The organism is Desulfovibrio sp., from assembly GCF_019424165.1.
Taxonomy (GTDB): domain Bacteria; phylum Desulfobacterota; class Desulfovibrionia; order Desulfovibrionales; family Desulfovibrionaceae; genus Desulfovibrio.
The window spans coordinates 1-57,671 of the sequence record NZ_JAHZAA010000005.1 but is presented as its reverse complement, the minus strand read 5'-3'; the positions used below and the strand labels follow the sequence as shown (position 1 = coordinate 57,671).

The 57,671-nt window shown below is 58.3% G+C and carries 47 protein-coding genes, 1 tRNA gene and 3 pseudogenes (1 of these 51 running past the window's edge); 33 read left to right on the top strand and 18 right to left on the bottom strand.

The features are described from left to right. From QZ377_RS03775 to QZ377_RS03700, 16 genes and pseudogenes are all read right to left on the bottom strand, one after another. Positions 1 to 308, bottom strand: the 5' portion of a protein-coding gene (locus QZ377_RS03775) for a hypothetical protein (RefSeq protein WP_291439654.1). The gene continues 124 nt to the left of window position 1, outside the view; only the first 308 of its 432 coding nucleotides appear in the window; it begins with the start codon at positions 306 to 308; its stop codon lies beyond the left edge, outside the window. Positions 309 to 316: 8 nt separating this feature from the next. After that, the gene (locus tag QZ377_RS03770) at positions 317 to 1,507 is read right to left on the bottom strand and encodes a DUF3440 domain-containing protein (protein ID WP_291439652.1); all 1,191 of its coding nucleotides are present in this window, start codon (positions 1,505 to 1,507) and stop codon (positions 317 to 319) included. A gap of 573 nt (positions 1,508 to 2,080) precedes the next feature. After that, a pseudogene (locus QZ377_RS03765) lies at positions 2,081 to 4,140 on the bottom strand (methyl-accepting chemotaxis protein). An 851-nt stretch (positions 4,141 to 4,991) separates the two neighbouring features. Then, positions 4,992 to 5,522, bottom strand: coding sequence for a 3'-5' exonuclease (locus QZ377_RS03760; RefSeq protein ID WP_291439650.1), 531 nt, complete (start codon positions 5,520 to 5,522; stop codon positions 4,992 to 4,994). A gap of 2 nt (positions 5,523 to 5,524) precedes the next feature. Beyond that, positions 5,525 to 5,953 (bottom strand): hypothetical protein, encoded by a 429-nt coding sequence (locus QZ377_RS03755; protein ID WP_291439649.1) that lies wholly within the window; start codon positions 5,951 to 5,953, stop codon positions 5,525 to 5,527. A 14-nt stretch (positions 5,954 to 5,967) separates the two neighbouring features. Beyond that, entirely contained in the window at positions 5,968 to 6,450 is a 483-nt protein-coding gene (locus tag QZ377_RS03750; RefSeq protein WP_291439648.1) for a thermonuclease family protein, read from the bottom strand. Positions 6,451 to 6,765: 315 nt separating this feature from the next. Continuing rightward, positions 6,766 to 9,048 (bottom strand): ferrous iron transport protein B, encoded by a 2,283-nt coding sequence (gene feoB, locus QZ377_RS03745; protein ID WP_291439647.1) that lies wholly within the window; start codon positions 9,046 to 9,048, stop codon positions 6,766 to 6,768. Between the two features lie 548 nt (positions 9,049 to 9,596). After that, positions 9,597 to 9,872, bottom strand: coding sequence for a DUF2325 domain-containing protein (locus tag QZ377_RS03740; RefSeq protein WP_291439646.1), 276 nt, complete (start codon positions 9,870 to 9,872; stop codon positions 9,597 to 9,599). A 394-nt stretch (positions 9,873 to 10,266) separates the two neighbouring features. Next, positions 10,267 to 11,034, bottom strand: coding sequence for a tryptophan synthase subunit alpha (gene trpA, locus QZ377_RS03735; RefSeq protein ID WP_291439645.1), 768 nt, complete (start codon positions 11,032 to 11,034; stop codon positions 10,267 to 10,269). A 2-nt stretch (positions 11,035 to 11,036) separates the two neighbouring features. Further along, the gene (gene trpB / locus QZ377_RS03730; protein WP_291439644.1) at positions 11,037 to 12,227 is read right to left on the bottom strand and encodes a tryptophan synthase subunit beta; all 1,191 of its coding nucleotides are present in this window, start codon (positions 12,225 to 12,227) and stop codon (positions 11,037 to 11,039) included. Next, positions 12,224 to 12,859: a phosphoribosylanthranilate isomerase gene (locus tag QZ377_RS03725; protein ID WP_291439643.1), complete on the bottom strand. Its 636-nt coding sequence runs from the start codon at positions 12,857 to 12,859 to the stop codon at positions 12,224 to 12,226. The genes trpB and QZ377_RS03725 overlap by 4 nt, the downstream gene beginning before the upstream one ends. Further along, positions 12,849 to 13,730, bottom strand: coding sequence for an indole-3-glycerol-phosphate synthase (locus QZ377_RS03720; protein WP_291439641.1), 882 nt, complete (start codon positions 13,728 to 13,730; stop codon positions 12,849 to 12,851). Before QZ377_RS03720 ends, QZ377_RS03725 begins: the two co-directional genes overlap by 11 nt. Beyond that, on the bottom strand, positions 13,720 to 15,312 hold the full coding sequence (gene trpD, locus QZ377_RS03715) for an anthranilate phosphoribosyltransferase (RefSeq protein ID WP_291439640.1): 1,593 nt from the start codon (positions 15,310 to 15,312) through the stop codon (positions 13,720 to 13,722). Before trpD ends, QZ377_RS03720 begins: the two co-directional genes overlap by 11 nt. Continuing rightward, positions 15,293 to 16,747, bottom strand: a complete 1,455-nt coding sequence (locus tag QZ377_RS03710) for an anthranilate synthase component I family protein (RefSeq protein ID WP_291439639.1) — start codon at positions 16,745 to 16,747, stop codon at positions 15,293 to 15,295. The genes trpD and QZ377_RS03710 overlap by 20 nt, the downstream gene beginning before the upstream one ends. Before the next feature lie 417 nt (positions 16,748 to 17,164). Further along, on the bottom strand, positions 17,165 to 19,357 hold the full coding sequence (locus QZ377_RS03705) for a glutamine synthetase III (RefSeq protein WP_291439637.1): 2,193 nt from the start codon (positions 19,355 to 19,357) through the stop codon (positions 17,165 to 17,167). Positions 19,358 to 19,504: 147 nt separating this feature from the next. Continuing rightward, positions 19,505 to 19,927 (bottom strand): peptidylprolyl isomerase, encoded by a 423-nt coding sequence (locus tag QZ377_RS03700; protein WP_291439636.1) that lies wholly within the window; start codon positions 19,925 to 19,927, stop codon positions 19,505 to 19,507. Positions 19,928 to 20,207: 280 nt separating this feature from the next. On the opposite strand from QZ377_RS03700, the gene lysA reads away from it, so the two are divergent. From lysA to QZ377_RS03680, 4 genes are all read left to right on the top strand, one after another. Then, positions 20,208 to 21,485: a diaminopimelate decarboxylase gene (lysA, locus tag QZ377_RS03695; protein ID WP_291439635.1), complete on the top strand. Its 1,278-nt coding sequence runs from the start codon at positions 20,208 to 20,210 to the stop codon at positions 21,483 to 21,485. 196 nt (positions 21,486 to 21,681) lie between these two features. Continuing rightward, on the top strand, positions 21,682 to 23,094 hold the full coding sequence (locus tag QZ377_RS03690; protein WP_291439634.1) for an MATE family efflux transporter: 1,413 nt from the start codon (positions 21,682 to 21,684) through the stop codon (positions 23,092 to 23,094). A gap of 54 nt (positions 23,095 to 23,148) precedes the next feature. Next, entirely contained in the window at positions 23,149 to 24,042 is an 894-nt protein-coding gene (locus tag QZ377_RS03685) for a phosphatidylglycerol lysyltransferase domain-containing protein (protein ID WP_291439632.1), read from the top strand. 167 nt (positions 24,043 to 24,209) lie between these two features. After that, entirely contained in the window at positions 24,210 to 24,542 is a 333-nt protein-coding gene (locus tag QZ377_RS03680; protein ID WP_365854067.1) for a YnfA family protein, read from the top strand. A gap of 109 nt (positions 24,543 to 24,651) precedes the next feature. Here the strand turns inward: QZ377_RS03680 and QZ377_RS03675 are convergent. Further along, a tRNA-Glu gene (locus tag QZ377_RS03675) sits at positions 24,652 to 24,727 on the bottom strand. Between the two features lie 160 nt (positions 24,728 to 24,887). Here QZ377_RS03675 and QZ377_RS03670 point away from each other — a divergent pair. From QZ377_RS03670 to QZ377_RS03635, 8 genes and pseudogenes are all read left to right on the top strand, one after another. Then, positions 24,888 to 26,267 (top strand): NlpC/P60 family N-terminal domain-containing protein, encoded by a 1,380-nt coding sequence (locus tag QZ377_RS03670; protein WP_291439631.1) that lies wholly within the window; start codon positions 24,888 to 24,890, stop codon positions 26,265 to 26,267. A gap of 5 nt (positions 26,268 to 26,272) precedes the next feature. Beyond that, entirely contained in the window at positions 26,273 to 27,841 is a 1,569-nt protein-coding gene (locus QZ377_RS03665; RefSeq protein WP_291439752.1) for a dephospho-CoA kinase, read from the top strand. Between the two features lie 265 nt (positions 27,842 to 28,106). Beyond that, positions 28,107 to 29,069: a GAF domain-containing protein gene (locus tag QZ377_RS03660; RefSeq protein ID WP_291439630.1), complete on the top strand. Its 963-nt coding sequence runs from the start codon at positions 28,107 to 28,109 to the stop codon at positions 29,067 to 29,069. 15 nt (positions 29,070 to 29,084) lie between these two features. Then, positions 29,085 to 29,216 (top strand): annotated as a pseudogene (locus tag QZ377_RS03655) (histidine kinase dimerization/phospho-acceptor domain-containing protein); the annotation flags it as partial. Between the two features lie 18 nt (positions 29,217 to 29,234). Further along, on the top strand, positions 29,235 to 30,161 hold the full coding sequence (locus tag QZ377_RS03650) for an ATP-binding protein (RefSeq protein WP_291439629.1): 927 nt from the start codon (positions 29,235 to 29,237) through the stop codon (positions 30,159 to 30,161). A gap of 38 nt (positions 30,162 to 30,199) precedes the next feature. Further along, positions 30,200 to 30,688, top strand: coding sequence for a Cys-tRNA(Pro) deacylase (gene ybaK / locus QZ377_RS03645; protein WP_291439626.1), 489 nt, complete (start codon positions 30,200 to 30,202; stop codon positions 30,686 to 30,688). A gap of 566 nt (positions 30,689 to 31,254) precedes the next feature. Next, the gene (locus QZ377_RS03640) at positions 31,255 to 32,313 is read left to right on the top strand and encodes an adenosine deaminase (RefSeq protein ID WP_291439624.1); all 1,059 of its coding nucleotides are present in this window, start codon (positions 31,255 to 31,257) and stop codon (positions 32,311 to 32,313) included. After that, positions 32,310 to 34,298 (top strand): molecular chaperone, encoded by a 1,989-nt coding sequence (locus tag QZ377_RS03635; RefSeq protein ID WP_291439623.1) that lies wholly within the window; start codon positions 32,310 to 32,312, stop codon positions 34,296 to 34,298. Before QZ377_RS03640 ends, QZ377_RS03635 begins: the two co-directional genes overlap by 4 nt. A 482-nt stretch (positions 34,299 to 34,780) precedes the next feature. On the opposite strand, the gene QZ377_RS03630 is transcribed toward QZ377_RS03635, so the two are convergent. Then, positions 34,781 to 35,449, bottom strand: coding sequence for a tetratricopeptide repeat protein (locus QZ377_RS03630; protein ID WP_291439622.1), 669 nt, complete (start codon positions 35,447 to 35,449; stop codon positions 34,781 to 34,783). Between the two features lie 508 nt (positions 35,450 to 35,957). Here QZ377_RS03630 and QZ377_RS03625 point away from each other — a divergent pair. From QZ377_RS03625 to prmC, 21 genes and pseudogenes are all read left to right on the top strand, one after another. Then, complete coding sequence (locus QZ377_RS03625) at positions 35,958 to 36,536, top strand: hypothetical protein (RefSeq protein ID WP_291439621.1); 579 nt, start codon at positions 35,958 to 35,960, stop codon at positions 36,534 to 36,536. Positions 36,537 to 36,614: 78 nt separating this feature from the next. Further along, complete coding sequence (locus tag QZ377_RS03620; protein WP_291439750.1) at positions 36,615 to 36,839, top strand: GIY-YIG nuclease family protein; 225 nt, start codon at positions 36,615 to 36,617, stop codon at positions 36,837 to 36,839. Continuing rightward, positions 36,833 to 37,465, top strand: coding sequence for a LysE family translocator (locus QZ377_RS03615; RefSeq protein ID WP_291439619.1), 633 nt, complete (start codon positions 36,833 to 36,835; stop codon positions 37,463 to 37,465). Before QZ377_RS03620 ends, QZ377_RS03615 begins: the two co-directional genes overlap by 7 nt. Positions 37,466 to 37,729: 264 nt before the next feature. After that, positions 37,730 to 38,305: a DUF177 domain-containing protein gene (locus QZ377_RS03610; RefSeq protein WP_291439617.1), complete on the top strand. Its 576-nt coding sequence runs from the start codon at positions 37,730 to 37,732 to the stop codon at positions 38,303 to 38,305. Between the two features lie 263 nt (positions 38,306 to 38,568). Then, on the top strand, positions 38,569 to 38,751 hold the full coding sequence (gene rpmF / locus QZ377_RS03605; protein WP_012625234.1) for a 50S ribosomal protein L32: 183 nt from the start codon (positions 38,569 to 38,571) through the stop codon (positions 38,749 to 38,751). Next, complete coding sequence (gene plsX / locus QZ377_RS03600) at positions 38,751 to 39,785, top strand: phosphate acyltransferase PlsX (protein ID WP_291439615.1); 1,035 nt, start codon at positions 38,751 to 38,753, stop codon at positions 39,783 to 39,785. Before rpmF ends, plsX begins: the two co-directional genes overlap by 1 nt. Positions 39,786 to 39,800: 15 nt before the next feature. Beyond that, positions 39,801 to 40,787 (top strand): beta-ketoacyl-ACP synthase III, encoded by a 987-nt coding sequence (locus tag QZ377_RS03595; RefSeq protein WP_291439613.1) that lies wholly within the window; start codon positions 39,801 to 39,803, stop codon positions 40,785 to 40,787. Positions 40,788 to 41,076: 289 nt separating this feature from the next. Continuing rightward, a complete protein-coding gene (gene fabG, locus QZ377_RS03590) occupies positions 41,077 to 41,838 on the top strand; it encodes a 3-oxoacyl-[acyl-carrier-protein] reductase (RefSeq protein WP_291439612.1) in 762 nt (253 codons plus the stop codon). Between the two features lie 312 nt (positions 41,839 to 42,150). Further along, complete coding sequence (gene acpP / locus QZ377_RS03585) at positions 42,151 to 42,384, top strand: acyl carrier protein (RefSeq protein ID WP_012625238.1); 234 nt, start codon at positions 42,151 to 42,153, stop codon at positions 42,382 to 42,384. A gap of 70 nt (positions 42,385 to 42,454) precedes the next feature. After that, positions 42,455 to 43,705 carry a beta-ketoacyl-ACP synthase II gene (gene fabF, locus QZ377_RS03580; RefSeq protein ID WP_291439607.1) on the top strand — a complete coding sequence of 417 codons (1,251 nt, stop codon included), beginning with the start codon at positions 42,455 to 42,457 and terminating at the stop codon, positions 43,703 to 43,705. Between the two features lie 397 nt (positions 43,706 to 44,102). Further along, on the top strand, positions 44,103 to 45,347 hold the full coding sequence (glyA, locus tag QZ377_RS03575) for a serine hydroxymethyltransferase (RefSeq protein WP_291439606.1): 1,245 nt from the start codon (positions 44,103 to 44,105) through the stop codon (positions 45,345 to 45,347). Between the two features lie 442 nt (positions 45,348 to 45,789). Next, a pseudogene (locus QZ377_RS03570) lies at positions 45,790 to 46,258 on the top strand (cytidine/deoxycytidylate deaminase family protein). 2 nt (positions 46,259 to 46,260) lie between these two features. Continuing rightward, the gene (ribD, locus tag QZ377_RS03565) at positions 46,261 to 47,418 is read left to right on the top strand and encodes a bifunctional diaminohydroxyphosphoribosylaminopyrimidine deaminase/5-amino-6-(5-phosphoribosylamino)uracil reductase RibD (RefSeq protein WP_291439603.1); all 1,158 of its coding nucleotides are present in this window, start codon (positions 46,261 to 46,263) and stop codon (positions 47,416 to 47,418) included. A 6-nt stretch (positions 47,419 to 47,424) separates the two neighbouring features. Further along, positions 47,425 to 48,099 carry a riboflavin synthase gene (locus QZ377_RS03560; RefSeq protein ID WP_291439601.1) on the top strand — a complete coding sequence of 225 codons (675 nt, stop codon included), beginning with the start codon at positions 47,425 to 47,427 and terminating at the stop codon, positions 48,097 to 48,099. 188 nt (positions 48,100 to 48,287) lie between these two features. Next, a complete protein-coding gene (ribE, locus tag QZ377_RS03555; RefSeq protein WP_291439599.1) occupies positions 48,288 to 48,758 on the top strand; it encodes a 6,7-dimethyl-8-ribityllumazine synthase in 471 nt (156 codons plus the stop codon). A 4-nt stretch (positions 48,759 to 48,762) separates the two neighbouring features. Next, the gene (nusB, locus tag QZ377_RS03550) at positions 48,763 to 49,257 is read left to right on the top strand and encodes a transcription antitermination factor NusB (protein WP_291439596.1); all 495 of its coding nucleotides are present in this window, start codon (positions 48,763 to 48,765) and stop codon (positions 49,255 to 49,257) included. A 13-nt stretch (positions 49,258 to 49,270) separates the two neighbouring features. Continuing rightward, positions 49,271 to 51,784, top strand: coding sequence for a leucine--tRNA ligase (gene leuS, locus QZ377_RS03545; RefSeq protein WP_291439594.1), 2,514 nt, complete (start codon positions 49,271 to 49,273; stop codon positions 51,782 to 51,784). A gap of 205 nt (positions 51,785 to 51,989) precedes the next feature. Beyond that, complete coding sequence (locus QZ377_RS03540; protein ID WP_291439592.1) at positions 51,990 to 53,030, top strand: DNA polymerase III subunit delta; 1,041 nt, start codon at positions 51,990 to 51,992, stop codon at positions 53,028 to 53,030. Positions 53,031 to 53,136: 106 nt separating this feature from the next. Beyond that, positions 53,137 to 53,826 (top strand): DNA repair protein RadC, encoded by a 690-nt coding sequence (gene radC / locus QZ377_RS03535; protein WP_291439590.1) that lies wholly within the window; start codon positions 53,137 to 53,139, stop codon positions 53,824 to 53,826. Between the two features lie 17 nt (positions 53,827 to 53,843). After that, positions 53,844 to 56,489 (top strand): endopeptidase La, encoded by a 2,646-nt coding sequence (gene lon / locus QZ377_RS03530; protein WP_291439589.1) that lies wholly within the window; start codon positions 53,844 to 53,846, stop codon positions 56,487 to 56,489. A 5-nt stretch (positions 56,490 to 56,494) separates the two neighbouring features. After that, positions 56,495 to 57,412, top strand: coding sequence for a peptide chain release factor N(5)-glutamine methyltransferase (prmC, locus tag QZ377_RS03525; protein WP_291439587.1), 918 nt, complete (start codon positions 56,495 to 56,497; stop codon positions 57,410 to 57,412). Positions 57,413 to 57,671 lie beyond the last annotated feature (259 nt).

The following is a 57,671-nucleotide window of genomic DNA, read 5'->3' as shown; positions in this document are numbered from 1 at the left end:
ACGGACCGGGCATGGTGCCGCCGCGCATACTCAATGCAGTGCCGCAACACTGTTTCCAGAAGCATACCGTCACCAACCGGACTGTACAAATGGCGCAGCAGCCCCTTTTCACCCTGTATCCGTATGGAGCCGAAAGCGTGCACCGCATGCCGCTCGGCCGCCACATACCACACCTGCCCGGGACGGCTTGAGATTGCGCAGCCCAGGGTATTCCTTGTGGCGGCACAGGCACAAAACTCTCCTATCCTGCCAAACAGTTGTGCATTTTCTTCAGGGTCGCTCTTATGAACAAATTTTTCGATGCGCATAACCGCCCCTACCTCCCCACACGCAGCACCCACTCCAACTGCTTTTCCACGTCCCTTTTTGTCTGACTGAAAGAAAGCCCTTTGCACCAGTAGTCGTTTTTTAAAAGCACCTTGCATATCCGCCGCCAGCTCGGCGCTTTGCGGGCGGCCTCCAGCCGCGGCTCCGCCTCATCCGGGATAACCGCGACCCCGTGCTCACGCCACCAGCGCAGGAAACTGCAAATCTTGTTGCGGTAGTGGTCAGCCGTGCATTCAGGCATGGAAGATAAAAGAAATTCACAGTAGCTTTGCCATGTATGCCCTTCCGGAAGGCGTATGTGATAATTGCCCATCACATTGCCGGAAGTGGCCGCGTGCCGGTTGCCGAAGTTCGCCCCCTGCACTCGGCTGACAAGCCGCGCCCACGTCTCCGGCTCCAGCACCTTGAAAAGCCAGAGGCTCTTTCGCTGGTCATCGCCGAATGGCTGGCAAAGGCGCATCTGTGCAAGACTGAGCCCCGCCATATGCATAAGATCGTAAATATGGTTATAGTCCCATCGCATCCGACCGTGAGCTGTCCAGATGTCTTCTGTCCGCCAATCATATATTGGATAGGCGTTGACAAGCCCGGTTCCGGAAACCGTCGTCCACCCATGACGGTTCCAGCGCCGCTTGGTCCACGACTTGATGGTGCGAAAACGGTTCAGGCTTTCGTCACTTCGAATGCCCACAAGGCAGGCGCAGGTTTTTCCCTGCGAAAAATGCTGCCCGAACAAGGGCACAAATTCTTCAAACTCCATGCCGCGCCGGAACCATGAAAAATGCTTTTCATCGCTGATAACTCCCGGATGCAGGGGAAGTTCGCGTATCCATTCCGTACGGGCATCGGGATCCCAGCAGAGCCAGTGCGGTTGGGTCTGGCTTACAGCATTGCGCAGGTGCAGGGGCAGACAAATCCAGTGTGGCCTGATTTCCGGCCGGGTCATGATTCTGGTGACAAAATCGGCAGTATGCCTGTACCAGGCCTCAAGATCTATGTGCAGCACATCAAGCGGGAGTCTTTTTTTTCTTCGCGCCACTTCAAGGGCCAGATGAACAAGACAGCCCGAATCTTTGCCCCCCGAAAAAGATACATATACCCGCTCAAAATTTTCAAATATCGCTTCTATCCTCTGGACGGCAGCAGTAAACACATCGATATCGCGATATTTCTTTTTCATAACAAAACAACTTCTACCTTGCAGTAATAAAACATATTTACATTCATAATGCTTGCATGATCTCCAGTTTTTGACGACTAAAAATCTGGCATCACATAAAAAATCATAAATGATGTTATTTATTTCTCCCCTTTCAGCATCTTAACAACGCACTCACCTGACAGTCAAACAGACAAAAATAATAAACATCCATCACACATCATACATATATAAATATACAGTCATTGAATGCAGCAAATTTCAGGGCACGAGTGCACTGCCACAGATGCCAATACATGCATATGGCACAGCGTATCTCTTTATGACGTCTGGCTTTTCTTGAATCAGTCGAGCGCTGTAGCGTATGAATGCTTTGATGCGGGAAAGGAAACTTTCGCTTCGTGGAGAGGGCGACAAGGGGATTTTTCAGGTCAAATCTGTGCAGCCTGGTCAGCCTGGACAGCCTGGGCCGAAAATACGGCACCGCGAACCTTGCGTGACAAAAGGACTGGGGGCATGCGGTTACGGGCGCTTGACACATGCGCGGTGTGCAGGCGGAGGGCTGCCCCCGTCCGCACACCGCGCTTTCAGGCTTTACGCCCGTTTCATGTTCTGAATCAGCGCATTGAGGTTCTGGGCCTGGGCTGCCAGATCGGACACGGCCCTGGCGGCTTCGCCCATAGCGTCGGCGGTCTGCCGGGACATATCGTTAACCTGGACAATGGACAGGTTGATTTCCTCACTGGCGGCGGACTGCTCCTCACTGGCTGTGGCAATGGCATGCACCTGATCCGCTGTAGCGTCCACAGTGGCCACGATTTCCTGAAGGGCCTGGCCGGACATGTCTGCCAGTTCCGTTGTCCGGCCGATCTGCTCCACAGCGCGTTCCGCACTGGCCGTGCGCTTTTCGGTGCTGTCCTGAATGGCTTTGATGACGCTGCTCACGTCTATGGTGGAGGCCATTGTTTTTTCCGCCAGCTTGCGCACTTCGTCAGCCACCACGGCAAAACCGCGTCCGGCTTCGCCCGCGCGGGCGGCTTCAATGGCGGCATTCAGGGCCAGCAGGTTGGTCTGGTCGGCAATATCTGAAATGACGCCCATAATACGTGTGATGTCGCGGGCGTGCTCGTTCAATTGCGTCATATCTTCCTTGAGCTGTCCGGAAATATGCCGCACACCTTCGATACTCTGCAATGACTGCGCAACGATATTGGAGCCGTGCTGGGCTTTTTCTCTGGTTTCAGCAGAAGCGATGGAAGCAGCACCGGCGTTACGGGCAACCTCCTGCACGGTGGCGTTCATTTCGTTCATGGCAGTAGCCGCCTCGGACAAACGCTGGGCAGACTCTGCCGCACCACGGTCAGACTGTTCAATCTGGGCCGAAAGCTCCGTAGAAGCTGAAGAAAGCACGGCTGCCACTTCTTCCAGCTGCTCCGCGGCAGCCAGCATACCGTCACGTCGGGCACCTTCGGCGGCTCTGCGGGCTTCTTCGGCCTCGTGCATGGCCTGGCGCGCCTCTTCAGTAGCCTTGTGGGCTTCCTGCGCCCTTTGTTCGCTTTCTGACAGGAATTTTTGCAGGTTTTCCGTCATGATGCCCACGCCTCTGGACAACCCCCCGATTTCGTCAGAACGGGCAGCGCATTTTTCATGAACAATCCTTTGCTGGTCGCTCATGTCAAACTGGCCCTCGGCAACACGCCCCACAAAAGCTTCTTCATTTTTCAGCGCCGTGGTGATGCTTCGCGCCACAATAAAAACTATCAGCCCTACTATCAGGACAATAACGAACATGAGTATCAAGTTCCCGCGCAGCAGCATAGCGGCGGGCTCAAGAACCTCGCTGCGCTCTATGCTCAGCACGACAAACCAGTTCATGTCAGGAATTTCCTGAAAATACGCCAGCTTTTTTTTCCGTCCCAGGTGTAGGTCAGGTTGCCGTTACGCGTTTCAAGTATCTGCCGGACCCAGTCCAGGTTGCCGTCTTCGTCGCCGACATAGTCTTTGTTGGGATGCATCAGCAGCAGGCCGCTGCCGTCATAAACAAAGCTTGCGCCGGTCTGCCCCAGTTTGATGGCATCCACTGTTTCAGCGCTGAACATTGTGAGGTCGACCGTGCCGTAAACCACCCCCAGAACCTTGCCGTCATTCATGACCGGCGAAGCCATAACTGTGGTGACCGCGCCCGAAACCTTACTGCGCGCATTCAGCACGCTGCTTTTGCCCTGCATGGCCGCCTTGAAGTACGGGCGTGCAGAAAGGTCGGCATTAATTCCCGCAGGATCGCTGTGTCCCACGACCAGCCCCTCGGGCGAAAGCAGGCCCACCGCAGTCAGCAAGGGGAAGTCTTCGGCAAGGCTTTTCAGGCTTGCCTGCATGGCAGGCCGCAGGGCATCTCTTTCCCATTCAGATCCGGCTTTGAGAAAGTTGCTGATGCGTGATGTATGTCCGGCATTATCCAGCACCTTGTGCAGCAGTTCGGCCATGCTGCCAAGCTGACTGGTCTGGCTGCGGATCACCGCGCCAAGCTCATCATCTATCTGTACGGCCAGAGCCTTTTCTGCACGCGTGTAGCTGAACCAGGTTACGGTACAAAGCCCCAGCAACGTCGGCAGCAAGATCAGCAGCAGCATTTTGGGCAACAAGCGCAATTTCATACTATCCCTCTCTTTTCCTTAAAAAACTCCTGTCTGATTTTCCGCATACCGGGTATGGAAAAATCAGGATGGCTGTTCTGAAAAACCGTACAGCGGTGCAGGAGTGTCATGGATGTTTTTATTTTATTTATCGACATATCTTTGGAAAAAAATATGCCTTTTGTATCATAATTATGGATGAAGAACGCATTTGTTTCAAGTATTGCGAATTGCAAGAATAGCAGCCGTATCTGATAGACTGTCTTATAAAAGAAAAAAATCACACCAGCTTCGACACTTTTGGTTATTCACGTATTATTTTACTGTTTTTTTGGAAAAATAGATTAGTTTTTAAAAAACATCACATCTCATAAAAGAATAAATAGATATTATTTGATAATAGTAATCCTTTACACAAGACAAAAACATGCTGCCCTGCTCGCGCGGCACGCAAGGCAGTAGGTCAATGTTTTCAGCGACATTGCCAGGCTGACTGTATGGCGGAATGACACCACTGCGCTAAGCAGCCTTGCAGCGCTGCCCCAAATATGAATGCCGCCAAAAAATTTCAGACGCTATCCAACATTGCTGGAGAGCACCGGGCTTGCGAAGAAATCGACGTAATTACGTGTTTGTGCGGTAAACGCCATACGGGAGATACCGGAAGCACATGGCCCAAGCATCAGCCCTGCGCCCGCCGCAGCGGCACCATAAAAAATGCCAGGGCATTTTCATGTTGAAAATGCCCTGACGGCTACACAAGCAAATGCCTGCCGTTGAAGCGCAAGCGCAATATATTTATATGGTTACGCGCTTGAGCGGGAGTGTTTTACCTTTGCGAATGTACATCCACAAAGGTAAAATGCTCTAATCTAGATGCGCATCTGGCTATCGGTAACGCCCAAGGCCCGCAGATGCAGATAAACCTCTGCGCAGGCAGTGGCATCAGAACCTGCATGATGGTGCTCCAAAGCAATGCCGAAATGCTCGCACACATGATTCAGCTTCTTGGAGGGCAAAGGCAGACTGCGCCGCGCGCCTTTAAGCGTACAGAGAAAATGCTGCCCCGGCACACCCGTCCCGGCCTCCCGGCAGCAGGCCAGCAGCACGCGCCGGTCAAAAGAGGCATTATGAGCCAGCAGCACGGCTGCCCCTTTCATGAATGACTCCATTTGAGGCCACACCTCGCCGAAAACAGGAGCATTTTTAAGCATGGGCCAGGTAAGACCATGAATTTCTGTAAAAAGTATTCGCGACGAAGGCGGCCGCACAAGGCTGTAAAACTGCTCTGTAACACGTCCGTCTTCAATGCGTGCAAGGCCCACAGCACAGGCGCTGTGGGCCGCATATCCGGATGTTTCAAAATCTATGGCCACGCAGGGCGGGGCGGAAACGTCAGACAAGGTTACTCCACGTTGTTTGCGGCATTGCGTGCGGCTTCACCAAGGCGGGCCATGATATAGTCGCGCATGTGGGCGTCGTCGCTTTCAAGGTTGAAGCAGCGGGCATCTTCATTCATCAGGCCATCGGGAACAAAATCGCCCAGATCTTCGGCATCGGTAATCATATTGTTGTAAAAACATACAGAGAGCCAGCGGTTATCCGGCTCATCGTCCACAACATCAACCAGAACGAAAAGTTCACGCCTGATCTGGGCCGCATGCCTGGCACGCAAGGAATAGCTGATGCCGGGACGCCCCTTGAAGGTAAAACTCATGCCGCTGTGCGCGGCCAGAAAGTCCATATAGGAAACAAACGCTGCCTTGGCATTGTGCGGGTCTGTTTTCCAGCCATCAAGAAATTCACGCAACTCCTGCGAACCGGTAACATTCATATGCGTTCCCCTTTTTATCTGCCCCACTGCCAGGGCGGGGTTCCTATATTCAGGCCCCATATGCCCCGTTTGTCCACAACGGCCTGATGCTCCTGAATCATCCAGCGACGGCAGAAGATAGCTTTGCAAGTCTGCCTGTCAACCCAGGCCAGGCCTTCCACAACCAGTTGATAGTTGACCGATGCACCGCCAACCTGCACAAGAGCGCTCACCGTACCCGATTCGCTTCTGCCCACAGGCTCGAATGTCACCTTTGTGCCGCGCGGCATGATTCTGGCCAGACGCTGCAGGGCTTCAGCCCCGAAAGGCTGGCTCAGGGACGGGGCGTCTATGCCGTAAAAACGCAGTACAGTATCGGCTTCGTCGCTGTTACGTGTGCTGCTGACGGAAATGGTATTCCCGTCTTCAACGCGCACCACCCATGCCTCTCCGGCAAAAACAGCAGAAGCGGCACATACAAGGCAACACGCCAGACACAGGCAGAAAGTCCGAAACATCGTGTGCACCCCAATGCAGAGGCAAAGCCCGAAACCGGGGCCTTGTCTGCCATAACGGCCAGAACAACCTTACGTTACCGCTGCTATGCCGGCTTCGTGGGCAGGCATCCGCCTGAAGGGCAGACGCTGCTGCCTGCGCAGCCAAGCGCCGCCATAAGCGCCTGCAAGCGTTGAGACTACATTTTTAAAAAAAGAATGCGCGCTATATAGGAATAAAGAATGCCCGTGCCGCAAGCCTTTTGTCAAGGCACGGCACGGGCATATATCGGCATGTTCATAACCCGGCGAAAGCGGGCAGCCGAGTTTTACATCACGCTATCCCCAGACGGACCGGCCGACCTGATAGGCCACCATAGAGACCACGTAGGCCACCGCCGTATTGAAGACAATGCTGAACACCAGCCAGCCCCAGCTTCCCGCCTCCTGCTTGATGACCACGAGCGCCACAAAGCAGGGAGAGTACATGAGCACAAAAAGCATCAGTGAAAGAGCCGTGGCCTTGGACCAGTTGGCATCGTTCTTCAGGCGTTCGGCCAAGGGGGCAGCGTCTTCGGGATCCTGCTCGCCAATGGCGTAGGCGGTTCCCAGGGTAGACACAATGGCCTCTTTGGCGGCAATGCCCGCAAGCAGGGCAATGTCTGTGCGCCAGTCAAAGCCCACGGGCTGAGTGGCAGGTTCCACAGCCTTGCCCAGGCGGCCGGCAACGGAATAGGCCAGTTCTTCTTCACCCAGTTCGTCACGAACACCGGCCAGCTCTTCTTCAAGGGCAGCGCGCTCATCGGCCCCCTCAGGCAAGGCGGCGATCTGGCTTTCAATCTGCTCTATCTTCTGTTCAAAAGGCGCGGACATGTCTTCGGGCAGCTCGGGGAAGGTCATACCCGCCCAGATGATGATGGATATGGCCACCAGCACCGTACCGGCCTTCTTGAGATACATCCATGCGCGTTCCCAGCAGTGAAGCAACAGGCTGAACAGCGTGGGCATGCGGTAGGGGGGCAGCTCCATAACAAAAGGCGTTGCTTCGCCCTTGACGATGGACGAGCGCAGCAGGCGTGCCACCAGCAGAGCCATGACCCAGCCGGCCAGCATGATCAGAAACATGACCGTGGCCGCCTGATCGGGAAAGAACGTTCCCGCCAGCAGCAGAAAGACGGGCAGTTTGGCCCCGCAGGACATGTACGGCAGGGTCAGCAGGGTCGCCAGCTTTTCCTTGGGACTGCGCAGGGTACGGGTCGCCATGGCGCCGGGGATGGCGCAGCCGCCCGCAATGCCGCCTGAAATGATGTAAGGCATGACCGAAGCGCCGTGCAGGCCGAAAAAGCGGAAAATACGGTCCATCATATAGGCCACGCGGGCCATGTAGCCGCTGTCTTCCATAAAGGAAATCAGAGCGAACATGATAAGGATCAGCGGCACAAAGCTTATGACCCCGCCCACACCGGCAATGATGCCGTCCACCACCAGAGAGCGTGCCAGGCCATCAGGCATGACTTCACCCAAAAATTCGCCAAGCCAGGCAAAGCCGTCTTCAACCCATCCCTGCGGATACGCGCCCACCTCAAACGTGACGTAAAACATGAAGTAAAGCACGCCGATCATGAGCAACGGGCCGAACAGGGCATTGGTAAGCACCTTGTCCAGCTTGTCGGAAAGGGCCAGACGGTCCTTGCCGGGATCCTGACGAAAAACGCCGTCGCGCAGGATACTGCGGATGTAGCCGTAGCGGTGATCTGTAATGAGAGATTCAAGGTTGGTGTTCAGCGTGGCGCGCACATGATCCGCTGTTTTTCTGCACAGAGCCGCAAGTTCATCGGCCGTTTTGGCGTCGGCCGCGCGGGCTTCGGCCATGACAACCTCATCGCCCTCCAGCAGTTTGAGGGCCACCCAGTTGGGCAGGTAGCGGTCAGTCAGCAGGCCTGTGGCAATGATGCGCTTTTCAAGTTCAAGCAGGGTTTCATCCAAGTCCATGCCATAAGAAATACGCATGGGTTGGCGCTTGCCGTTTTTGGCAAGCTCAACGGCTGCCTTCATGCCTTCTTTGAGCCCTTCGCCGGTGCGTGCCACCATGGGCAATACAGGAACCCCCAAAAGAGTTCCCAGGCGCTCCATGTCGATATGCACCCCGGAAGCGCGCGCTTCGTCCATCATGTTGCAGCAAAGCACCAGCGGCGTACCCATTTCAAGCATCTGCACTGTGAGCAGCAGGTTGCGCTCAAGGGCAGAGGCATCCACCCTGTCTATACCTGCCTGCACATTGTCGCCCGCCAGCTCCTGCCGGGCCACGCGCTCTTCTTGCGAATAGGCGGTCAACGAGTAGGTTCCGGGCAGGTCCACCACCGTGACGTGCGTGCCGTCTACGTTGATATGGCCTTCTTTTTTATCAACCGTGACACCGGGATAGTTGCCCACATGCTGCCGCGCCCCGGTATAACCATTAAACACCGTGGTTTTGCCGCAGTTGGGGTTACCCGCCAGGGCAATACGCAGGCCGTGGCCGTGTTCATGCCGACGGCCATGGCCGTGCTCATGCCCGTGCTCGTGACCGTGACCGTGCTCATGACCACTTGTGCCATTGCCGGAATTTTTCATTTCGCTCATTAAAATGCCCTCCCCGTTCTGCAAAAGACGCAAAAACGCCCCTGCAGATCATCAGCCATGACCTTGCCGGAAAATTTGCTCATGCTAGCCGTCCTGGAAATTCTAAGTATGGCGACTCCGGGAGCTTCCCATACCCGGTGACCGGCCGGGTGCCTATGCTGCCGCCCTTGAAAGAAAAGTCTGTATACCCTTGGAAAAGAAATGAAAATGAATTCCAAAGTCCTAGCGGGTTTATATGTTTGCCCTAAAAATGTCAAGTTGCGCCAATGTATTTTTGTCTTTTACGTTCTCTATCCCACTACTTATAAACAATATTTTTATCATAAAAAACTTGCCCGGCTGTGGAAGTAAACTTCCGACAGCCGGGCAATTCATTGGAGTCATAAGGACTCTCCCTATGGATGATGCAGCGTTAAATAAAGCTCGTCTTCGCTATGGCAGGAGGCTCGCAAGCCCTGCTCGAAAACCATTCAACCATTTGCCTTGTTCGCAAGGTCGCCGGTTTACGCTCCTGCTCTGGCGGCCATAGGAGTGTTATCAGGCCAGAACTATGAGGTACGCAGACATTCCCGCAAGGAAGACACGCCGCATGAGTGCACCATCTGCAGGGGAATATTGCGCGAACGGGCAACCTGCACGGCCTTGCGCTTGGCTTCGTGCGAAATCTTGTTGGTGAAAACGATCATGGCATCGGGATTGCCGATCTTGTCGGTAAAATTACGCTCATTACGGCTGATGCATTTCAGAGAGTGGCCCTTTTCCTTGGCTGCGGCGATGTAATCTTTATGCAGCCTGTCCATACCGCCTATAAGTGTGACGCACATACTTTCGCTCCTTGTCATGTTGCCGTTTGAGAGGCAAACGTGTTGGATGAATCGCGTAATCTGGTTATAATTGAAATTGAATTTCAAAGTCAAGGGATTTTTTGTTCGCACTCCTGCTTTTATGTTAAAAAAACCCTGCCAGCCGCGCCAAATCGGCATTTCTTATTGAATTACCATGAATTGCTTTAAAAAAACAAGGCCTCCTTCTTAATTTAGAAGGAGGCCTTGTGACTGCCGCATGGCGTCAGGTGAAACGCGTAACATCTTAAATAAATATTACTAATTAGTTAAAGATGTTGCCCTAAAAAACAGTTGTACAGGCACGTTGTGCCCGCCCCTTCGTGGCAGACGACCGGCCTCATAACAGCCGGAACAGTGTTGAGGCAAAACCGCTCTATTTCCAGCGAGCCATAAATTCTTCGGCGCTGTGGCCTTCTTCGAGGTGCCTGAGCAGAGCACTGCCGAAAACCGCGGCATCCGGTCTGGCGTCCGGCGGAAGTTCCTTGAGTTGTCCCGGCTCACGCAGGCCGAAACCCAAAGCCAGAGGAAGGCTGAAAACAGACCGCGCCCGCCGCATGGTGTCGGCCACTTGCGGGGCTACGTCTCCTCTTTCTCCGGTAATGCCCATAACCGAGACCACATACACATAGCCCTCGCCTTCTTCGGCGTACAGGGCCATGCGCTCCGCACTGGTATTGGGACCCACCAGAGGGATAAGGGCGATGCCTTCTTTTTTCAGGGCGCGGCGCAACGGGCCGGACTCCTCATACGGCAGGTCCGGCACAATAAAGCCGTGCACGCCGCCCCGGGCTGCATCCTGCGCGAGTTTTTCGTAACCATACTGCAAAAAGGGGTTCAGGTATCCCATCAGGACAAGCCCGGCATTGACAAGGCCCTTGCGCTGGGCAAGCTCCGCAAGAATGCCGCGCAGGTTTACCCCGTCGCTGAGCGCCCGGCGCGAAGCCTCTTCCACCACAGGGCCGTCAGCAACGGGATCGGAAAACGGCACGCCTATTTCAATGATATCCGCTCCGTTTTCATCCAGTTCCATCAATGTGGGCCAGAATGTTGCGCGGTCGGGAAAGCCCGCAGTCAAAAAAGGGATAAGGGCCGGGCGTCCGGCGGCATTGGCCTTGCGTATCTTTTCTTCAAGCAGGTTCATGACTACACCTCGTCCTGCCCACGGGCAAAGCCCAGGGCCTTGTTGATAATGCCAAGATCCTTGTCGCCGCGGCCCGAAAGGTTGACCACCACCTGCTGGCCGGGCTTGAATTCCTGCGGATGGTCCAGCACCCAGGCCAGCGCATGTGAAGATTCCAGAGCGGGCAGGATGCCCTCGGCGCGGCACAAACGCTGAAAGGCCGCAAGCGCATTGCCGTCTTTGACCATGCCGTAATGGACGCGGCCCGTCTTGTGCAGCCAGGAGTGCTCGGGGCCAACGCCCGGATAGTCCAGCCCGGCGGAAATGGAGTGTGAAGGCTCCACCTGGCCGTCATCATTTTGCAAAAGCATGCTGTACGCACCATGCAGCACGCCCGGCACCCCGAGGTTGAGCGGCGCCGAATTGAAGCAGCCCGGCTCGCCCGTGCCTGCCGCCTCTACCCCCACAATACGCACCTCGGCATCGTCCAGAAAAGGATAAAACATGCCGATGGCATTGGACCCGCCGCCCACGCAGGCCACTATGGCATCGGGCAGTCTGCCGGTTTTTTCCAGCATCTGGGCGCGTGTTTCGCGCCCAATGACGCTTTGCAGCTCACGTACCAGCAGTGGAAAAGGATGCGGCCCCGCAGCAGTGCCAAAGCAGTAGTGGGTTGTTTTCTGGCTGCCTATCCAGGCGCGCAGGGCTTCGTTGATGGCATCCTTGAGAGTGCGCGTACCGCTCTCCACCGCATGCACGGTGGCCCCGAGCAGCTTCATGCGCATGACGTTGGAGGCTTGCCGCTCCACATCTTCCGCACCCATATAAATGGTGCATTCCATACCCAGGCGGGCGGCAGAGGCTGCGGTGGCAACACCGTGCTGCCCCGCGCCGGTTTCAGCCACCAGGGCCGTCTTGCCCATATGCCTGGCAAGCAGCGCCTGCCCCAGGGTATTGTTGATCTTGTGCGCTCCCGTATGCAGCAGGTCCTCACGCTTGAGCCAGAGGTCAAAGCCCAGCTCCCGCGACAGGGTGGGGCAATGGGTTAACGGCGTCTCACGCCCGGCATAGTTGCGCAGGAGGCTTTCCAGTTCAGCCTGAAAGGCCTCTGTGGGATAAATGTCGCGCATGGCCGCCTCGACTTCCATAAGCGGCGGCATGAGCAGTTCGGGCACAAAGCAGCCGCCAAACTCACCAAAATATCTGTTCTTCATGACAAATACCTATTGCCTTTCTGTTTTGCGGCTACCACAAGGGCGGCCGCCAGCTTTTGCGCATTTTTTTGTCCCGGCGCATCCTCAACGCCGGAATTGAAATCCACTCCATCCGGGGAACACTGGCTCAAGGCCAGCCCCACGTTTTCCGCGCTCAGACCTCCGGCCAGAAGCCAGGGGCGCGGCGACGGCAGATGGTTCAAATCTTCCCAGTCAAGACGCGCACCGCTGCCCCCGCCGACCAGCCCCGCATCCAGCAGGTAGCAGGCACAGGCATCAGCGTGATTCTGCAACTCGTTATACAGCAAGGCCCTGTGGCAATAACGCGCGGGCCAGATGACACGGATCACCCGTTGCGCACCCACGGCCCTGGCACAAGCCACATCCTGCCGGCCGTGCAACTGGGCCATGTCCAACCGCGCCTCGGCCATGATGCGGCATATTTCTTCAGCGTCATGCTCCACAAAAACACCCACGCGCAGCATTCTGCCGCTCTCCAGCGAGGCAGCTTGAGCCGGACTGACGTACCGTGGGCTGGCCGGATGAAAAATAAACCCGCCCATGCTCGCCCCAAAAGAAGCGGCCAGGTCTACATCCGCCTGCCGGGTGAGGCCGCAAACCTTAACAAGCATGGCCTTTATTCTCCCCTGCCGCACTGGTCGCGGCATGACAGACGGCTTGCGCCTGCTCAAGCAGGCGGGCCAGCGCCAGCCCCGGTGTGCCGCCTGCCATAAGGGCGCTGCCTACCAGCACCGCGGCAAAGCCCGCCTGGGCCGCGTCCAGCAAATGCCCGCCGCTGTCTATGCCGCTGGCAGCTATCCACACTTCATCTTCTTGCGGGGGGCAGGCCCGGATAAGGTCCAGGGGAGCCTTGCGATCGGTCTGGAGGCTGCCCAGATCCCGCGCATTGACCTGAATGATGCGCGCCCCGCTCTGCCGGGCAAGATGCAGGTCGTCCCTGTCAAAAATCTCCACCACGGCCTGCATGCCTGAGCTTTCGGCCTGCTCCCGCAAGGACCTCAATGTGTGAACATCCGGAGTGAGACGCACGATGAGCAACAGGGCCGAGGCCGGAGTAGCCGCCGTGGCTGCCACCTGAAGCGGATCAAAAATAAAATCCTTGCGCAAGAGGGGCGGCCGATGCTTTGTGTACAGGGCCGGATCTGCCGCCTTTTGCAGATAGCCTATATCGCCGTGGAAATACGTCTCTTCCGTGAGGATGGACAGGCAGCCCGCTCCCGCAGCGGCATACTGGCGCGCGGCGTCCTCAATGCCGATGCTTTCGCAGATGGCCCCGCGCGAAGGCGAAGCCCGCTTGTATTCGGCCACAACGACCAGCGAATGTTCTCCCAGGCGCATGGCAGGCCCGGAGCGGCCGCGCAGGGCCTCTGAAAAATCCGGCCGTGGCGCATCAAGCGGCGCGGGCATTCTGCCCTGATCCGCCAACCGGCGCAGGTTTTGAACTTCGGCCGTCTTTGCCTTGATAAAACGCTCAAGCAGCATGCAGCACCTTCCTGCCAAAGCCCCCGCTTACGGCTTCGCGCGCGCGCGCCATGCACAGGGCCATGTCCATGTTTTCTTCCAGCAGATACACCGCCAGTCCCACATTGAGGGCCACCATGTCCAGCATGGCGCGCGGGCCTTCGCCGTTGAGGATTCCTCTGAGCACGGCCACGGCCTCATCCTTGCCGTCCACGGCCAGATCCTCCACGGTGCATGTCTGTATGCCGAAATCGCGGGGATCAAGCGTCATGGGCGTCACAGAACCGGCATGCAGCAGGGCCACGCGCGCGGGGCCAATGGGCGTGATTTCGTCATAGTCCCCCGCGCCGCAAACCACGGCCGCCCGGTACAGCGGCCCCTGAAGCAGGGTTTCGGCTACAAGGTCCACCAGTTCGGGCCGGGCCACGCCCATGAGCAGATGACTGGGCCGGGCCGGATTGATCATGGGTCCCAGTATGTTGAAGAGCGTGCGCACCCCCAGCTCCTTGCGTACAGGGCCGATATTGGCAAAGGAGGGATGAAAGTGCGGCGCGAACAAAAAGGCAAAATTGCGTTTTCTGACCATTTCAGCCACCGCGGCGGGATTTTCGTCCAGCGTGATCCCGAGGGCTTCAAGCGCATCGGCGCTGCCGCACTTTGAAGAAACGGCGCGGCCACCGTGCTTGACCACCTTGTAGCCCATACCCGCCAGCACAAGCGATGTGGCTGTGGAGCAGTTAAAAGAATTGCGCCCGTCGCCGCCTGTACCCACCACGTCAATGGTCGTACCGGAAACACCGTCCACGCGCACGGCACGGGCAAGGGCGGCGCGTGTGGCGTGGGCCAGTTCCAAGGCACTTTCCCCCTTCATGCGCAGCCCCATGAGAAAGCTCCCGGCCTGGGCCGGAGTCATTTTTCCGTCCATAAGGGCTGAAAAACCTGCGGCGGCCATCTCGGCGCTGAGGTCTTCTCCACGGGCCAGCCGCTCAAGAATATCCGCAAAATTTGAGGTTATCCCACCGGCATCCATAATCATTTGCGGGAAATTACCCAACAGGCGCAACCCTTCGGGTGTGAGCACCGATTCGGGATGAAACTGCACCCCCACCCAAGGGCGGTCATTGTAGCGCAGGGCCATAACCTCACCTTCGGGGCCACGGGCCGTCACGGTAAAACGCGGGTTTTCCGCGTCTTCGTCGGCACGTACCACAAGGGAATGGTAACGCCCTACCCGCATGGGATTGGGCAGGCCGGAGAACAGGCCCGTACCATCATGCACAATTTCCGACTGTTTGCCGTGCATGATGCAGGGGCCAACCTCTACCCGCGCCCCGGCATGCAGGCCAAGCAACTGATGCCCCAGGCACACGCCAAGCACCGGAATTCGCGGATCAAGCCGCCCGAGAAATTCGGGGCAAAAACCCGCCCTGGAAGGATGCCCCGGCCCAGGAGAAATGCAGACCATGGCAAGGTCCGGGTTTTCAGCCATGCCAAGCACTGCGGGATCATCATTGGTCATGACCACAGGCGTGTGCCCCAGGGCGTGAAAAGCCTGTACCAGATTATATGTAAAAGAATCGTAATTATCTATAAGAAGAAACATTTTCTTCGTCCTCCGTTCGCAGGGCAAGGCGCATAATGGCTGACTTGTTGCAAACTTCTTTCCATTCCATATCCGGGTCCGAATCGTGAACGATTCCCCCGCCCGCCTGCCAGAAGAGCCTGTTGTCGCGCAGCCACATGCTGCGGATAGTAATCCCCATATCCAGGTTCACGCTGTCCCTGTCCAGCCCGAGCCAGCCGATGCATCCCGCATAGGGGCCACGGCTGCGCCCCTCAAGTTCGCGGATGATCTGCATGGCCCGTATTTTAGGCGCACCCGACACCGTACCCGCCGGAAAGGTGGCGGCCAGGACGTCCAGGGCATCCAGCCCCGCATCCAGGCGAGCTGTAACCCTGCTTGTAAGGTGCATGACGTGGGAGTAACGCTCCACTTCCATATAGCGTTCAAGCGTCACCGTGCCGGGGCGTGCCACGCGGCCAAGGTCATTGCGGCCAAGGTCCACCAGCATGACATGCTCGGCGCGTTCCTTGGGATCGTCCCGCAGTTCGGCTGCCAGACGCGCATCCTCCAGATCATCAGCCCCGCGTTTGCGCGTACCTGCGATGGGCGAAAGCTGCAGGCAGCCCGCGGTGCAGCGCACCATCACTTCAGGCGAGGAGCCGAAAAGCGTCAGTTCCGGAAAGCGCATGTAAAACATGTAGGGAGACGCGTTAAAGCGCCGCATACGCCGGTACAGTTCAAAAGGATTGCCCATAAACGGCGTAGAAAAACGCACCGACGGCACGACCTGTATGGCTTCACCCTGGCGCAGCATTTCCTTGATGCGGCGCACAAAACGTTTGTAGCCCTCTTCGTCGGGTTCGGACCGCACCGTACCGGGATCAATGGCCAGGCCGGAAGCCCTGGCCGCATCCGTCTCCAACGGCTGGCGGCCACTGTTCAGGGGCCGGTGGTCACCAAGGCTCACCTGGCACAGCCGGTTGTACAGATGGTCGAAAACCAGCACGGTGGCGGGCAGAATGAGCAGACAGTCCGCTTCATTTTCCGGCATGACGGATGCCAGCACGGGATTGAACAGCCCCGCCATGCCAAAACCCAGATAGCCGTACAGGGCGCGGGTAATGGGCGGCAGATTTGCGGCGTTTTCAGGCGGCTGCACTTCCAGGGCCGCCATGAGCGCGCGCAGGCCTTCAACAAAGGGGCGGCCCTCGAAAGCCATGAGCGCATCAAGCCTCTGGTCTTTCACATCCAGAGCCAGCCTGCCCTCGCGGCAGGCGATAAAAAGAGCCGGATCGCAAGCAAGAATGCTGTAGCGCCCCCAGCGGCCGTCCACCTCGGCGCTTTCCAGCAAAATGCCGTTACCAGCGCCCACCATGCCCATGAACAGGCTGATGGGGGTATCCATATCCGCCGGCAGCCACCGGGCGGACTGTCGCAACGTGAGCAAATGCAACCTGTCACCGTTCTTTTTCATCTGCCGTATCCTCGAGTTGTAGAACAAAAAAAGCGCCGCCTCCCAAGGGAGACGGCGCCTGCATACAGCTATACCTACGTACCGGAACTATTTAGCCCGCACGTCTCCCCCACGCAGTCTTATGCGCCACCACCAGCCCTGATAGCTGCAAGAAATGGTGTTGGGGAAAGTGCTCATACAAATACGTTCCTTTGCAATTTTTTAAAAAACTACACAGCGTCCGCGTCGCTGTCAACAATAAATTGCGCCACAGCAGGGAAAGACATGCACAACCGTTAAAAGCCGTTTTTCAACTAAAGAGTCTGTAAAAAAACACATGGCCCCGGCCTCTTCACGCAGCGCACGCCGCAGGGCGTTGGCCGTGAACAAGGCCAGGGCCTGGTTATTTACACCGGCAGGGCATGCCGGCCACAAACTCTATTTGCCGAACAGTATTTCCTGATAATTGGGCAAAGCCCACAGGTCATCGGCAACGCGCGTTTCCAGCATATCGGCATGGCGGCGAACTTCGTTCATGCACGGTAGCACCTCGTCGCAGTAGCGGCGGGCTGCCTCCATACCCAGGCCCTGCGCGTCCACCTCGGTCAAAACGCTTTCAAGTGTCGTGGTGGCGGCCTGCATGTGCCGCAACTGCCCGGTCACTTCTTCAAGGGTGAAGGTTTTGGGTTCCATGCCGATGGCCTGCATGCTGGCCGCTGTAGACGCCAGCTCGCCCTGGTAGCGCATGGCCGCGGGGAAAATAATGGTACGGGCCATGCGTATGGTCAGATTGGCCTCGGTACGCACGGTCTTGCAATACTGCTCCAGATAGATGTCCTGCCGGGCCTTGAGCTCTGCCCGGTTAAGCACCTCGGCCTTTTCGTAGATTTCAATCACTTCAGGGCGGGTAAGCTCGGGCAGCGCCTCGGGGGTGGTGCGCAGGTTGGGCAGACCGCGCCGCACGGCTTCCTTGTGCCAGATTTCAGAATAACCGTCGCCGTTAAAGATGACGGCACTGTGTTCTTCAATGATATGGCTGATAAAAGATTCCAGAGCAGTTTTGAAATCACGGCCCTGAGACAGTTCTTTCTCCAACCAGTCGGCGGCAAATCCCAGCGAGTCGGCCATCATGACGTTAAGCGCCGTAATGGAGCCCGCAGCGGACTGACTGGAGCCGAGCGCGCGGAATTCAAAACGGTTGCCCGTAAAGGCCACAGGGCTTGTACGGTTACGGTCACCCGGGTCAGCGGGCAGGGGCGGCAGGGTATCCACTCCAAGGTTGAGCGCGCCGCGCTTTTTGCCATTAGCGGCATCGCCAACCCGCCCGGCGCGGAAGGCCTCAAAAACCTCGGTAAGCATATCACCAAGGAAGATGGACATGATGGCCGGAGGCGCCTCATTGGCTCCCAGGCGGTGATCATTGCTGGCGCTGGCTACGGTGGCGCGCAAAAGGCCGCCGAATTTGTGCACGCTGCGAATCATGGCCGCGCAGAACACCAGAAACTTGGCGTTGGCATACGGCGTTTCGCCCGGTTCGAAAAGCGAACCCAGATCGGCATTGCCGATGGAATAGTTCACATGCTTGCCCGACCCGTTCACTCCGGCAAAGGGCTTTTCGTGCAGCAGGCATTTGAGGCCGTACCGCTTGGCCACGTTACGCAGGGTGGACATGATAATATGGTTATGGTCCACGGCCACGTTGCTGACCTCATAAAGAGGAGCAATTTCGTACTGGCTCGGGGCGGCCTCGTTGTGGCGGCAACGCACTGGCACACCCAGCTTGTAAAGCTCGCGCTCCACTTCCATCATATAGGAAAGCACGCGCTGGGGAATCACGCCGAAATACTGATCGCTGAATTCCTGCCCTTTGGCCGGGCGTGCGCCAAAAAGGGTGCGTCCGGCGATCTGGATATCGGGGCGGGCAAAGTTGAAATTGTGGTCAATGGAAAAATATTCCTGCTCAAGCCCGGCATAGGCCACGACAGGCAATTCAGTCTCAATGCCGAACAGGCTCAGCACCCGCTTGGCTTCGCGGTTGAGAGCCTGGCTTGAACGCAGCATCGGAGTTTTCTTGTCCAGGGCCACACCGGTCCATGAAAGAAACATGGTGGGGATGCACAAAAAGGTTCCGTTGGGATTTTCCATGATATACGCGGGGCTTGTGACGTCCCAGGCGGTATAGCCGCGCGCCTCGAACGTGGAGCGCAGGCCGCCGGAAGGAAAGGACGAAGCGTCCGGTTCGCCCCGGATGAGCATGGAGCCGGAAAATTCCGCAATCACTCCGCCCGTACCGTCAGGCATGAGAAAGCTGTCATGCTTTTCAGCCGTTTGCCCGGTAAGCGGGTAAAAAATGTGGGTAAAGTGCGTTGCCCCTTTTTCAATGGCCCAGTCTTTCATGACCGCCGCCACGGTATCGGCTATGGACGGGTCCATGCGCTGGCCGAATTCAATGGTTTTGCGCAGCGAGCGGTACACGGCCTTGGGCAGGCGCTCCCGCATGACGCGATCATTGAACACGTTGCAACCGAAGATGTCCGTAGGCCGGGTATCGGCGAAATTGAGAGGAGCCGCTTCCGGTTTGTAGGTGGTGATGGCCTGGATGGCGCTATGTCTGGCGGTTTTACTGCTCATTACAAACCTCGCGTCAAAAAAAGGGGTGACGCACCAAAATTCGTTGGAAAACGCTTGCTGCCGGCGGCGTCCGGACGGCCCGTGCCGCCACCTACCGGAAAGCCTTGAAAAAGGCCGGCAGACATCTGCCCACCGGCCCGGCGTCTGCTAGTTGACGCTGACAATCTCTATTTCAAAGGTGAGAGACTTGCCCGCCAGCGGATGGTTGGCGTCAAGGGTCACTTCGTCAGCGGTCACTTCGGTGATGGTCACGTCCATCTGGCCCTGCTCGTTGGAAAGCTGCAACGGCACGCCCACGTTAAGGGGAATGTGATCCGGCACCTGGGCGCGGGCCACGGTAAAGACCAGTTCCGGGTCGGTTTCGCCATAGGCTTCGGCCGGGGGAATGGTTACGGTAACGCTTTCTCCGGCTTCACGGCCGTCAACCGCGGTCTCGAAACCGGGAATGAGCATGCCCTGGCCCATGACGAACTCAAGGGGGTCGCGTTCACGCGAAGAATCGAACACCGTGCCGTCATCCAGGGTTCCCGTATAGTGCGCGCGCACTGTGTCGCCTTTTTTGATGGGCATAAATACTCCAGGGGTCTTGCGGACGTTTGGGCGGGCGCCCTGCCGCGTGGTACAATGCTCGCGCCCCTGCGGCACAAGCGCAAAAAACGCCCGCAGTGAAAAAAGAAACCAAAACACGGCACGCTTTTTATGTCAATGTGACAGTGCATACCCGGACTGTAGCCAGCCCCCAGGGCTTGACAGCGCACACCATGACCACGATAATTGTTACTTATCCAAAACGTAGATTGTCGCCCCGCGCGGCGCACCAGAAATTTCTTGAGGCATCTCCGAGGTACCCATGTCCGACATCCGCTCCAGCTACACTGACCAGCTCCAGTTTTACGGCCGCCACACCCCGCGCGAACTGGCCGAAACCTTCGGCACCCCCCTCTATGTCTATAACGAAAATGTCCTGCGCCAGCGCTGCCGCGACCTCATGGGCCTTTCAAGCCATCCCGGCTTCGGGGTCAACTATTCCGTCAAGGCCAATTCCAATCCCGTGCTGCTGCGCATGGCGCGCGAAGAGGGCCTGGTAGTAGACGCCATGAGCCCCGGCGAGCTGCATATGGACCAGCTTGCCGGATTCGCGCCCGGGCAGATCCTTTATATCTCCAATAACAATTCTGTGGAAGAACTGCAGAATGCCCTCAAGCACGGGCTGCTCATCAGCGTGGACTCCGTGGCGCAACTGGACGATCTCGGCCGCATCAACAAGGGCGGCAAGGTCATGGTCCGCTTCAACCCCGGCATTGGCGCGGGGCATCATGCCAAGGTCGTCACTGCGGGCAAGGAAACAAAGTTCGGCGTCAATCCCGAACAGATGGACGATGTTTTTGCCCTGCTGCAAAAGCACGACATGACACTGGCGGGCATAAACCAGCACATCGGCTCCCTGTTTATGGAGGCCGCAGGCTACCTGGATGCCGCCGAAGTGCTCCTGCGTCTGGCAGAACAGCTACCCCAGGGCGCGTTGCAGAACCTTGAAATCATCGACTTCGGCGGCGGCTTCGGCATCCCTTACCACAAGTATGAAGGCCAGCCCCGCCTGGACATGGGAGAACTCGGCAGCCGCCTGCACGCGCTTATCAGCGCATGGGCCGCAAAAACGGGCTACACGGGGCGCTTTCTTGTTGAGCCGGGCCGCTACGTGGCTGCCGAATGCGGCGTGCTGCTGGGCCGCGTGCACGCCGTGAAGAACAACAGCGAAAAGCGCTATGCAGGTACGGACCTGGGCTTCAACGTGCTTGTGCGCCCGGCCATGTACGATTCTTTCCACGATGTGGAAATCTACGGCGAAAACAGTAAAGAAAAGCGCAAAACCATGGTGCAGACCGTGGTGGGAAACATCTGCGAAAGCGGCGACATCCTGGCCAAAGACCGTGAATTGCCGGAAATTGTGGAAGGCGATGTGCTCGGCATACTTGACGCCGGCGCATATGGCTTTACCATGAGTTCCAACTATAATCAGCGCCTCCGCCCGGCGGAAGTGCTGATCCGGAGCGACGGTACGGCACGGCTCATCCGGCGGCGCGAATCGACTGACGATCTGGCCCGCTGCCTTGAGGGGCTCATATAAGCGCGTTCGCGCGTGATGAAAACCCGACCCGGCCGGGGCGCGGCATTTGCCCGGAGGTGTGGCGCAGGCCTGTGCGGCCTGCGTGAACCTCTGTCGGCCCGCCCGTCAAGGACCGCCGTGCGGCCATGAAATGGCGCCCTGATCCTGCCACATATAACTTCGTAACGGACTGCCGTAACGGAACTGTGATTCTGCCGTGATCGAACAACGCGGCCTGTCCGCCCCTCAGCTTCGGCCAACCCCCGACCTGAGCACCTCACCCCGTGCCATATGGCGTCTCACATGGCCCCAGATGCTCATGATGTACCTTGTGTTCTTCATGGGTTTTGTGGCCGTATGGGTAGCGGGACAAATAAGCGCCGAAGTACAGGCTGCCCTGGGTATGGTCAACCAGTGCGGCATCTTTCTCATGGTGGTTGCCATGGCCATTTCCAGCGGAGCCACCGCCGCCGTAAGCCAGTCGCTGGGCGCCCTCAAGGTGGCGCGTGCGCAGCGCTACGTGGCAACCACGGTCATAGGCTGCTTCGGCCTTGGCTTTGTCGTTGCCCTGCTGGGCTGGCGCTTTGGTGATGCCATTCTGGGCATGCTCATGGTTCCGGACAGCATCATGCCCGTTACAAAAGAACTCTGGCAGGTCAGCATGCTGGCCCTGCCCGCCCAATATGTATACGCCGCCACGGGCGTCATGTTTCGTGCCACGCGCCAGGTCATTCCGCCGCTGTGGGTGGCGGCCGTAGTGTGCGCAGCCAACCTGCTGGCCTGTCTCGGCTTCGGCCTGGGCTGGTTCGGGCTGCCCAACTGGGGCTACATGGGCCTCGTATGGGCCACAGTGGGCGCACAATGCCTCGGCGCGGTATGCAACTGCGCCCTGCTTGCCCATTCGGGCTATCTGCAACGCCGCACCCTGCCTACCCCGCGCTGGCTCAAGGCGGGCCTGCCCTATCTTGTCAAGGTGGCCCTGCCTGCGGGAGCCGCGCAGATCGTCTGGCAATCCGGCTACCTGACCCTTTTCGTACTGGTAGCCTCGCTGCCTTTTGACAGTGTGAACGCCCTGGCCGGGCTTACGGCAGGCCTGCGGGTAGAAGCGCTGCTTTTTCTGCCGGGTATGGCCCTTAACATGAGCGTCGCCGTGCTTGTAGGCAACAGCCTTGGCGCGGGCAAGCCCGCCGAGGCCAAAAAAGTTGCCCTGTTCATGGTCGGCGCGGCCGCCGTGGTCATGAGTTTTATGGCAGCCCTGCTCTGGCCTTTCAGGCAGGACATCGCCCTCATGCTTTCACAGGAGCCTGGCACACAGGCCCAGATTGTAAACTACCTGACCTTTAACCTGCTTTCCACGCCCTTTTCCATTGCCAGCACCGTCATGGGCGGCGTAATGACCGGGGCGGGAGCCACAAAGTACAACCTGATGATTTTTGGCGGCACCTTCTGGCTGGTGCGCCTTCCCCTGGGCTGGCTGCTCGGACATATGCTATGGGGTACAGCCTCGGGCGTTTTTGTAGCCATGCTCGTTTCCCAATGCCTGCAAACCAGCATCATGCTTTATGTGGTGCTGCGCCGCGACTGGATGCGCTTTGCCATGAGCAAGGTCCGCCAGCCGTATCCTGCCTGACAGCCCGCAGAACCTTTGTGCTTTCCGCGCGCGCCTTTCCAAGGAGAACAAACTGTGAGTAAGAAATTCATTCCCGTAAGCCTGGATGACAGCCAGCGCTACTATGACATCTGGCAACGCACCCCCCAGCGCTCGCTGGACTACACTCTTGCCAACCTCTGGGGCTGGCAGGAATACTACGGTCTTGAGTGGTGCTTTGAAGACAATATGTGCTGGATACGCCAGACCCGTCCCTATGAAGTATGCTGGGCGCCCGTGGGCGACTGGAATGCTGTGGACTGGAAAAGCCTTTTGCCCTGCTCGTTCAATGAAACAGCTCATGAAGTGGTACGCGTACCCGAAGAACTGCTGCATGTCTGGCAGGAACGCCTGCCTGGCCTGGTAGACGCCGAAGATGACAGAGGGCAATGGGAATACCTGTACAAGCAGGAAGAGCTTGCAGACCTGCCGGGCAACCGTTTTCATAAAAAGCGCAATCACTACAACAGCTACATCAAAAATTACGGCGAACCAGACTATCACGATCTGGACGACCGCATGATCGAAGACGTGCTGGCCGTACAGGACGACTGGTGCCAGTGGCACGAATGCGAAGACTCTCCCTCGCTGCGCGCCGAAAATGAGGCTATCAACCGTGTACTCAGCCACTGGAACAGCTTTCGCAGTCTTGTGGGCGGGTCACTGTATGTGGACGGCAAGATGGTAGCTTTCAGCGTGGGCGAAAACCTTGACGGCACAAGCCTTGGGGTGCATTACGAAAAAGGCCTCAGCGGTTTCAAGGGCGTATACCAGACCATCAACTGCACGTTTGCCCGCCGCGCCGGAACCGGATTCACCTATATCAACCGCGCACAGGACCTGGACGAAGAAGGCTTGCGTCAGGCCAAAATGACCTATCTGCCCACAGATTTTCTGCGCAAGTACAAGGTACGGATCCGCAAGGCATAAGCTTTTACACAGCATGCCCACATGTGGCGGCGGAACGGCCCGGGCAGACGCCCGGTCGTTCCGCTTTCATTTTTCGCCGGGAACCGGCATGGCCCTCTCGACCCCGGCCCGCGCTTCTGGCATTCTGGCCGTGAGGGGTTTCGTCAACTGCGGAAAAGAAGAAAAAGATGATCCTGAAAACATTTCTGCTGTTTGTGATCACGGCTGTTGCCGAGATCGTGGGCTGCTACCTGCCCTATGTGTGGTTGCGCAAGGGGGGCTCTCCCTGGCTTCTGATCCCGGCGGCCCTGAGCCTGGCCGTCTTTGCCTGGCTGTTGACCATGCATCCGGCCGCCAGCGGGCGGGTATATGCGGCCTACGGCTGCGTTTATGTGGCAACCGCCCTAGCATGGCTTAAATTTGTAGACGGCGTAAGCCTTTCCACCACCGACATGGTGGGCGGGGGCGTAGCACTGGCCGGCATGCTCATCATTGTTTCCGGCTGGGGCAGCCCGGCTTGAACGCGGCACACGGCGCAAAAACAAAGGGGCGCGAAGGTGGTTACCTTCACGCCCCTGAAAAATGCAATCGGCACACCAACCGGCGAACTTCACTGCACTTGCAGAAATCTGGCGTCACCAACGGGATTTGAACCCGTCTTAGCGGCTTGAGAGGCCGCCGTCCTAACCGGATAGACGATGGTGACAGCGAGGTTTCTTTTAAGGAGCGCGCGCTGTGATGTCAATAGCGCAATGACCGGCAACAGCGAAAAGCTGTGAAAAACAATATATTGGCATTTATATATTTGAAGTGCTATTTTAAATAAACGGCCCATCCCTGCGGCCGGTTTCCGGAGGATCATGCCCATGCTTTCACGCCTTCGCCTGCTTCTGCCGGCACTCACCCTGCTGCTTCTGGCAGCCTGCGGCGGCAAAAACGTCCCGCCCCGCGATGGTCATACCCCTGACTGGATGGGAACCATTGCAGACCTGCGCCAGTTTCCCCAGAATCTGGAAGTTTACGCCCAGAATGCGGGTCCGGACAAACGCCTCATCTCCCAGGCCGAGCAGGATCGTCAGATCGCGCGCTTTGACCGCATATTTTTCGGCCCGTGGGACATGCGCAAAACATCTATGCGCAAACGCGATGTGGCCGCCATTTTCGGCAAGGCCAGGGGCTACAGGCAGGGCAGCGAACGCTGGACCCAGACGGAATGGGACGCCATGGCCCGCAATGCCGACCTCAAAAATTTTCCCTCACGCGCCCTGGCGGCCATCACTGTGCGCAATGCCGACCTGCGTGAAATGCCCACGCACCAGACGCGCTTTTCCGAACCAACCCCGGACCCGCGCGCAAACCCGTTCGACTACTTCCAGTATTCCCTGCTCCCCTTGGGAACGCCTGTGCTTATTGCCCATACCTCGCGCGACGGGCGCTGGCATTTTGTAGAATGCCCCATAGCCGGAGGCTGGGTCGACGCCGATGACCTCGCCCTTGTGGACGAAGGCTTTGCCGCCGCATACCGCAACTCCCGGTTTGCCGCCATTGTCAAAGACAATGTGCATCTTGGCGGTGCCAATGGCATCACCGGCCCCGCCGACGGGCAGAGTGTAAGCATAGGCACCATATTACCCCTGCCGGGCGGCGCCGCCGACAGCAACCCCGTAAGCCTGCTTGCCCCGGTAAAAGGCGGCAACGGCATGGCCGCCGCCACCCCTGTGACGGTTGCTCCGGGGGATGCCGCGCTTCGCCCGCTTCCGCTGACGCCGGGTAATGTGGCCCGCGTGGGCAACGTCATGATGGGCCAGCGCTACGGCTGGGGCGGCATGTTCGGGGAGAGGGACTGCTCGGCCCTTACACGTGATCTTTTTACGCCTTTCGGCCTCTGGCTGCCCCGCAACTCCGTAGCCCAGGCACGCACCGGCGCAGTCAGCTCCCTTGAAGGCATGAGCGCCAAAGAAAAAGAAGCGGCAATCCTGCGCAACGGCGTACCTTTTCTGAGTCTTGTGGGCATGCGCGGCCACATCACCCTGTATGTGGGCAAATATCGCGGCCGCCCCGCCATCTTCCATAACGTGTGGGGAGTGCGCACCATTGACGGTCCGGACAACAATGCCCGTTTTGTCATCGGCAGGGCCGTGGTTACGTCCATCACACCCGGCGACGAGCTGAAAAACCTCTATCGTGGCACAACCTTTGTAGACAGGCTACGCACCCTCTCAACCCCGGCGGACACACTCCAGTGAACAAGATGCAACTGGAAATAACAGCAGAGCAAACGGGCCAGCGCCTTGACCGCATACTGGGCGCAGCGGTTCCGGAACTTTCACGGGCAGCCCTGCAAAAGGCCGTGCAATCCGGCTGCTGTACCGTGGATGGGCTGCCTGAAAAACGCCCCGCGGCCAAAATGCGCATGGGCCAGACAGTGATCCTGAACCTGCCGGAACATTCGGACCGCCTTCAACCCGAAGAAGGGCATCTGGAACTGCTCTGGCAGGATGACCACCTTGTGGTCTGCAACAAACCCGCGGGCCTTACGGTTCATCCCTGTCCGTCCTGCCCGGAGCAGACGCTGGTACAGCGCCTTCTGGGGCGCTTTCCGCAACTGTCCAGACTCGAAGGGCAGCGGCCCGGCATTGTACACCGCCTGGACAAGGACACAAGCGGCCTGCTGGTGGTCGCTCTTACAGAAGCCGACTGCCTGGCGCTGGCTGAAGCCTTTGCCGAGCGCCAGGTCCACAAGGAATATCTGGCCCTTGCAAGCGGTCTGCCGCCGCTTGAAGGCCAGTGCCGCGAACCGCTGGGGCGGCATCCCACAGCCAAGATAAAAATGGCCGTGGTTCCGGAAGACCAGGGCGGCAGAAATGCATTTACAGAATGGCGCAGACTCTGGAGTACGGATGACGGCAGCGTATCGCTGCTGGCCGTGCGCATCCATACAGGGCGCACCCATCAGATCCGGGTGCACATGGCGCATCTGGGCTATCCCTTGCTGGGCGACAGGCTTTACGCTCCCAAAGCTGTGCAGAACATGGCTCCCCGCCAGATGCTGCACGCCTGGCGGCTGGGTTTTGCACACCCTGCAAGCGGCGAAGACATGCATTTTATCTGCCCGCCGCCGCAAGACATGCCGGATGCCGCACTGGCCGCCACGCAACGTATGCAGCGGCTGGTAATCACGGGTAACCCAGGCAGCGGCAAATCAGCCTTGTCGGCCGGCCTGGTCGCGCTGGGCGTACCTGTCATCAGCGCCGATGATGTGGTGGCTGATCTTTACGCTCCGGGAGGCGCCGGTAGCCAGTGGATCGGCCGTCTGCGCGGCGGCCTGCTCGGGGCCGACGGCGCTGTTGACAGAACCGCCCTCATGGCCGCCATGCGGGAAGACCCCGTTCTCCGCCGTGATGTGGAACAGACCGTTCATGCCCTGACACAGCAACGCATTACTGATTTCTGGCAGCAGCAGGAAAACGCGAAAGTTCCTTTGGCCGCCGCCGAAATTCCGCTTTATTTCGAGTGTGGCTGGCAGCAGGTTTTCAGCCCTGTGCCGCTCAGTGTGGGCGTGCATTGCCCCCTGCCCCTGCGCAGCGCGCGCACGGCGGAACACAGGGGCTGGAATCAGGAAAAAATGGCCGCCCTTGAGGCATGGCAATGGCCTGAAGACCGCAAAATGGCCGCCTGCGATCTGGTCATCAGCAATGAAGGGGATCTGCCCCGGCTTCAGGAAAAAGCCGCCGGGCTGGTTGAAAAACTGCGCCTTCTGGAACAGGAAAAAAGGGAAGAACTGACCCGAACGCTGATCAGACTCTGGAGTTCGCACTAAGTAAACATCTGCTCTATAGTACTCTTTTTATTGACACATATTACTTTATCCGGATATGCTGGCTCCTTAGTTCCTACTTCATCGTAACCGCCTGATGCGTGTACCTTTTTTCCAGACGCAGGACGAAAAAGTGCCTCTGCCGCAAGCGGCACGCCGCGGGCCAGACGTTTCCTATGCCGCGGCCTGGTGATTTTTATTTTTCACGGACTGCACCTATGTTATCAGGCCAATGTCGCTGGAAATCTTAACCTTTACGGAGTGCCGCATGCCAGTTCACAGCAAGGCCCCAGACGGTCCCGGCGTCAACCCTATGATTTTGGCGTTGGAAATTTCCAGCTCAGCACTTTTGCATTACCGCAAAGACCCTTTTTTGCATGCCAGCCTCGCCAGTATGGGTGAAACCCTGCACTGCGGGCAGGTCGTTCTTCTGGAATACGCCAACAACCGGTGGGCCGAGCCATTTGTATGGACAAGCTCCGTACCCAGCGCCGCCTGCCCGCTGCCCCTGCCCACGCTGGACGACATGGCCCCCCTGCTCGATATTTTTTTGCAGCGTAAAGAGTTTTGCATTTCTGATACCGGGCAGATGCCCGAAAGCCCGCAAAAAAAGTTTTTTCTCGCGCGTCAGGTCAAGGCTGCCCTGTGTATTCCCATTGTTCACGAAGGCGGGCTTTGCGGCGGCATCTGCCTCACCAGGCGCATTTCCGGGCAAGGCTGGTCCCAGGATGATGTAAACATATCCCACCTGTTAAGCAACATCCTGGCCATGGTGCTCACCCATTTTCGTCTTTACGGCAGGTTGCGCCAAAAGCACAAACAGCTTCATGATATTCTTGACGCATTCCCCAATCCCGTATGCATCGTGGATATGGAAACGAACAAGATTCTTTTCTCCAATAAAAGCACTGAAGAGACATTTCCCGCACCGCAAAAGCACGAAGAAGACAGTTGCCATAAAAGGCTTATGGGTAAGGACAACCCTTGCCCCTACTGCACCAATCCCATTATCCGCCGCACAGGCGAAGCCTATCAGTGGACCTACCAGAACGAGGTCACCAACCGCACGTATACCGTGGTGGACAAGGTGATCAAATGGGACCACGACAGGCCCGTGCGGCTTTCCATCAGCACCGATATAACCGACATACTGCGCACCCGGCATGAAAAGCAGTCAGCCGTTATTGCCTCTCAGGCCAAAACGGAATTTCTGGCCCATATGAGTCTCTAAAGCCGCACCCCTCGCAACGGCATCATCTTCCTTACCCATCTGGCCCTGCAAAGCGGCCCGGACGGAGAACTCAAAGAATATCTGCTGAAAATCCGTTCTTCTTCCACAAACCTGCTGGCCATCATCAACGATGTTCTCGACCTTTCAAAAATCGAGGCCAACAAGATGGAGCTGGAAAACGTCAACTTTATGGTAGAAGAAGTGCTGGATTTCGTTCACACATCCGTACGCTTTGCCATGGAGCAGAAAGGGCTTGAGTATCATTGCCTCCTGGATGATGATGTGCCGCTCAAGCTCTGGGGCGACAGCCTGCGCCTCAAACAGGTGCTGCTCAACCTCATGAGCAATGCGGTCAAGTTTACCGCCAGGGGCAAGGTGGGGCTGCGCATCCGCCGTCAACAGAACGACGACGGCGACTGGCTGCACTTTGAAGTTTCAGATACGGGTATGGGCATAAGCCAAGAATACCAGCAGCACCTTTTTGATCCCTATACGCAGGCCAACTCGAGCATCAGCCGCCGCTTTGGCGGCACGGGCCTGGGCCTGAGCATATGCAAACGTATTGCCGAGCTTATGCAGGGCCGGCTGTGGTGCGAAAGCAGGCTTGGAGAAGGCTCGTGCTTTCACCTGCACATACCGTGTACCCCCGCCCGTAATATCTATTGTGAAACCAGCGATGAAACGCACGGCGTTTTGCCCCTGCAAAACGCCGAAGACCTCAAGATTCTTCTGGTAGAAGACAACGAGATCAATCAGGAGATAGCCAGAGCCATGCTGCGTCACCTCAACATTGAGTGCGACCTTGCCCATAACGGCCGTGAAGCCGTGCACATGGCGCTGCAAACATGCTATGACATGATCTTTATGGATGTATATATGCCCGTCATGGACGGTCTGCACGCCACCCGTGAAATCCGCCGTAATCTGCCCAAAGAGCCACACGGCAAAGCGCTGCCCATCATCGCAATGACAGCCGTAGCCATGCCCGAAACCATGGATGAAATCATGCATTCAGGCATGGACGATTATCTTGCCAAACCCTTTAATCTGGTAACACTGCGCAACAAGATAGTTCAGTGGCTTGACCTTTGATGAACAAACCCGCGCCGCCTCCAGAACCAGAAAAAAATATGCCCGCCAAAATATCCAAGACCAATGCCGCCCGCCAGCTGGAAAAACAGGGGATAGCCCACACCCTGCACCAGGTTGCCGTAGACGAAAACGACCTTTCCGCCGTCACCATGGCCCAGCAGCTCGGGGTAGAGCCACAGCGTGTTTTCAAAACCCTGGTTGTCCGTGGGGACAAAACAGGCGTGCTCATGGCCTGTATACCTGCCGGTACGGAACTGAACCTCAAGGCTCTTGCTGCCGCCTCGGGCAACAAACATACGGAAATGGTTCACCTCAAGGATGTGCGCCCCCTCACAGGATATGTGCGCGGCGGCTGCTCCCCGCTGGGCGGCAAGAAAGACTATCCTGTTTTTGTGGACGCCAGCGCCCTTGGGCAAGACAGCGTCTACATAAGCGCTGGCCTGCGCGGCGTGCAGATCTGCCTGTCGCCACAGGATCTTCTCCGGGCCGTAAACGGCGGCACAGCCGACATCGCCCGCCAGGCCTGACATTACTGCTTGCCGCCGTCTCATGCGCGGAATGCCGTTCCGGCGCATCACGGCAAGACCCCGGCACATCCCTGGCACGTCCCAGGGCGTCCGGCCCATGCGGCAAACGCCTTTTCCGGCGGCTGTCAACACAGCCAGTCGGCCATGCTGTTTTTGTCGCAACCTGCTGCCGCTTTGCAGCACAACCATACCCGCAAAACAGGACGCTCACGCCGCCGCCATATTGGATTGGCCGCAATGCTTGCGGCCACGCCCGCGCCCGCGGCACACGAGCCTGATGCATCTTCCCCCAAAGCAGCAGAACACTGCCCGTTCCACCCGAACGCCTTTGATTCCGCCCTGTGGCTGCGCGCTAACGCATTGCTGACAGGCCTTGCGGCAATATGAGCACACGCGCATCTACACAGGCCCCACTCCCCGTGAACCGCGCCGCCCTTGACTTGGCAACAGTGTGCGCTACTTTTTACAGGCATTCTGCGCTACGCGGCCTCTTTTTTTGCAAAACCGGGCATGCCGCACTACCACCAAGCCCCGCCATCAGTACCACAGCAAACGGGACAGACAGTATGACCACTACGAATACCGTTGCATCCGCTCCCCATATCGACGCCCTTGCGGATGAAACTCTCGACAAAATAGCGTCCTTTCCCGGCGATTACGCGCAGCACCGCCAACTGCTTGCAGACCTCAAGGAAGACCTGGTTGCCCAGTGCGCCTCAAAGTCCGCCTGGGCGGATATTCCGGAAGAACTACGCTGGGGCCTTGCCCGTGACATGCCGAATTTTTCCACCGACGCCCTCTACGTAAAAAGATATTCCCTGCTCAGTATGGCTGGCATTGTTTTTCTTGGTTTCTTTGCCGGGGGCCTTTTGTCCGGCCTGCTCGGCCTCATTGATATGGGCGGGGGCATCCTGCGTGTGGGGACGGTGCTCGGCATGCTTTACGGCGCGGAATACCTGTCAGGTAACCCGAAGGCCCGCACCCGCCTGCTGACTTTTCTGGGCCTGGGGGCCCTCGTCACCTTCGCCGCCAGCCTTGCCGCGGGCATTTTGCGTCTCACCTCCTGGGCGGACTTCAAAAGCGCCGTCTTTGGCACAGGCCGCGGGCCGGGCCTGCTCAAGCGTCTGTATCTGCTGCTGGGGGCGGCCTTTCTTTTCGTTCTGCTTGCCAAAAAGACCACCTCTCTGGACGTGGAGGCCTTCAGGCCTTCTCTGCGTCGTCAGGCGCAGGACCGCGCACGCTATCTCGCCACTTTTTTTTCGGTGTGGGACAATCTGCATACAGAAATTGACGCTCTCAGGGAGACCGGGCATCAGCCCCGGCATGCTGGTAAATGCCCCAGGAACGACTGCCCGCTGGCGCTTGGGGTTGTTCACCTTCTGGATGGCATGGATGACCAAAGCAGGCATTTTCTTTCAGAACAGCTTGTTTTTATGGGCTATGCCCCCAGTCAGGGCGACAGCCACATCATATGGGATGAAGAAACCCACGCCGGGCTTTATGATACGGTGGGCCTTGTGGCCAACGGCGACCGCTGCCGCATTTTGCGCCGCTATACGCATGCGGGCGACAGTATTGTAAGAGGGCATGTGCAGAAAGAAGCCACCGGGGGGGCCGGGGCATGAAGATACTCGGCATAGACCTCGGCACCAGCAATACGTACATCTACGGGGCGCACAAACATTCTGCCACACCGCAGCCCGTAGTATTGCCCCGCGCCAGCGCGCCGGACGGCTGCGTGGAAACCGTTATTCTGTATGAAGACGACATGCCGCGCCTCATCGGCCATCTGGCGGAAAGTGAATATTACGCCAATGCGGCCATGCGGTCCCGGCGCAGCCTGCGCTGCCAGTTCAAGCCTGAAATAGGCGAAGACGGGGCCGGGGCCGTGCGCTGGATGACGGATTTTCTGCGCATGCTGCGAGAGGCGCTGCCCCCGGACACCCTGGAGCCGGACAGCCAGATATATGTAGGCATTCCGGCGCGCACGCGCGAAAGCTTCGGCCTGGCTCTTTCACAATGCTTTACAAACGCAGGCTGGCCGCCCCCCGCCCTTATACGGGAATCCGACGCGGCCATGATATCCTGCCTCCAGTCAGGAACCATCGAACTGGACGATATGGAGCACAGCCTGCTGATTCTGGACTTCGGCGGCGGCACCTGCGACTTCACGCTGGCAGAAAACTCTGAAATCCTCCAGAGCGGCGGCGACCGCCTGCTGGGCGGACGCCTGTTTGACGACCTCTTTTTTCAGCTCTTCTGCCGCCACAATCCCCACCTGCTGGAGCAGATCAGGGCCGACAATTGCGAGTATTACGTTCATTGGGTCTTGTGCAAGGCAGAAAAAGAGCGCTTTTCAAAAATCCTGCAAAAAGACATCAACAGCGCCGTGAGCCTGCACCTCTCCTGGTATGACGCGCAGGGCGGGCAAAAACATGCGTATCTGCACGACCTCACCTGGCAGCATATCGTCAACGCTGCGGAAAGCTACACAGCTTCGGAGGCTCTTCTGGGCATGCTCCACCAGTATGCCAACAGGGGCGCTCTCGGCAGCGCCGCGGCAGACATGCTGCAAGGGCGCGAGGTGGCCCTCATATCCTGGTTCAAGGATATGCTGTACGACATCAAAAAGCAGAAAAACGTAGCCAAGATCATTCTTACCGGCGGCAGCAGCGGCTGGTTTTTTGCCCGCGACGCAGTGCGGGACGTTTTCGGCACAGACAATATTGTCATGAGCCCCCGCACGTATGAGGACATTGCCTATGGTCTTGCCCTGTACCCCATGCTGCTGAACACACACCTCAAGATAAAAACCCTGCTTGAAGAGCAGAGCGAAGATTTTTCGCAACGGGTGGCGGGTATCGCCCAGGGCATTTTTGAAAAACATACCAAACTGGCCGCGCGCGCCTGCGCAGAACGCATTGCAGCCAGAGACATTATGGGAGTGCTTGAATCCGCCCAGCAGGCCCGCAAAACCGTGGAAGAAATAGAGCGGGAAATCAGCGAAAAAATACGCAATGATTCCGGCTTGCTGACCATCATACACGAACGAACAGAAGCCGCCCGTACAGAAATAGAACGGGAGCTGCGCCAGCAGTTCAGCCGGTGGCTACGCGCAAACGGCGTGCACCTTGTACCCAAGCTCAACTTTTCGGCACGCACCCTGAGCACCAGTTCTTTTGATGCCGTACAGTTCAAAATATCGCGGCTTACCTTGCTGAACACTATGGACGTTATGGTGGTTGCCGTACTGCCCGGCGTGGCTGCCTTTGCCATTGGCGAAAAAATGCTGCTCACCACCGGCGAGCCCGTCTCTGCCGTGCTGGGCGGCGCGGCGGCTTTTGCAGGCACGTGGGCGCTGGGCAAGTTCGGCAAAAATTTTCTCCGCACAAAAAGGCTGCCCCAGTTTCTGCTTAACGAAAAAAATCGCGAAAAAATCATCGCCAAAAACAAAGAATACATTCAGGAAGCCTTGGGACAGGCTTTTCAGGAAATCAGGCAGGATCTTATGGAAGACGCCAGGACAAAGATACGCTATTCGCTCAAGGCCCTGCTGCAACGTCTGACGGTACTGAACCATATCCGGGTGGAACGCGGCACGGCGTCATAGCCCATAGCTTACGCAGGCGTTGCTCCCGCGCATATTTTTGCGCAGCCCCCCCATTACACAGCGTACGCCTTGCCCCCATGCCGCAGGGCGTACCATGCGGCATGACCAAAAAATATTTCCAAACTCGTCGCCCCCCTGCTGCGCTGCCGCCCCCGCCCGTACTTGCCCGTACCCGGCGCGGCGAGAACGCACAAACAACAAGGGCGCAAGCCTCAATAGAGCATTTTAGCTTTGAAAATATACCTTCTCAAAGCCAGGTTGCGCTCGCTCCGGAGCTTAGCAGCGCAACTGACTTGCGTTTACACTTGCCACGGTTGGCGTCTGCCCCCACAGCCGCCAAAGTTTTTTCACTTTGCAAATGCGCTAAAGCCGCAGGAAAAGGCGGCCACCCTGCGATATTTCGGCAGGCAATGCCGTGAATGTCTATGGGCAGGCCCTGTGCCTTTCCCCGCAACCGTACGCATACAGGCTCAACCGTAAATTTACGGCATGGTGTACTCGCGCACAAAATTAAAGACATTACCTTCTATTTCCAGGCCTTGCGCTTTGGCCTTGCCGTACCACACCTGTGCTTCGGCGGCATTTTCCGACACACCCACACCGTATTCATAGCATGCGCCTACATAGCGCTGCGCCTGGGCATTGCCCTGATCCGCCGCCATTTTTGCCAGACGGAAACTCTCCACGGGATTTTTGGCAAAACCGTACTTGCCTTGCCCGTGGTACAGCGCCAGATTGAACAAAGCCTCGGCATTACCCGCATTGGCGGCGCTGGTCATAAGCCTGACCACGGCTGCATCGTCTTTGGGTACGCCCTGGCCCAGTTCATACTGGTAGGCCAGGAGCACCTGGGCCTCGCTGTTGTTCTGCTCGGCGGCAAGGTGGAACCACTTGGCGGCGGTTTCCATATCCTGTGGCACGCCAAGCCCATTTTCATAGCAGCGGCCAAGGATGATCTGTGCGCGGGCATTGCCGTCAGACGCAAGAGGCTGCACCAGTTGCAGAACCTTTTTATACTGTCCGATATTGTAGGCCGTCCACGCTTCGTTGAGTTTCTGCTCTACCTGGTCCGCAGGCTGAGCGCCCACAGTCATGCCCTGGAACAGAAAAAGGGCCAGAGCCAGAACGATCACACCACAGTGTTTTTTCATAAAACCTCCTCATGGCCCGTCTTCATGCCGGGCCTGATACATAAAGAGTAGCGCCGGGAAAAAGGCTTGGCAAGGGCGACGCCTGGCCCGGCCCCGGCGTATACACGATTTCCAGTAGTGATCCGCCGTCATTTTTTACCAGATCCGATCTCAGAGGGCGGCTTTGCGCCGTGTGGGAAACAACAAACGTATCAAACTGTTTTTACATTATTTTTTAACAATTCAATGTTCTGTAGTGAACATGAGGGCCTTCCTGCCCCCTTGACGCCCCGCCATCCAGAAGGCACAAACACGGCAAACACCATCGTAATTTCTTCATACGGGCCGCCTTTCGTGTCCCAAACCTGCTGCGCTCCACCCCGAAAACCTGTTTTCATACGGCGAGGAGTAAAAAACCGAGGCAGGTAAGACTGTTCAAAACCCCTTGCGCCGCCAATAAACAGGTAGCGCAACAGGCGCGTACCTGAATGCAGGTTCAAATGCCTGGATACAGACCAGGAGGTCGAGCATGAGCCATCCCCCGCACAAGCCCCCCCACGAATCTTCAGGCGGGCATGCCCGACACGATGACAATCTGCCCGCCATACAGCACAACGGCCCACAAGCCGAAGACGGCAATACCGGCAATGACCAGCGCCGGGTACTCGAGGCGGAAGTTATCCTTGATGACGGGCAGGAGCAGCAGAACAGGCAGGATCAGACTTACGGCCCCGGCCAGGGGCATGGCGGGAGCAATGCCGGCGGCAGGGGCTTTTTTTACAGTCGCACCTTCGGCGGGCGCGGGACGGGAGGCTTTCAGGCCGGGGGGTCTCCTCTGGGGCAGATATGGGTGTCGCAACGCAATGATGCCAACGCCTGTCTGGCTCCATGCGTAACCTTTGCCATTTTTCTTGTCTGTCTGGCACAGTTCGGCTTTCTGGCCGGGCTTGGTTTTGTTTTTTTTCACACGCTCGGCTCCATTACGGGTACGCTGCGCCAGATGCGCAGCATGGCTGCGGGCAAGGTTCCCAATCCCTGGCCCTGGCGGCTCGGCAACTGGCTGCTTTCTTTTCTTGTTACGGCATGGCTTGCCGGGGGCTTCAACTAGCCGGTCGCTGGCATCGTCCAGAATGACATGCCAACCGGCCTGTGGCTTGTTTAACGGCTTGAATGCTCCGTCGCATCCCTGGACTGCGGCATTACCCGCCATATGGAACGTCGCCTTGCGCAGCATAACGGCGCCATACCCGGTGGCGCGCGCTATACGCGCGGGCGGCGTCCGGTATGCCTGCTGGCCAGCAGACCCTGCGCATGTATGGCTGATGCCCTGCGCCTTGAGCGTGCCGTCAAGGCGCGCCCGCGCCATAAAAAAAAATCCTACCTGCTGCACGGAGATGCCGAACAATGCTGACCGTGGATGTTGCTCTGGCGTTTTTCGCCGCTTCGCTTCTTCTTGGCATCGCTCCCGGGCCGGACAATATTTTTGTGCTCACGCAGTCCGCGGTTTACGGCGCAGGCGCAGGCGTGGTCACCACTCTCGGGTTGGTCACCGGTCTCTGCGTGCACACGGCTGCCGTGGCTCTGGGGGTGGCCGCCATTTTTCAAAGTTCGCCTCTGGCGTTTACCCTGCTCAAGACCGTGGGCGCGGCCTACTTGCTGTGGCTTGCCTGGCTTTCTTTCAGGGCCGGAGCTTCACTGGCTCTCACCGGGGGAGGCGCAGCGCCCTTTCCAGGGTATGCGGCCCTGTACCGGCGCGGCATTGTCATGAATGTGACCAACCCAAAGGTTTCACTCTTCTTTCTGGCTTTTTTGCCCCAGTTCTGCGATCCCTCCAGGGGTAGTGTGGCCCTCCAGGTTCTCGGTCTGGGCCTTTTGTTCATGCTGGCAACCCTTGTGGTTTTTTTCAGCGTTGCCCTGCTTGGCGGCAGGTTGGCCCAGTGGTTTAACAAGGCCCCCGGCGGGCAGATACTCATACACCGCGCGGCAGGCCTTGTTTTTGCGGGCTTGGCCCTGCTTCTGCTGTTCAGCGGCAAATAGCCGAAACAGACAGGCAGACAGCGGCTGCAATGTCGACGACGCTCCGCTTGCAGGCAGCGGCTTGCACTAGTGAATGGCATATGGATGCGGCTGGTGTCAGACGGGAGGGCAATTTTTTATTGTGCAACATGGCCATCAACCCGTGTTCGCAATAAAAACCGAAGCCTGGCACAACACCGCGCCAAACCGGGCCGCTAACGGCTTGCGGCATTTCTTGACAACAGGTATTGGCAGAGGTATGTAGTCCAACTTTCGAGGTACAATATGCAGAATTACCGTATATCACTTAATGATTTGCCGCCCGAAGGCAAAGAATTCCATTTGGATGATCCGGCCATCTGGCAGGCTCCCATGAAGGAATTCGGCATGGATTGCCGGGTAAGCAAACCCTTGAGCGCCACCATAAATGTCCTGCCCACAGATGGCGGCTGGCTTGTGCGCGGCACCCTTGCGGGCGAGGTGGTTCTGCCTTGCAGCCGTTGCGCCGAAGAGTCCCCTTCTTCCATAAGCGCCCGCTTTGAAGATTTTGAGGAGTTGCCCGGCGACGACGATTTTGAAGGCCCCGGCGGCGGCGCAAGCCTGTCGGGCGTGCAGACTCAGGACGAAGATGCCGAGAACCGTCTTGTTTTTGTAAATAACGTACCCACGCTTGACCTGGCGGCCATCTGCTGGGAAGAGCTCATGCTGGCTCTGCCTGTAACGCCCCTGTGCGCCACCTCCTGCAAAGGACTGTGCGCCGGTTGCGGAGCCAACCTGAACGAAGGCATGTGCTCCTGCGAGCATGAAGAAGGCGACCCCCGCATGGCAGTTTTGCGCGGGCTTACCCTGCATAAAAACTGAAAAATGGGCAGAGGCGGTTTTTCCGGGCCTGGAGCCGGGGCAAATGATACCCGGAAGACAAAAACCGGAATGGGCAACGGCTTTTACGCCCCGGCTTTACGGACGTAAAAAGCGGCTGCATACAGGCGGATTCCTGCATGCTGAGCCTAGACATTTTCAGAATTTTTTACTAATCTGCTGAGTCTTGCGGGCGGACCCTTTTTTCAGGTCTGGCCGCCATACCCTTGCTGTATGTGTCCGAAAGGACGGAAAAGGAGAATACCATGGCTGTGCAACAGAACAAAAAATCCCGCTCCCGCAAGGGGATGCGCCGCTCCCATGACCGTGTGGCCATTCCCGCCGTTATTTACTGCTCCTGCGGCGAGCCTACCGTGCCCCATTGCGTCTGCCCCAGTTGCGGCACGTACAAGGGCCGTCAGGTAGTCGCCAAGAGCGATAACGAGTAATGAACGAGCGCCCCATCATCGCCGTGGACGCCATGGGCGGGGACTTCGGTCCCTCCGTGGTGGTGCCGGGCGCCATTGAGGCTGCCCGTCTTTACGACTTGCACGTCCAGCTTGTGGGTGACACCCCCAAGCTGGAGGCCGAGCTGGAAAAGCTCGCCCTCAAAGACGTGCATTACGACATTGTTCAGGCTGATGAGGTGGTGCATATGAACGAAGAACCTTCGGACATCCTGGGCCGCAAAAAAAATTCCTCCATCCAGGTGGCCTGCCGCCTGGTCAAGGAAGGCGCCGCTGACGCCGTGGTCAGCGCCGGTCACTCCGGCGCCACGGTGGCCTGCGGCATGTTTATTATGGGCCGTCTGCAAGGGGTGGAACGCCCCGCGCTGGCTGCGCTGCTGCCAACGGAAAAAGACCCCGTGGTAGTGCTTGATGCCGGAGCCAATGTGGACTGCCGCCCCTACCATCTCTTTCAGTTCGGCCTCATGGGCGATGCTTTTGCCCGTGACCTGCTGGGCTATGCCTCGCCCCGGGTCAGCCTGCTGAGCATCGGCGAAGAGGAAGGCAAGGGGAACTGCCAGGTAAAAGAGGCCTACGAGCTTCTGAAGATGGCCCAAAACCTCAATTTTGTGGGCAATGCCGAAGGGCGGGACATCTTTACCGGCAACCTTGATGTGGTGATCTGCGATGGATTTGTGGGCAACGTGGTGGTGAAGATGAGCGAGGGGCTCGCGGCTTCTCTTGTGCGCATGCTCAAGAAGGTCTTTACCTCCGGGGTGCTGCCCGCCCTTGGCGGCATGCTCGCCAAAGGGGCCTTCAAGCGCTTTGCCAGCACCATTGATTATGCCGAATACGGCGGCGCGCCGTTATTGGGCCTTCAGGGCCTGGCCATCGTCTGTCATGGCCGCTCCAGTGCCCTGGCCATGACCAATGCCATCAAGATGGGCGGCACATTTGTACGCAAGGGAACCAACAGCCGCCTTGCCGAGACCATCCTGGCCAACGAGGAGCTCACCCGCTTCTCCCGCGCCATCTAACCGACGGTATACAGAATGAACCCTCTCTGCCATTTGCTTGCGCTGAGCGCCCATGTGCCGGACGCGGTCCTGACCAACGAAGACCTCGTCAAGGTGGTGGACACCAACGACGAGTGGATTGTCTCCCGCACCGGTATACGGCAACGCCACAAACTGGCTGATGACGAGAACGCCTCTGACCTTGGCCTCCAGGCGGCCCGCAAGGCCCTGGCCGATGCGGGCATGGAGCCCGCAGAGCTCACCCACGTTATCGCCGCCACCTGCACCCCGGACGTGCTTTCGCCCTCCGTGGCCTGCATCATCGCCGGGCAGCTTGGCGCAGGCCCTGTCATGGCCTTTGACTTCGGCGCGGCCTGCTCGGGCTTTCTGTACGGCCTGTCCATCTGCCGCAGCCTTCTGGCTCACCAGCCGGAAGCCAAAATTCTTTTTGTCTGCACCGAAGCCCTCACCAGGCGTGTGAACTGGGACGACAGAAGCACCTGCGTGCTTTTCGGCGATGCGGCCACAGCCTGCATAGTCGCGGGTACCTCGTCCAACGTGCTGGCCGGTGTCGAAGATGTGGTTTGCCAGAGCGACGGCACGCAGAGCGACCTCATCGTGGTGGGCGGCGGCACCAGCAGTCGCTACGCCAAGGGCGACACCATTGAAGACGATTTTTTCATCACCATGCAAGGACGTGAAACCTACAAGCATGCCGTGCGCAACATGGTGCACATCTGCGAAAACGTGCTCTCCCGCAACGGACTCAGCACCGGCGATGTGGACCTGCTGGTTCCCCATCAGGCCAACATGCGCATCATTGAGGCAGTAGGCAGCCGCCTGGACATGACCGGCGACCGCGTTTTCGTCAACGTGGACAAGTACGGCAACACCTCTTCGGCATCTATTCCCCTGGCCATTGCCGAAGCCCGCGCAGCCGGGCGCATCAAGGCCGGAGATCGTATACTTGCCACCGCCTTCGGCGCCGGCCTGACCTGGGGCGCGGCCCTGCTGCGTTTCTAGGTCTTTTTTGCTTTGATAAAGCGTCCGTAACGGTGTTACCACCGTTCTACGGCGTTTCCGGCGTATACTCTGCTGCTGTCCGGGCGGTGCAGCCGATGAAATAACGGCTGCCTCGAAAAACGCGGAAACATCCCGGCAAAACCGCCGGACGGACGGGCATACGCATTGCCCCGAAGACGGCGCGGCCGTGAGGCAGTGCAACCGCGCGCATTTTTCACCCCTCCGGCAGCATTGAAACAGCCGCCGGGGAGGGCTATAAAACGACACCTTCAGCAAAGGCAGAACGAGCATGAGTACAGAGCATTCCACGCCCACCGCCACGCCCACAGCTCTTGTGACGGGCGGCTCGCGCGGCATAGGGCGGGCCATTGCCCAAACCCTTGCCCGGGACGGCTTTCAGGTTTTTCTCACCTATGTGAGCCGCCCCGCAGAGGCGGAGCAGGTGGTGGACGAAATCAGGGCGGCGGGCGGTCAGGCCAGGGCTTTTGCCCTTGATGTAAGCGATGGCGCCGCTGTTTCCGATTTTTTCACGACTGAAATCAAAGACAAGGTTGATCTTGCCGTGCTCGTGAACAATGCGGGCATCACCAAGGACGGTTTTCTTATCCGCATGAAGGATGAGGACTTTGACCGGGTAATCAATGTCAATCTGCGCGGGGCCTTCATCTGCACCCGCGAGGCCGCCAAAATCATGAGCAAGGCCCGCAAGGGCCGTATTGTAAACATTTCTTCGGTGGTGGGCCAAATGGGCAACGCCGGTCAGGCCAACTACGCCTCGGCCAAGGCCGCCCTGCTGGGCCTCACCAAGTCCTGCGCCAAAGAACTGGCCGCGCGCCAGATCACGGTCAACGCCGTGGCCCCCGGCTTTATTGAAACGGACATGACCGCCGCCCTTGGCGACGATGTGCGTAAAAGCTATGAGGAAGTTATCCCGCTCAAGCGCATGGGCACTGCCCAGGAAGTGGCCGATGCCGTGGCTTTTCTCGCCTCGGACAAGGCCGCCTACATTACCGGACAGGTGCTTGGAGTGAATGGGGGCATGTACTGCTAGCGCAGTTTTGCAGTAAAACTGTTAGCTGCTCCTGTGCGGATTGTTGCCGACAATCCGCGCCACGAAACATATCTGCCTTGATGGGCATTCTCCCGGTTGCAACGCAGCCTGTGAGAAACCGGCAAAATGCCGGGCCTGCCAGGGTAACCCTGTTTCAGCCGCCGTCTTGCAAGAGCACGGCTGAGTAACGCAAGGTATGTTCGTTGGCCAGGCAGTTAGCGTGAAAACACGTAAGCAGAACAACCGAAGACGCACCCGGCACAGCCCTGAAGCCGGGGTTTGGATGGATATTAAAATTACCTGGAGGATACTATGTCTGATGTCGCCGAAAAAGTTAAAAAAATCATTGTAGACCAGTTGGGCGTCAGCGCTGATGAAGTCAAGCCCGAAGCCAGCTTCGTGGAAGACCTGGGCGCCGACTCCCTGGACCTGACTGAACTGATCATGGCCATGGAAGAAGAGTTCGAAGTCGAAATCGCCGACGAGGACGCTCAGAAGATCCTGAAGGTTCAGGACGCCATTGCCTATATCGAAGAAAAGAAATAGCCAAGGTTTGTTCGCCAGATATGCAGCGTGCGAGGGGGCTAAAGCCCCCTCCCGCACCAAAGGAGCATGCATGACCCGTCCCCGCGTAGTAATCACCGGCGTTGGCGGCGTTACGCCCCTCGCCAACGATATTGAGAGCACCTGGAAAAAACTGCTCGCAGGCGAGTCGGGCATCGCGCCCATCACGCTTTTTGACGCTTCCGCCTACGATTCGCGTATCGCGGGAGAAGTGAAAAATTTTGTGCCCGAAGATTTCATGCCCGCCAAGCAGGTGCGGCGCATGGACCGTTTTACCCAGTTTGCCGTGGCTTCGGCCCAGATGCTGCTCAGGGACGCGGGCTATGAAGTGACGGACGCCAATGCCTATGACACCGCCGTTATTCTCGGCATCGGCCTTGGCGGCCTGCACACTATTGAAACGTATCACGCCAAACTGCTGGAAGCCGGTCCCAACAGGATCTCTCCCTTCATGATTCCCATGCTGATTTCAAACATGGGTCCGGGGCAGATTTCCATTTTTACAGGCGCCAAGGGCCCCAATATTGTCACCACCACAGCGTGCGCCTCGGCCATTCATGCCATGGGTACCGCGTTCAGCGAAATTCTGTTGGGCCGGGTCAAGGCTGTCATCACCGGCGGGGTGGAGGCCACGGTAACGCCCCTCGGCGTGGCCGGCTTTACAGCGCTCAAAGCGCTTTCCACCCAGTACAATGACGATCCCACCAAGGCTTCCCGCCCGTTCGACGCCAAACGCGATGGTTTTGTCATCGGCGAAGGGGCCGGGTTGCTCTTTGTTGAAACGCTGGAGTCGGCTCAGGAACGCGGAGCCAGAATCTATGCGGAGCTGGTGGGCTACGGCGCGTCGGGCGACGCCTACCACATGACCGCCCCCTGTGAAAATGGTGAAGGCATGGCCCGCGCCATGCAAAACGCCCTGCGCGAAGCCGGGATAGGCCCTTCGGCCATCGGGCACATCAATGCCCACGCCACGTCCACCATGCTCAATGACAGCACGGAAACAAAGGCGATCAAGCTGGTTTTCGGCGACCACGCCAAGAAGGTCAAAATCTCTGCCACCAAATCCATGACCGGGCATCTGCTCGGCGCGGCCGGTGGTATAGAGTCTGTCTTCACCGCGCTGGCCCTGCATGATGAAATGCTGCCGGGTACCATCAACCTTGAAAATCCCGATCCGGAATGCGACCTCGACTATATGGCTGACGGATCCCAAAATATTGCCTGTGAGTATGCCATGTGCAACTCCTTTGGCTTTGGCGGCACCAATGCCAGCCTGATCCTGAAGAAGTGGAACGATAAATAGCATGCCGCCCGCCATGCCTGCCGGTACGGCTCATACTTCCGGCAGGCATCCGGCGGTGCGCGTTTAACTTCTCCGCGCCGCTGCGGGGCAACCTTGATTTTCAGAAAACTCCTGCGGGGGAGGTATCCGCTCTCGGCAAGACACCATGCGCGGATCAGATGTGTCAGCACACAGCGATTTCGCACAAAAAACCGGCGCAGATCACGGACAACCAGGCCGCTGATCAGCGCCTTCTGAAAAAAAAAGGCCCCGCTATCGCCACGGCCGCCTGACTTGTCAGAACCGTCCGAAAGCCTGTAACAGGCCGCCGGACGTTGTACTCTCCGCCAGGCCAGCCCAGTACACACACTGCCCGCCACTGTGGCGGGCAGTATATTTCACTAAGGATGCCACGTTCATGGATGAAATTCTGCTGCAAGACCCGGAAATCGCAAAGGCCATTGCTCTGGAATCGCAAAGGCAGATGGGCAAGCTTGAGCTTATCGCTTCGGAAAACATTGTTTCCACGGCGGTACGCGAAGCCCAGGGCAGCGTACTGACCAACAAATACGCCGAAGGTTATCCCGGCAAGCGCTACTATGGCGGCTGCGAATACGTGGATATGGTGGAAACCATCGCCCAGGAAAGGGCCAAACTGCTTTTTGACGCACAATACGTCAACGTGCAGCCCCACTCCGGCTCACAGGCCAACATGGCCGCCTACCTGGCTGTTCTCAAACCCGGCGACACCATTCTTGGCATGGACCTTTCTCACGGCGGGCACCTCACCCACGGCAGCCCCGTGAACTTTTCCGGGCGTCTTTTCAAGGTCATCTCGTACGGGGTGCAGCGCGAAACCGGACGCATCGACTATGACGATGTGGCCGCCAAAGCCCGTGAACACAAGCCCAGCGTCATTGTTGCCGGTGCCAGCGCCTACCCCCGCGCCATTGACTTTGCCCGCTTTCGCACCATTGCTGATGAAGTGGGCGCGAAGCTTGTGGTGGACATGGCCCACATAGCGGGCCTCGTGGCTGCAGGCCTGCACCAAAGCCCGGTTCCGCATGCCCACATCACCACCACAACCACGCACAAAACCCTGCGCGGCCCGCGCGGCGGCATGATCCTGTCCACGGAAGATATGGGCAAAATCCTGAATAGCCAGATTTTCCCCGGCATTCAGGGCGGCCCACTCATGCACGTCATTGCCGCCAAGGCCGTTGCTCTGGGCGAAGCGCTGCACCCAGCCTTCAAGGTGTATCAGCAGCAGGTGCTGGATAACGCCGCCACCCTGGCCGCATGCCTTACCGAAGCGGGCTACGACCTTGTTTCCGGCGGTACGGATAACCACCTCATGCTGGTTGACCTGACCAACAAGGATATTACCGGCAAGGACGCTGAAATTGCCCTGGATACGGCAGGTATCACGGTCAATAAAAATACCGTACCCTTTGAAACGCGCTCGCCCTTCGTTACGTCCGGCATACGCCTGGGTACTGCTGCCCTTACCACACGCGGCATGAAGCAGGATCACATGCGCACAGTGGGTCAGTTTATCGTTGCGGCGCTTGAAAAGCGGGACAACACGGCGGAACTTGAAAAAATCCGTAAAAACGTTGAAGAATTCGCACATCAGTTCCCCCTGTTTGCCCATCTCGCCTGATTAGCCGTGCAAGACTGCCTCGTACAAAGCTAATCAGATATCCGGGCGTTCAGTTGACGAGTGAAAATATCCGGGCCTTGTAAAGCATCCGCTCTGCAAGGCCCGGATGGTTGAATCCGGCGGGCCGGTTCAAAACGCCAGACCGTCATCAGGCTCAATGGCCGCTGCCGCCGGTCAGGATACTTCAGTGACCTGATTACGGTCCGGCAGCACCGGCAGGCCTTGCCTGCAACGACCATCGCGGCCCGGAGGTTCACGGCTTCCGGGCCGTCGCTGCGCGACGCAATGTCAGTCAACCTTGCCCATGCGCAGCCTGCGGAATACCGGAAAAGAGACTGCGTCTCGCTCCGGTGAAAAAGCCTTTACGCCGAAAAGCCCGAACCGCTGGCTTGGCTTTTACGCTTCCACTATGTACACTAGCGAAAAATTTAACGGATATCCCATGCAAAGATTGCCCTGGCCTGAATACTTCATGAGCATCACCTACCTTGTCAGTGGGCGCTCCACCTGTACGCGCCGCCGGGTGGGGGCTATTGCCGTGAAGGATAAACGCATTCTCGCCACCGGCTATAACGGCGCGCCCGCAGGGGTTCCCCACTGTCTTGAGGTGGGCTGCCTGCGCGAACAGCTGGGCATTCCATCGGGCCAGAGGCACGAAATCTGCCGGGGGCTGCATGCGGAGCAAAACGTTATCATCCAGGCGGCCGTGCACGGCATAAATATCAGCGGAGCCGAACTGTACTGCACCACCCGTGCAATGTAGTAAAATGCTTATCAACTGCGGTATAAGGCGCATTTATTACGCCGAGCATTATCCTGACGAGCTTGCCACTACCATGCTCAAGGAAGCCGGGGTTCAACTGGAAAGGCTGGACTTTACCCCACCCGCCATAAGCCCCCAGCCGGAGTAGCCATGTCTGAACTGGATTACACCCCCTTTATGCGTGAAGCCATCGCGCTGGCACAACAGGGCCGCTGGAAGACCTGCCCCAATCCTATGGTCGGGGCTGTTCTTGTGCGTGATGGTCAGATTGTCGCCAGGGGCTGGCATCGCGCCTTCGGACTGGACCATGCCGAGGTGGACTGCCTTAACGACGCCGCCGCACGCGGAATAGATCCGGCTCAGTGCACGCTGGTTGTCACGCTTGAACCGTGCCGCCATCAGGGCAAAACTCCCCACTGCACCGATGCCGTGCTGCGCGCAGGCATAAAAAAAATTGTGGTGGGCCTGTCCGATCCCAATCCTGAAGCCTGCGGGGGCGCGTGCCGCCTGCGCGAATCCGGCCTTGAAGTCATTGAAGGCGTTTGCGCAGATGACTGCCGGGACCTTGTGGCCGACTTTCTTGTCTGGCAGCAGGCGCAACGCCCTTATGTGATCCTTAAGATGGCCGCCACGCTTGATGGCCGCATAGCCACGCGCAAGGGCGAGTCACAGTGGATCAGCTCGGAAGAATCCCGACAGGAAGTGCAGCGTCTCAGGGCCGGCATAGGCCGTTGCGGCGGCGCTGTGCTCGTGGGCGGCGGCACCTTCAGGGCTGACGATCCGCGGCTTACCGTGCGCCCCATCAATGAGGGCGAACCTCTCGGCCCGCAACCCCTGGCCTGCGTGCTCACCTCACGCCTGCCCCAGCCGGATGCCGATTTTTACCTGCTCAAAGAACGCCCCCAGCAGACCGTATTTCTGGCCTCGCCGGCTGCGGCGGCCTCTACCACAGCCAAGGCCCTGCGCGATATGGGCATGCGCGTTCTTTCACTGGGGCCGAGCCTGCGCGGTGGGCCTGACCTGACCCATATGCTGCGGACAATGCGAGAAGAGCTGGACTGCCCCTATCTGCTGTGCGAAGGCGGCGGACATCTGGCCCTCAGCCTTCTTGAGGCCGGTGTTGTGGATGAATTTCGCCTGCATATGGCCCCGATGATTCTGGGAGACGCGGACGCGCAACCGCTTTTTTCCGGCCGTGCGCCCCTCAGCCTGGACGAAGCCCTGCGCATGCGCGTAACAGGCAGCCACATCAGCGGGGGCGACATCCATATCGAACTGCGCCCGCTGCAAGCCGTGGAAGAAAAGTAGGAAGCCATGTTTACCGGTATCATACAGGGACAGGGCGAGGTGCGCTCCATACGTAAAAGCGGTGCGGAATGCCGCATCTGCCTGCGCCCTCTGTTTACCTTGCCCGACATCATTGATGGCGAATCCATTGCCGTTAACGGCGCCTGCCTGTCCGTGGAAGAACACGGGGCCGACACCTTCACAGCTTACGCCTCGGCCGAGACACTCACGCGCACAACCCTGGGCGGCCTGCAAAACGGGTATCTGGTCAATCTGGAAAGGGCGCTGGCCATGGGCGACCGCCTGGGAGGCCACCTGGTGAGCGGCCACGTGGATTGTCTTGCCACTGTGCGCGAAGTACGCCGGACCGGGCAGTCCCTGTGCTGCCGCCTTGCCTTTCCCGCCGAATTCGGTGCGGAGGTTATCCCCAAGGGGTCTGTGTCTCTTGACGGCATAAGCCTTACGGTCAATGATTGCGGCCCGGATTTTCTTGAGGTCAACATCATCCCCGACACGCAAAAACGCACCACCATGCTGCACTGGCGGCCGGGCGTGACGGTCAATATGGAAACCGACCTCATCGGAAAATACGTTCGCCGGCTGCTGGGTCCCTGGGCCGGAAACGGCACAAACGGCGACACGGCCACCCCTGAAGCATCGGGACTGAGCAAAGATTTTCTGCTGCGGCAAGGTTTTCTATAGACCTTTCATATGGTAATGACCGTGCGCGGCATGGAGCCGTGCAGAAGCGTCATGCCATACTTTTTGCGCCATGCGCAGAAACCGCCCCTGCCGGGTGGAGTTCGCCGGGCGCAGACGCGTTTGCATGACATTTTTATAACCCATAGATCACGAAGGAACAGGGCGCATCATTGCGCCGAGGAGTCGCCATGAGCACTGTGAAAACCATTGCGGGCCAGCTGGACGCCAAGGGCCTCAAGGTGGCCGTTGTGGCCACCCGCTTTAACGACTTTATTGTAGACCGCCTGGTGGGCGGCGCGCTGGACTACCTGGAGCGTCACGGCCTGGACATGGAAAACGTGACCATGGTGCGCATCCCCGGCGCTTTCGAAATGCCCCTGATCTGCCAGAAGCTGGCCGCATCCGGCAAGTATGACGGCATCCTGGCTCTGGGCGCTGTCATCCGTGGCGGAACCCCCCATTTTGACTACGTGTGCGCTGAAGCCAGCAAGGGCATTGCCCTGGCCATGCTGCAGCACAATATGCCCGTTGGCTTTGGCCTGCTGACCTGCGACAATATCGAACAGGCCATTGAGCGCGCCGGTTCCAAGGCAGGCAACAAGGGCGTGGAAGCTGCGGCCGCCATGCTGGAAACCATCCGCGTTATGGAGCAGTTGTAAACTCATGGCCAAAGGCAAAAATGCCACCAGACGCGGCGAACGTGAGCTGGCTTTTCAGGTTTTGTACGGTCTCTCTTTCACACCGGCCCGCTCCCTTGAAGAGCTGCGCCGCAGCTTTCGCATGTCGCCGGACAATCTGGCGCGCAGTGAGGAAAGCGGTATTCCTGTGGAAGCCTGCGGCTTTTCCTGGGAGCTCGTGGAAGGGGTATGGAGCAACAGCTCTGCTCTGGACGAGACCATCAGTCGCTTTTCGCACAACTGGCGCGTGGACCGCATGGGCCGGGTTGAACTGACCCTGCTGCGGCTTGCGGCGTATGAACTTGTTTTTCGTACTGATGTACCGCCCAAAGTGGCCATCAACGAAGCTCTGGAGCTGAGCCGCCAGTTTGGTGAAGACAATGCCAAGAATTTCATCGACGGCATTCTCGACGCTGTGGCCAAGGCTCTGGAAAACGGCGAGCTGCAACGCTGCGGCGCATCCTCAAATCCATCTATCTGAACCGGTATGCCCCATGACGCAAGAACGTTACAATCCGCAAGCAATTGAAGAAAAATGGCAGGCCCGCTGGCTGGCAGAAAACGCCTTTGCCTGCAACCATGAAAGCAACAAGCCCAAATACTATGTGCTCGAAATGTTCCCCTACCCTTCGGGCAACATACACATGGGCCATGTGCGCAACTATTCCATCGGCGATGTGGTCGCGCGCAACAAACGCATGCAGGGTTATAACGTGCTGCATCCTATGGGGTGGGACGCCTTCGGCCTGCCTGCGGAAAACGCGGCCATCAAAAACAACACCCATCCCGCGGAATGGACTTATGCCAATATCCGCACCATGCGCGCCCAATTGAAGCGGCTGGGCTATTCCTATGACTGGTCGCGTGAAATCGCCACCTGCCGACCCGAATATTACCAGTGGGAACAGATGTTTTTTCTGCGCCTGCTGGAAAAAGGGCTTGTCTACCGCAAGAAGGCCCCGCAGAACTGGTGCCCTTCCTGCCATACGGTGCTGGCCAATGAGCAGGTTATTGACGGCCTGTGCTGGCGTTGCGACAGCCGCGTGGTGCAAAAAGACCTGACCCAGTGGTTTCTCAAGATCACTGCCTACGGCGATGAGCTGCTGCATGATCTTAGCACGCTTGAGGGCGGCTGGCCCGAGCGCGTCATCGCCATGCAGCGCAACTGGATAGGCAAATCCACCGGCGCGGCCATTACCTTTGATCTCGAAAAAAGCGTGGAAGGCGTAAAGGGCATTGATGTCTTTACCACCAGGCCCGACACGGTCTTCGGCGTAACTTTCATGACGCTGGCCCCCGAGCACTCCCTGGTTGAGCACCTGATCAAGGGCTACGAAAAAGCCGATGAAGTCCGGGCTTTTGTGGAGCGCATCCGCAACATGGACCGCCTGGACCGCCAGTCCGACCAGATGGAGAAAGAAGGTATCTTCACCGGCGCTTACGCGCTCCACCCCTTTACGGGGCAGCGCGTTCCCCTGTGGCTCGGCAATTTTGTTCTGGCCGACTACGGCACGGGCGCGGTTATGGGGGTTCCCGCTCACGACCTGCGCGACTTTGAGTTTGCCCGCAAATACGACCTGCCGGTACAGGTGGTCATTTGCCCCGAAGGGCAGGAACTTGCGCCCGAAACCATGACCGAGGCCTATACCGGCGAAGGCGTCATGGTCAATTCCGGCCAGTTTGACGGCATACCCAACGAAGACGGCAAAAAAGCCGTGGCCCAGAGCCTTGAAAAAAGCGGCAAGGGCAAGGCTACCACCCAGTTCCGCCTGCGCGACTGGAACATTTCACGCCAGCGCTACTGGGGTGCGCCTATCCCGATAATTTATTGCGACAAATGCGGGGCCGTGCCGGAAAAGGAAGAAAATCTGCCCGTGCTGCTGCCGCTGGACGTAAAAACCCGTAGCGACGGCCGGTCGCCCCTGGCCGATACCCCGTCTTTCGCGCAGTGCGTCTGCCCCCAATGCGGCGGCCAGGCCCGGCGCGAAACAGATACCATGGACACCTTTGTGGAGTCCTCATGGTACTTCGCACGCTTTGCCAGCGCCCGCGACACCGAAAAGCCCTTTGATATGGATGCGGTGAAATACTGGCTGCCTGTGGACCAGTACATCGGCGGCGTGGAGCATGCCATTCTGCATCTGCTCTACTCCCGCTTTTTCACCAAGGTGCTGCGCGACATGGGATTTTTCCCGCCCGACCTTGCCGAGCCTTTCAGCAACCTGCTCACGCAGGGCATGGTGCTCAAAGACGGCGGCAAGATGTCAAAATCCAAGGGCAACGTCGTTGACCCCACAGAAATGATCAAAAAATACGGTGCAGACACCGTACGGCTTTTCTGCCTGTTTGCCGCCCCAGCCGAAAGGGATTTCGACTGGTCCGACTCGGGCATTGAGGGGGCCTCGCGCTTCATCAACCGCGTATGGCGGCTTTTTATGGAAGAACAGGCGCGTCTGCTGCCCCTCAAGGCCTGCGCATCGACGGCCCAGGACGCCCAAAGCCCCGAAGCCCGCGAGCTGCGCCGCCGTGAACACCTGGCCGTTAAAAAAGCCGGAGAAGACATGGGAGACCGCTTCCAGTTCAACACAGCCATTGCCGCTGTGATGGAACTGGTCAACACCATGTACATTTCACGCGAAAAAATGGGGGCCACCGAAGGCGACAAGCACGTATTCTCTTCAGCTATGGCCACGGTGCTTACGCTGCTTTCGCCCATAATTCCACATGTCTGCGAAGAATTGTGGAACCGCTTGGGGCATGGCGCATCCCTGTCTGATGAACCTTGGCCCCAGTGGGACAAGGAAGCCACGGCGCAGGATACGGTCACGGTGGCCCTTCAGGTCAACGGCAAGTTGCGCGGCACGGTGGACATCCCTGCCGGGGCCGACAAGGCCGCTATGGAAGAGGCCGCCCTTGCCGACAGCTCGGTGCAGCGCCACACGGCCGGGCTGACCGTCCGCAAGGTGGTGGTGGTTCCGGGCAAGCTGGTCAACATCGTAGCCAGTTAAAACCGGAGTATTTTACCATTGCACCGGCGGCAGCGTAAGAAGCCTGCTCTTGAGGGCGAGGCGCACCGTCACAATGCAAAAAAGCTCCAGGCCCGGCTGCACCCGGGAATTGGCCGAAAATATACTATGGGGAAGGGAAGCCTTTACAGCGCTTCCCTTCCCCATAACTCTTCCCCACAAAAACTTTTACCGCTATGATGGGGTTATGAGCACCACCCGTCCCGGTTTTTCCTTCCTTGTCTGCCCAGACGGGCAACTGTTGCGCGAGCATCTCGTCCGGCAACTGTCGGCATACCCTCCGGCTGTCGGGGGCGGCCTGCTGCCGCAAAACGCGCCGACACAGTGGGAGCGCCACGTGTACTGGGGCGATGAAGAGCCTCCCCAGAAGTTTTGGGAACATCTTACCCTACAGGGCCTTTTCGGCGCGCCCCGCGCGCTGGTGGTACGCCAGGCCAATCTGTGGCCCGCCGCCGTGTGGAAAAAAATTTCCCATGCTCTGGCCCGTCCATCCGACCAGTGCTGGCCCTTTTTTTGTCTTGAAGTCAACTGGGAGCGCGGCCAGCCCAAAGTCCCCGCCCATCTGGGCAAGCTGCCCTGCATGGCCTTTGCCGACAAAAAAGGCTGGATATGGCGGCAAGAAGGGCTTGGCGAGCGCACGGTACGAAAGCATGTGTTGCAGCGCTGCCAGGCGCTGGGTCTGCGTTTTGCCCCGGACGCCCTCGAACAGTTCTGCGCCTCCGTGCCGCCTGATGCTCTGGCCATAGAAAATGAACTGGAAAAGCTTATGTTGCTGCGCCGCGCCATGACAGACAGCGCACAGGAGCAGGAGGCCGGCACCCCCGTCACCCTGGCCATGATCTCCACAGCCTCGTGGAGTCCGGAATGCGATGTCTTTGCCTGCATCCGTCACATGCAGGCTGGCAACCTGGCCGCGGTATGGAAAGAACTTGCGCGCAACAAGGACGGCGACAGCCTGCTTTTTTCCCTGCTGGCCCTGCTGGCCCGCGAACTGCGCCTTCTGTGGCAGTGCCAGGCCGGTGAAAACCCACGTATGCGCCCGCAGGATGCCTCTGCCAAAAAGCAGCTTGCCCGGCGGCTTGGCCCGGCGGCCATCGCCCAGGGCATGTCCCTGATAGTAGATGCCGAGCTTCAGGTCAAAAGCGGCCGTCGCAGCCCGGACCAGAGCCTGGACTTTCTGGCCGCCCGCATGACGGCCCTTTTCGCTCGGGCGCAAGGCCGCGCGTGAGCGCCTCCGGGGCGGGCCTTGCGCCTTGTTTTTTGGTCCCTGAAACGATAATTTCCCTGTAGTCATTCCCCTGCCCTCTTGCATAACCTTCAAGACTGCTTACCTTATGACAACAACGTCAGGTTCCATACCATCGCATACAGGCCACCGGGCCAGATTGCGCGTACGCTTTGAGCGCGACCCCGCCGGAATAGCGGACTATGAGGTTCTGGAGCTGCTCTTGGGGTACAGTCTCACACGCAAGGACACCAAACCCCTGGCCAAGGAGCTGTTGCGCCGCTTCGGCGGTATCCGGGGCGTTATGGATGCCAGACCTGATGAACTTCTGGCCGTACCCGGCTTTGGACCGGGACTCATGATCTTCTTCACGGTTCTGCGCGAAACCTATAGCCGCTATACGGACTCGGCCGTGCGCAAGCGCGAGGTTCTTGCCACCCCACAGGCGGTGGCCCGTATGGCCCAGAGCCGTTTGGCCGGCTGCCCCCATGAGGAATGCTGGCTGGCCCTGGTTGACCAGCGCAACAGGCTTACAGCCTGGGAGCGCTTGCGCCAGGGCGGCGTGGCCGAGGTTCCCGTACAGCCAAGAGACGTGTTTGAAGCGGCGCTGTTGCGCAAGGCCAGCGGCATTATCGTGGTGCACAACCACCCCGGCGGCAATCCCGCCCCTTCGGAGGCGGACAAGACCTTTACCGCGGAACTGCAAAGGCTTGCGCCACAACTGGGCCTGCGTTTTCTTGATCACGTTATTGTTACAGAGGGAGACTGCTACAGCATCACGCAGATGCAGACCATATAGGCAGTCAGGGAGAATATATGGCCGATTACAACGACAAGAACTATTTGTTGCACATGAGCGGGCCTGATTCCGACACCGGGCCTGGCATCGAAAACGAAGATCCGCGCGCGGTGGAAAATCCCGGGCACGACCTGGCCGAAAGCGAAGGCGGCCTTGCCGCCGCCATGCAGAGCATTCCCGATACTCTGCCCATCCTGCCCGTGCGCGATGTGGTTATCTTCAACTACATGATCCTGCCGCTCTTTATCGGACGCGAAAAGTCCGTTCAGGCCGTTGAAGCGGCCCTCAAGAGCGGTCGGCACCTGCTTGTCTGCGCACAAAAAGAAGAAGCTACCGAAGACCCCGGCCCCGAAGATATTTATCAGGTGGGTACCGTGGTGCAGGTCATGCGCATGCTCAAGATGCCCGACTCGCGGGTAAAAATTCTGGTGCAGGGCGTCAGCCGCGCCCGTGTGCGCGAATTCAGCCAGGTGGAGCCGTTTCTTGAAGCCCGCATTGAAACCCTGCCCGAAGCCACCCCCAAGATAGACGCCACTGTTGAGGCCCTGCTGCGCTCCGTGCGCGAGCAGAGCGAAAAAGTGCTGTCCCTGCGCGGGCTTTCTTCACCGGACGTGCTGGCAGTGCTGCAAGGCGTGGATGATCCCGGCCGCCTGGCCGACCTCATCGCCGCCAACATGCGCATGAAGACCGCCGACGCACAGCAGATTCTTGAAGCGGAAGACCCGCTGGACCGCCTCATGCTGGTCAACACCCAGTTGCAGCGCGAGGTTGAGGTAGCCACCGTGCAGGCCCGCATTCAGAGCTCGGCCCGCGAAGGCATGGACAAGGCCCAGAAAGACTACTTTTTACGCGAACAGCTCAAGGCCATCCGCAGCGAACTTGGCGACAAGGACGATGAGGGCGAAGAAGAGCTGGAAAGCCTGCGGGCAGCCCTGGACAAGGCCGGCATGCCCAAGGACGTACGCAAGGAGGCCGACAAGCAATTGCGCCGTCTGGCCGGCATGCACGCGGATTCTTCCGAGGCCAACGTGGTGCGCACCTATCTGGACTGGCTGGCGGAACTGCCCTGGAAAAAACTCTCGCGTGACAGGCTGGATATCGCCCACGCCAAGCAGATTCTGGATGAAGACCATTGTGGCCTGGAAAAAATCAAGGACCGCATTCTCGAATTCCTGAGCGTGCGCAAGCTTAATCCGCAATCCAAGGGGCCTATCCTCTGCTTTGCGGGACCTCCCGGCGTGGGCAAAACGTCTCTCGGGCGCTCCGTCGCGCGCGCCCTGGGCCGCAAGTTCCAGCGGCTGTCCCTGGGCGGCATGCACGACGAGGCCGAGATACGCGGGCACAGGCGCACCTACATCGGGGCCATGCCCGGCCGCATCATCCAGAGCCTCAAACAGGCGGGTACACGCAACCCCGTCATTGTGCTGGATGAAGTGGACAAGCTCGGCGCAGACTTCAGGGGCGACCCTTCGTCCGCCCTGCTGGAAGTGCTGGATCCGGAACAGAACCACACCTTCAGCGATCATTACCTGAACGTACCCTTTGATCTTTCCAAGGTCATGTTCCTGTGCACGGCCAACCATCTGGAGACCATCCCGGCCCCCCTGCGCGACCGCATGGAGGTCATCACCCTGCCCGGTTACACCATGCAGGAAAAAGCCGAGATAGCCCGCAAGCATCTTTTGCCCAAAAAGATCAAGGAAAACGGCTTGCAGGAAAAGGATGTATCGCTGGACGATGCAGCCCTGGAAAAAGTTATACGTGAATACACGCGCGAAGCGGGCCTGCGTAACCTGGAACGCGAACTGTCTTCCATATGCCGCAAGCTGGCCCGCCGCAAGGCTGAAGGTAAAAAGGGGCCTTTCAAGGTCAGCACCGCTGATGTGGAAAAGCTGTTGGGCGCGCCCCGCTTTATTGAAGACGAAAAAGAAAAGAAGCTCATGCCCGGCATGGCTCTGGGCCTGGCCTGGACCCCGGCCGGCGGGGAAGTGCTCACTGTGGAAGCCACGGTAATGAAGGGCAAGGGCGGCCTTACCCTTACGGGACAACTGGGCGACGTCATGAAAGAAAGCGCCCAGGCCGCCCTGAGCTACATACGCAGCCGCGCTGAAGAGCTGGGAGTGGATCCGTCCTTTGTGTCGGAATACGACATCCATGTGCACGTCCCCGCAGGGGCCACACCCAAGGACGGTCCTTCTGCAGGCGTAACGCTTACAACAGCCCTGATTTCGGCCCTCAGCGGCCGCCGCGTGCGCGCCGACCTGTGCATGACCGGCGAAATCACCCTTCAGGGCCGGGTGCTGCCCGTAGGCGGTATCAAGGAAAAAATCCTGGCCGGTGTGGCCCGCGGATTGAAGCATGTTGTCATTCCGTGGCAAAACACCAAGGATCTTGAAGACGTGCCCAAGGAACTGCTCAAACGCATTACCGTGCACCCTGTGCATCACTACGATGAGCTGTTGCCCCTGGTTTTTGAAGGCAAAAACGGCAAAGGCGGCGCATCGGGTGCGGGGCAAAGCGGCGACAGGAACAGCAAAAGCAAGACAGCCTCGGGCAAAAAGGATGTGGTGGCTGCCCGCCCGGCCAAGCCTGCGGTCCCGGCGCGACGCCGCCGGAAGGACGAAACCGGAAATGAACGGCCCACTGCTGAAGCCGGAGCCTGAAAACGGTGCTTTTGCGTCAATATCTGATTGAAGCTGCGCAAACATTACAAAAGGCGGGGGTAGACAGCCCCCGCCTTTGCGCGCAGGTACTGGCAGAAAAAGTGCTCCAGCTTGACCGCCTTGGCTGCGTCATGCAGGCCGGGCGACAGTTGCATGCGCACGAAATCCAGACGCTGAACACCCTGCTGGCCCGCCGCGCCGCCGGAGAACCGCTGGCCCATATCACGGGCAGCAAAGAGTTTTACGGGCGCAATTTTACCGTCACACCGCACACGCTCATCCCCAGGCCTGAAACCGAATTGCTTGTGGATAAGGCCCTTGAAGCAGCGCAGGAACTCATCGGCACTGCGGACAGGCAAAGCTTGCGGCACAGCGGAACAGAAGACACGTTTGCCGCTCACGGTCCCTGCTTTGTGGATCTGGGCTGCGGTTCGGGCTGCATAGGTATTACACTGGCCCTGGAACTGCCGCACTGGCAGGGTGTGCTGGTGGATATCAGCCCGGGGGCCGTGCAGACAGCCCGGCACAATGCCGCGTGTCTCGGCGTCCAAAACCGCGCATGGTGTCTGGCCGGGGATATGACCAGACCACCTCTGGCACGGGGTGTGTACAGCATGCTGGTGAGCAATCCGCCCTATATTGCCGAATCCGAGCGAAGCATGGTAATGGAAGAAGTGCTGGTTCACGAACCACACAGTGCGCTTTTTTCACCACGCCAGGGACTGGCCCATCTCGCAGCCGCCATACAGGCCGCCGCATGGGCGCTCGTACCTGGCGGACGCGTGCTGCTGGAGCATGGGGCGGCACAGGGCGCGGCAACACGCCGCCTGTTGCGCGAGCACGGCCTGTTCGAGGCGCCGGTTACCCACAGGGATATGGCCGGGCTTGAACGCTGTACCGTAGCGTGCCGCACGCGGGACTAAAACAGGTTTTCAGCGGCCCCGAAACCGGCTTCCGCCCCTGTTCATTGAAAATCCTGTTTTTCTTTCGAGGCAGAGGCTGTCCGCAAGCCTGAAAAATCGGCGAATAAGCGGAATTTTTAAAAAAATTGCATGAAAATGCATTTTTTACTTGCCAAGCGGAACGGAAGTGGCTAAATAGCACTCTTGCCGCTGGCGTAGCTCAACTGGCAGAGCAGCTGATTTGTAATCAGCAGGTTGCGGGTTCAAGTCCCATCGTCGG

Excerpts from the sequence above, each read along its gene's own strand:
- QZ377_RS03770 (WP_291439652.1), bottom strand. The coding sequence starts at position 1,507 with ATGAAAAAGAAATATCGCGATATCGATGTGTTTACTGCTGCCGTCCAG.
- QZ377_RS03755 (WP_291439649.1), bottom strand. The coding sequence starts at position 5,953 with ATGAATGTTACCGGTTCGCAGGAGTTGCGTGAATTTCTTGATGGCTGG.
- QZ377_RS03750 (WP_291439648.1), bottom strand. The coding sequence starts at position 6,450 with ATGTTTCGGACTTTCTGCCTGTGTCTGGCGTGTTGCCTTGTATGTGCC.
- feoB (WP_291439647.1), bottom strand. The coding sequence starts at position 9,048 with ATGAGCGAAATGAAAAATTCCGGCAATGGCACAAGTGGTCATGAGCAC.
- QZ377_RS03740 (WP_291439646.1), bottom strand. The coding sequence starts at position 9,872 with ATGTGCGTCACACTTATAGGCGGTATGGACAGGCTGCATAAAGATTAC.
- trpA (WP_291439645.1), bottom strand. The coding sequence starts at position 11,034 with ATGAACCTGCTTGAAGAAAAGATACGCAAGGCCAATGCCGCCGGACGC.
- trpB (WP_291439644.1), bottom strand. The coding sequence starts at position 12,227 with ATGAAGAACAGATATTTTGGTGAGTTTGGCGGCTGCTTTGTGCCCGAA.
- QZ377_RS03725 (WP_291439643.1), bottom strand. The coding sequence starts at position 12,859 with ATGCTTGTTAAGGTTTGCGGCCTCACCCGGCAGGCGGATGTAGACCTG.
- QZ377_RS03720 (WP_291439641.1), bottom strand. The coding sequence starts at position 13,730 with ATGCTGCTTGAGCGTTTTATCAAGGCAAAGACGGCCGAAGTTCAAAAC.
- trpD (WP_291439640.1), bottom strand. The coding sequence starts at position 15,312 with ATGTTTCTTCTTATAGATAATTACGATTCTTTTACATATAATCTGGTA.
- QZ377_RS03710 (WP_291439639.1), bottom strand. The coding sequence starts at position 16,747 with ATGAAAAAGAACGGTGACAGGTTGCATTTGCTCACGTTGCGACAGTCC.
- QZ377_RS03705 (WP_291439637.1), bottom strand. The coding sequence starts at position 19,357 with ATGAGCAGTAAAACCGCCAGACATAGCGCCATCCAGGCCATCACCACC.
- QZ377_RS03700 (WP_291439636.1), bottom strand. The coding sequence starts at position 19,927 with ATGCCCATCAAAAAAGGCGACACAGTGCGCGCGCACTATACGGGAACC.
- lysA (WP_291439635.1), top strand. The coding sequence starts at position 20,208 with ATGTCCGACATCCGCTCCAGCTACACTGACCAGCTCCAGTTTTACGGC.
- QZ377_RS03680 (WP_365854067.1), top strand. The coding sequence starts at position 24,210 with ATGATCCTGAAAACATTTCTGCTGTTTGTGATCACGGCTGTTGCCGAG.
- QZ377_RS03670 (WP_291439631.1), top strand. The coding sequence starts at position 24,888 with ATGCTTTCACGCCTTCGCCTGCTTCTGCCGGCACTCACCCTGCTGCTT.
- QZ377_RS03665 (WP_291439752.1), top strand. The coding sequence starts at position 26,273 with ATGCAACTGGAAATAACAGCAGAGCAAACGGGCCAGCGCCTTGACCGC.
- QZ377_RS03660 (WP_291439630.1), top strand. The coding sequence starts at position 28,107 with ATGCCAGTTCACAGCAAGGCCCCAGACGGTCCCGGCGTCAACCCTATG.
- QZ377_RS03650 (WP_291439629.1), top strand. The coding sequence starts at position 29,235 with ATGGAGCTGGAAAACGTCAACTTTATGGTAGAAGAAGTGCTGGATTTC.
- ybaK (WP_291439626.1), top strand. The coding sequence starts at position 30,200 with ATGCCCGCCAAAATATCCAAGACCAATGCCGCCCGCCAGCTGGAAAAA.
- QZ377_RS03640 (WP_291439624.1), top strand. The coding sequence starts at position 31,255 with ATGACCACTACGAATACCGTTGCATCCGCTCCCCATATCGACGCCCTT.
- QZ377_RS03635 (WP_291439623.1), top strand. The coding sequence starts at position 32,310 with ATGAAGATACTCGGCATAGACCTCGGCACCAGCAATACGTACATCTAC.
- QZ377_RS03630 (WP_291439622.1), bottom strand. The coding sequence starts at position 35,449 with ATGAAAAAACACTGTGGTGTGATCGTTCTGGCTCTGGCCCTTTTTCTG.
- QZ377_RS03625 (WP_291439621.1), top strand. The coding sequence starts at position 35,958 with ATGAGCCATCCCCCGCACAAGCCCCCCCACGAATCTTCAGGCGGGCAT.
- QZ377_RS03615 (WP_291439619.1), top strand. The coding sequence starts at position 36,833 with ATGCTGACCGTGGATGTTGCTCTGGCGTTTTTCGCCGCTTCGCTTCTT.
- QZ377_RS03610 (WP_291439617.1), top strand. The coding sequence starts at position 37,730 with ATGCAGAATTACCGTATATCACTTAATGATTTGCCGCCCGAAGGCAAA.
- rpmF (WP_012625234.1), top strand. The coding sequence starts at position 38,569 with ATGGCTGTGCAACAGAACAAAAAATCCCGCTCCCGCAAGGGGATGCGC.
- plsX (WP_291439615.1), top strand. The coding sequence starts at position 38,751 with ATGAACGAGCGCCCCATCATCGCCGTGGACGCCATGGGCGGGGACTTC.
- QZ377_RS03595 (WP_291439613.1), top strand. The coding sequence starts at position 39,801 with ATGAACCCTCTCTGCCATTTGCTTGCGCTGAGCGCCCATGTGCCGGAC.
- fabG (WP_291439612.1), top strand. The coding sequence starts at position 41,077 with ATGAGTACAGAGCATTCCACGCCCACCGCCACGCCCACAGCTCTTGTG.
- acpP (WP_012625238.1), top strand. The coding sequence starts at position 42,151 with ATGTCTGATGTCGCCGAAAAAGTTAAAAAAATCATTGTAGACCAGTTG.
- fabF (WP_291439607.1), top strand. The coding sequence starts at position 42,455 with ATGACCCGTCCCCGCGTAGTAATCACCGGCGTTGGCGGCGTTACGCCC.
- glyA (WP_291439606.1), top strand. The coding sequence starts at position 44,103 with ATGGATGAAATTCTGCTGCAAGACCCGGAAATCGCAAAGGCCATTGCT.
- ribD (WP_291439603.1), top strand. The coding sequence starts at position 46,261 with ATGTCTGAACTGGATTACACCCCCTTTATGCGTGAAGCCATCGCGCTG.
- QZ377_RS03560 (WP_291439601.1), top strand. The coding sequence starts at position 47,425 with ATGTTTACCGGTATCATACAGGGACAGGGCGAGGTGCGCTCCATACGT.
- ribE (WP_291439599.1), top strand. The coding sequence starts at position 48,288 with ATGAGCACTGTGAAAACCATTGCGGGCCAGCTGGACGCCAAGGGCCTC.
- nusB (WP_291439596.1), top strand. The coding sequence starts at position 48,763 with ATGGCCAAAGGCAAAAATGCCACCAGACGCGGCGAACGTGAGCTGGCT.
- leuS (WP_291439594.1), top strand. The coding sequence starts at position 49,271 with ATGACGCAAGAACGTTACAATCCGCAAGCAATTGAAGAAAAATGGCAG.
- QZ377_RS03540 (WP_291439592.1), top strand. The coding sequence starts at position 51,990 with ATGAGCACCACCCGTCCCGGTTTTTCCTTCCTTGTCTGCCCAGACGGG.
- radC (WP_291439590.1), top strand. The coding sequence starts at position 53,137 with ATGACAACAACGTCAGGTTCCATACCATCGCATACAGGCCACCGGGCC.
- lon (WP_291439589.1), top strand. The coding sequence starts at position 53,844 with ATGGCCGATTACAACGACAAGAACTATTTGTTGCACATGAGCGGGCCT.